The sequence below is a fragment of the Lysinibacillus sp. A4 genome, assembly GCF_024919535.1.
Classification (GTDB): domain Bacteria; phylum Bacillota; class Bacilli; order Bacillales_A; family Planococcaceae; genus Lysinibacillus; species Lysinibacillus capsici.
On sequence record NZ_JANWTB010000001.1, the window covers coordinates 227,066 to 282,023 of the forward strand.

The window sequence follows — 54,958 nt, forward strand, 5'->3', positions numbered from 1 at the left end:
CGAGCTTCCGTATGGTCTTATCTGAAATATGTAAGCTTTTTTCAACCTCCCCTAAAGTAAACCATCTTTGTTCAGAATCTAGTAACAGTAATAATTGACTAGCTAATTTGAATTCCTTATCCACGTTCTCACCCTATCCATCATTCACAAAAAGGAACATACACTGGTAGCTGTATGTCCCTTTTTGCGTTTATTTCATATACGTATTTAAAACTTTTTCGATGTCCGTATTAAGCTTGTTGATATCAACTGCTGGCACGGGCTGATTGACAAGCTGATATTTTTCTTTTAGTTTTAGGATTCTTTGGACACTTTCATTGATGCGTTCCTCTGTTATTTCCCCATTGCTGACGGCTACCTTCACCGCTTCTATCGCATCTGTAATATTGGCATATTCATGAGCGATTAAAATAATATCACTACCAGCCTTGATTGAATCGACAGCTGCTTGCCCGATCGCATAATGATTCGTGATGGCCTTCATCGTCATATCATCAGTCATCACAACACCGTCAAAGCCCAGCTGCTTTCTTAGTATACCTGTGATAATTTCCTTCGACATGGAGGAAGGATACTGGGGATCGATCTTTGGCAATAAAATATGTGCGACCATGACGACATCTGCACCATTGTTAATGGCCTCTTTAAATGGGACAAGCTCTAGCCTATTCAAATCGTTCAAGCTTTTTGTCACCTTTGGCAATTCTAAGTGGGAATCCACAGATGTGTCACCATGCCCAGGGAAATGCTTCACGACAGGAATAACCTGCTCCGACTCCAGACCCTTCATTGTTTGAATGCCCAATTTGCTGACAATAGCTGGATCATTGGAAAACGAACGATCCCCGATAATTGGATTATTCGGATTGCTATTGACATCTAATACAGGCGCAAAGTCCAGATTGAAGCCAAATGCCTTTAATTGCTCCCCTAATAATTGGCCTACTTCAAATGAAAACTTGGATTGGTTAATGTCCCCAATTTTTCGGTTCGTTGGGAAATTTTTTAAAGCGCCTGGTAATCTGACTACTTTTCCACCCTCTTGGTCGGTGCCAAGGAAAAGTGGTAGCTGATTATTCGAATTGGCAGCCATTAAGTCATTCATCAATGTGACCGTTTGCTGGGGTGTTTCAAGATTATTGCCATAAAGAATTAAACCACCTACTTTAGCCTTTTGAATAAGGCTTATTGTCTCCTGCTGAAGCGTCGTACCTGAAACACCTGCAAACATCATTTGACCGATTTTCTCGTCCAATGTCATTTGTTCCACCGTATCTGGCGCTTGTGGCTTCAGTTCCGTATAGACCGAAATATGATGAACAGTAGGATTGGCATCACCGTCAATCGGTTTCGGTAAAATCCACTTTAATTGATAGCTGGCATTTACTTGGTAGACAAGAATAATTTGATCGGTTGAAGGATCCTGATAGTAACGAACTTCATCAGGTTCACCCAACTTATTTTTAATATCTGCTAAACGAATGCTTTTGATATTCTCTTTCGATGAACGGATATCGAAGGCCTGTGAACCTCGATAACCAATCGTCACATCCTCATAATCCTCATATTGTCCATTGGCGGATTCCGTGACCTGCTGCGGTTCTCCCCATTGCTCACGAACCGCTTGTTGTTCTGTATCTCCTGCTGCAAATGGCACATCAGGTACTTTTCCTTCTCGCGCGAATTGAGCAATATCCTGTATGAGGACCTCTATATTGTCTGAACCACCTTCCTGTTCGGACGCATCCTCTTGAACGGGCGTTGTCTCAGGATTTCTAGTCGGTAGTGTGACTGGCCTCACTTTCATGCCGATAAAAAAGGCTAGACCCATTAACATCAGCACAAGAACTAGCAGCACACCACGTCTTCTTTTATGCATGTAAAAACCTCCTTCACCAAGCCATTTGGCGACATCGAAACAAATCTATCAACTAACGTTATCATAACTGCCACCTGAATTCAAAGCTCACGCTGTGAACAGAATCGCAGCCTTCAATAGAAAATATTATCGTAAGCTAGCAAAAATGCAAAAGAAGATGTTAAAATATTCACATAAAGGGGGATATAACACATGGGGAAATTAAGTAAAAGAAATATACTGTGGATTGTGCCAATCGGTATCTTAGCGGTATTTTGGTACTTCTATGGTCCACAAAAGGATATTACAGACAATGAATATATTACATACGTAAAAAACTATTCCTATGAAAATAGCGCAAAAACTTTGGAGAGTGCCTTTGCCTCTGCCTGTGAAAATCCATATTGGGTCTATTTTGAAACACAAAAGGGACAGGATGTTGTAGAGTTTGAGGGTGATTGCACGGTGAACAATGAAGTAGCCAAGGTCAATGTACAGTTTCTGGTAGACAACGACATCACAAGTGTTCAATCAGGTGCAATGCTTGTCGATAGTAAAATGCAGGAAGAAGCAGACCGCGATGAATTTTTGCTAGCACTTGCTAAATAATCCCTTATAGTGATGCTATAAGGGTTTTCTCTGGGAAAGCGGATAAAATGTGCAAAGTAGTGGATAGCAACCCTAAAGTGATGGATAGAAAGTTAAAAGTGGGGGATAGATCCTGTGAATTGACGGATAGCTCTGAGAAAGCGGAGTAAGATTTTGATGCTGGAATCGAATAAAAATGGAGAGGGTTGATCCTCTCCAGAAGGTGGTTATTATTTTTTCTTGGCGATCCAAATCGTCCATCGATCCTTTTCAATGATGGAACCTTCAGTGGTAATTGCATTCCTTATATGCTCAAGAAGGGACGATAATTGGATGTCATTTAACTCATGTAATAGACTACGCCCCACTCTACCTTGTAAATCAGCCAATAATTGCTCCTTATTAGCATAGACCTGTCTCGTCTCCCATAGTTTGAGTTCACTAATTTCTTGAAAGCCTACTTCTTGTAAGCTTTCTGTCACCAACTGACTAGTGTGTCTGCGCTCTACTTCCTTTTGAATAAGCGAAGGATAACTTTCAAAGAAATAGCCCCTTATATGATGAGCATCCCCTGGAAGTAAGCAATCCTCTGGGGTGCGATCCTGTACGATAAAATAACCACCTTGCTGTAAAAGCCGAAATGCCTCTTGAAAGCATGCTTTGACATCTTGTATATGATGAATTAAGGCTCGTTCAAGCACGATATCAAAAGTATCCCCTGCAAGCCCTGTATTGAAAGCATTTCCTTGCACAAATGTGATTTGCGGATATGCTCGACAATTTTCTTTCGCTCCGTCTAGCATGGCTAGTGAAAAGTCTACACCTGTTACAGATGCCACCCCCATATCGACAAGTGCCTTGGCATAAATCCCTCCACCACAGCCGATATCTACTGCCTTTCCCATACTATGAAAAGGAATATGTTTCGCTAACGCTGCCTTCCATGAGCTATCTGCCTGTCTAGTTGTATAAGACGTACGATGTTGCTGACTATGAAAATCAATCCCCATTCTCTTCACCCTCCCCTTTTGTTTTAGTGTACTAGTAGATCACCCATAAGAAAAATCTATAATTATTATAAAAATACATAAGATTACCTTATCAAACGAAAAACCCATGCTGGGATATGCATGGGTTGAGCTACCATTAACTATTTCTAGTAGGATGGGAGGACTTTAATATGGTCCGTTCAATTATTCTAATTTCGTTATTTAGTTTTGTAATCGCCGCTTCAATTTGTTGATAGCGCTCCATCCGCTTGACCTTCTCTGTTGGAAGGGAATCCTTTAAAGCAGCCTGTCCCGCGTATAAGCTTGACAGTAAATCTAGCTTTTGAAAATAAGCTGTGCTATATTGCTCCATAACACCCAGCCCCTCATCTGTTACTTTTTTACACGAACTTATGAATTGTTGTTCATATAAGAACTATAACCGAAAAAAGCAGCCTCAAAACTCCATCTAAATTATTATTTATTATCCATTTCCAAGTAAATGATTATTCTATAAAAGCGCTAAAGCTACGTTATTCATCTTTTTTTAACAAAGAATAGATAAATGTATCATGTGCTTGTCCCTTTTGATACATATAGTCCCTCAATATGCCTTCCTGTTGAAATCCAAGCTGAATTAACAGCTTGGAAGATGCCTCATTCTCTAAAAAAACAACGGCTCCAATCCGGTTTAAGTTCATATCCCCAAAACCATATGCAATTACTTTCTGCACAGCTTCCTTTGTATAACCCTGCCGCCAGTAATCAGGATGAATTTCATAGCCAATTTCTGCTCGTTGATGTGCCGCCGACCATAAATGGAAGCCAACTGTACCAATCACTTCATTCGAATCTTTTCGTTCAATTCCCCAACGAATTCCGCGCTTTTCCTCAAAATTTTTAGCAAATTGCTTAATTAACTGCTCAGCCTGCTGTGTGTCAGCAAAAGGCTCCTGCCCATAATAGCGTGTTAAAGCCTCATTGGAAAAGCAACGAAAAATCGCAGGAACATCCTCCTCTGTGAGCTCTCTTAACCTAAGTCTTGCTGTTTCTAATTCTGGAAACATGCTGTTCCCCTCCTCTACCATCCATATCATTCTCTACTCTTCCTACAAAATCCTTTTTTGACAATACAAACGTGCAAACCCCAAAGTAGGCTTGCACGTTTGATTACCCGAAAGCTTGTGCTGCTAGAGCAAATAATGTTTGATTTCTTGTAGGTATTTTTTTGGCATTACAGATCATGACAGGTGGTGTGGCAGCCATCGTAAAACCACTTTGTTGTAAAATTGGACCAAGCTCCTTTTGAACTGATGGACAGTCGATACGTAATTTTCCCTGATAGCCCTTAGCCAATTCATTGATAATATGATGCGCTATTTCTTTACTTGGCGCGACGATTGGTCCTAAAAGTAGATAAATTGGCCCCGCGATTGTTAAGCCATAGCCAATCATTTGGTTGTCTTGATTTTTGATAGCAACACAGCGCTGTGACTGCTGTATTCTTTTACGCAAAAAGATTCTTCTACTATCCCCAAAGGCTGCTGCATCAAGTTGGGCCAGCTGTTCAAAATCCTGTTCTTGAAATTCTTTGATAGTGCCTAAAAAATCGGCTTTGCTAGTCGTCTCAACATATTTGTCTGCCAAATATTTATGTACATGCTCAACAGTCGTGAAGCCCATTTTTTGATATAAAGGTTGTCCTTCTATTGTAGCTACGAGCATAATCGCTGTTTCCGCTGAAACACTATCGATACAGGCTTGTGTAACGATTCTACCTAAGCCAAAACCTCTGCATTGCTCATGTACAATCACCATGCCAATGGAAGCTACATTTGTGTCGTAGGGAATAATGGCTGCACTGGAAACAATTTTTCCTTTCATATTTTTATGTCCAACTATTCTACCTGCTGCCATAATCGTTTCAATTTCGTAGGCATCGTAATCCCATCCAACGGAAGCTGATAGCTCGATTAATCCCTGAATATCACTAGAAGTAAATAAAGTTAGCTCAAAATTCAATTAGATACACCCTCTCGAAAGAACATATGTTCCATTTTACAAAATCCCCCTTCCATATACAAGCAATATCTCTTAGCTTTAGCAATTATTACTATATAATTATTGTAAAATAGCCTATAATAGTTGCTAGACTATGCACTCCTACTTCAAGCATATAAAGGTGATTTCAACATGACATCCTATGAACGTATTCTTATAATGGTCCCGCCGTTTCCCTAGCTACGCAATCTACTTGTAACTAACAAAGTAGAATTTTGCTTGTAGGAGGGCAATATGTTGAAAAAACAGGCAGTACCATCTTTATTATTAATGATTGTTCTTGTGGCTTTTCCACAAATTAGTGAAACAATATACACACCATCACTTCCGGATATTGCCGCTGCACTTGATGTAGCCAATAGCTCTGTCCAATTAACATTAAGTATCTATTTTATTGGCTTTGCGTTCGGTGTTTTCTGCTGGGGATGGATTTCTGATTTTATTGGCCGTAGACCTGCCATGCTAGGTGGTTTAATTTTTTATGGAATAGGTAGCCTACTCTGCTTTTACGCAGAGACAATCCCTTTTCTATTAGCAAGTCGATTGCTACAAGCATTCGGCGCTGCAACTGGCTCCATTATTACGCAAACCATTTTGCGTGAAAGTGTGACGGGAAGTCAACGCCATGCTATGTTTGCTCAAATTTCAGCCGTCATTGCCTTTACCCCAGCTATAGGGCCGTTAATTGGTGGTTGGGTGGATCAAGCATTAGGCTTTCGAGCCGTGTTTTTTGTCCTTGTCATCATGAGTATCCTGTTGTTTATCTATGCTTATTGCAGACTTCCAGAAACAACCAATCCTGCAACAAGACAAAGAACAGCGATTTGGCCTGTCGTCAAACGCATCTTTGCTTCACCCATCGTGCTTGTCTATGGGCTACTAATAGGAGGCATTAATGGTGTTCTATTTAGCTACTATGCCGAAGCACCCTTTATATTCATCGAGCATTTCCAGCTGTCACCTGGCCTGTACGGATTTCTTGGCATTATCGTTGCCCTTGCTTCCATAATTGGGGCTATGATTTCAAAGCGACTCGTCATCAGCCATTCGCCACAAAAAATCATCCATGTGGGCTGTTTGGTAATGCTTGTTGGCACTTTGCTTTTGACCATCGTTTGTACCCTGCCATTGCACGCGAGCATGATGGCCATTGGTATGCTGATTACTATTTTTATCACACTGCTAGGCTCGGGCATCGCACTTCCTAATTGCTTAAGTTTAGCGTTAGTAGATTTTCAGGATGTGATTGGCACAGCAGGCGCTATCTTTAGTCTCGGCTATTACTTACTCGTCAGTGCCATCACATCTGGTATGAGCTTACTGCATAACGGTTCTTTACTGACAATGCCACTTTATTTCTTAGGTCTATCCTTGATAATGTGGCTTTGCGGGAGAAAGTTTATTCGATAATGGAAGAAAGCGGGCTTCCAATCGCTATCTCTTTTAGATAGATGAAAGACTAGAACAAAACCTCTCCTCCGAATAGAAAAAGTGGGTGAAATTTTACTCTTCGTAAAATTTCACCCACTTTGATTATAGGATAGCCTAGCTCTAAATTTTCCCCACTGGCACCTATTGAATTTTCTCACTCAAAGTGTAAATACTTAATGACAAAGATTGAACTATGTCAGTAGGCATCGTGCAGTGATCTAACTATCTCCTGATGCATAAAACTGATATAATAGATATACCATTAAAGTGAGGGGTGTTATTTATGAAAGAAAATTCATCCTTAGAACGTAAAAAGCAAGTGCAATTCGCAGTTGGTTTGGCTGCCATTGACGGTGGAAAACCGAGCGCATTTACACAGAACCTCTTAAACCAATATGAAAATGGTCAAGTATCATCCAGCCAATTGAAACAAGCGATTGTTGAAAAATATACAAGGGCTTCACAGTAGTTTATGGACCCATATATTTATCCTAATACAAATGTCTTAATCAACAAATTAAATATTCGAGATGAACAACAATTGATTGACGTTGAAGCACAACTGTTAATCGCTGGGATTATAGATATTTCTTCTATCACGCATGAGATTGACTTCCAAAAATATAAAAGTCTCCAAAAGATTCATCACTTCCTTTTTCATGAGCTATATTTATGGGCAGGAGAATTCCGCACAGTCAATATTTATAAAAGCGAACATGTTTTAAGTGGATTATCTGTTGCTTATAGTGATAAAGATCACATTGTATCTGATTTAAAAACTATTTTCAGTTGGTCTAAATCTAAGCAATGGAAGTATTCTAATCCTCTCCTTGTTGAGGACTTTTCTTCATTTATGACAAAACTTTGGCGTGTTCATCCTTTCCGAGAAGGAAATACACGAACGGTATCGATTTTCATGAAGCTTTTTGCTGAAGCAAATAGGCTAGACTTCAATGCTCAATTGCTCTCACAGTATGCAGGATATTTACGAAATGCACTAGTTCTTGCAGCAGTAGAAGAAGCTCCGGAACCACAATATTTATTGAAGATGATGACAGATGCTCTGGATGTAGCTGATTTCAATAAATTCAAGGCTGACGATGAAACGTCTAATTATCAAGTAATTGGGCGTTATGATGTTTCCAAGTATAAAGAAAAGCCCTTTGAAACGGATTAAGGAATGATTTATTTACAGATTTAATACGCTAAAAAGGATGGTGATTTGTAATTGAATCATCATCCTTTATATATATATTTCGCAAATGGGATCAATTAATTCATTTAAAACCTTTTACTCTTAGAAAAATCACCTCCTAATTGAAATTTAGTTTTTAACCCCATATTCAATCGAAGGTGTATTTTTTTATTTGTCTATACTGTTGAGGTCAGTCCTCAACATCAATTTTCCACTTTTTATACACCTACTAGTTTTTTCTAGCTGCTTCTCCTATCCTTGAAAATAATAATCCAACACTTCCTGAGGGGTATGAAAAACTTTGTTGCTTTGCGTTTTATAAAGAAATTTGGGATTCGTACAGGCTTTCTCTAGACTTTTTGCTTGCTTTAGCTTATCCGTCATTTGCTCAATAATATCTGTGTAGCCATCGAGCTGGTTTGAAATTTTCGGTAGCATCGTTGGTGAGATATCGAGTACAATAGAGACTTGATCCTCAGCATAACTATTTAAATTGATAAAAAAGCATTCTTCCAAATGCTTTGAATGTTTATCTACATTAATGACAGCCTCTTGATAATTGGCGATTAACCCTGTTGATGTATTCGTAATTGTAAAGCCTTGCTGTGTCAAATGCTGTTCAACTAGCATTAAAAACTGCTCGACCTCTGCATCTAGCTTTGGCGTAACAGTTGATTGAATTAAATCATTACATTTCTGATAAATGGTATCAATTTCGGTCTGTTTTTCGACAAGTAATTTAAAATTGGACATTGAATACACGCTTCATCTCCCCTTTTTACTAAGGTAGACATTCATGAAGCGTTTTAGTCATGATCACGAAAAATAACAATTAAAAGGAGAAGTCCATGATTAGAAATTCTGTCAAAGCCATCATCATCGTGGATGGGAAACTATTGCTAACAAAAAATCAAGATATAGAGGGCTACTTTTACCTTTGTCCAGGTGGTGGACAGGAGCATGGAGAGACCTTTCACAAGACGTTGCAAAGGGAATGCCTGGAGGAAATTGGCTCCTCCGTTCACATTGGAGAGCTGTTATTTATCCGTGAATACATCGGACAAAATCATGAGCATGCCGCCTTTGACGCTGATGTACATCAGGTAGAATATTATTTTCTCTGTCAGCTAAATGCGCAAACTTGTCAACCAACGAATCCTGATAGTCTTCAAATTGGGACACAATGGATACCGATTGAAAAGCTTCATACATATAGACTTTACCCCAAAGCGCTTACCCAACCATTACAGAAATTTATACGAGGACAACAAACAACAATCTATTTGGGCGATGTCAATTAAAACAGGCTGTCTATCTCCTTAGACAGCCTATTCTTAAGGAAGCACTTTCACCATCGTATAGTAGCTACTGCCTGGTGGATAATCTTTAATTTCTCCCACTACTTGATAGCCATGTGCCTCATAAAAGGTACGCGCTTGAAACTCGTAGGTTGTCAGTAGGGCTTTTGTTGCCCCCATGTCCTTGGCTACTAACTCTGCCTGTGCTAAGAGCTTTGTGCCAATTCCCTTTCCACGATATTCTTCACTAAACCAAAATTTATGTATTTCTATCCATCCCCAGTAGACTTCAGCTGTTATACCACCTATCCATTGCTGCTGTTGATCTGTGACGATTAACTGTAAAGGAAGAACCGCACCCTTCTTTCTACTTTCGCGATGATAAGGAGATTGCTCATTATTAAAGGCACGAATTTTTTCGCTTAAAAAATTTGTAAAATCCTCATGCTGTCCCCGTAAAACCTCTACTTGATATTCCATCTCGATCCTCCTATTCCTGGTAACGCTTTATCAGCTTGTCTTGATGAGCTGCAAATATTTCTTCTAATGGAATATCGTACTGATTGGCAATCACTATAAGATTTCCTAAGACATCCCCTAGCTCTTCAATTAGCTCCTGCTTATTTTCTTCAAAGGATGGTGTTTTTTCATCTGGTCGATCTCTACCAATCTCGATTGCTCGAATCGCCCTGGCTACCTCACCTGTTTCTTCTGCCAAGAAGCCAATACGTGTAAAAATATTAAGCTCTGACCAGCCACGTGCTTCATAGTAATCCTTTACCCAGCGTTGAAATTCATTTAGTTCCAATTCAGTTTCCTCCATTTCCTTCCTCTTCAAAATAAATTATACTATAAAAGAATTCGATCAGATATGGAGGAAATCAGCTATGAAAAGTATTGCCGTATTTTGCGGATCCAGTCTAGGCGCTTCCGATGCTTATCGTCAAGGAGCGATTTTACTAGGAAAAGAATTAGCCAAAAGACAAATTACTCTTATTTATGGTGGTGCTTCTGTAGGCATCATGGCAACAGTAGCGAATACAGTGCTAGAAGAAGGCGGCAAGGTCATTGGGGTGATTCCGACATTATTAGAAGAACGTGAAATTGCGCATCAACAGCTGACAGAGCTGATTGTTGTAAAGACAATGCATGAACGTAAAAGTAAAATGATGGAATTAGCAGATGGCTTTATTGCCCTTCCTGGTGGACCTGGAACATTAGAGGAATTTTTTGAAGTATTTACGTGGAATCAAATCGGGCTGCTTCAAAAACCTTGTGCTATTTTCAATATGGAAAACTATTTTGATTTATTAATATCTTTCTTTGACCATATGCAAAATGAACAATTTTTAAAAGCACAATATCGTGATGCACTTATTGTTGATGAGGACGCAGCAGCACTATTAGATAAATGTGAAAGCTTTGTTCCTCCAGCTGTGAAAACTTATGAATTAAGCAAATAATAAAATGGTGAGGGTGGACCTAATTGAACTATCCTCACCTTTTTCATGCTCTAATCTCCAATACGATCCTACATGACTATGCGAAACAAAAGAAGGACCTGATTGTTCTGATTACTAGAATTTGGCTACTATGATTTCATAATTCTGCTTTCTTTTCCCGCCTTTTCACTGCTACCACAGCAATCAATACCATCCCAAGCTTCACCAGCCCAATAATGGCATACAGACTAAATGAAAGAATCGCTGGTAATAATACCAGCCACCACGACCATGTAATGACATTTGTTAGCTTTAATACGACAAAGACAATGGTCAACACTTCTGCAATGCCCATCATTTCACCACCTTACAGCCCATCCTTGACTATATAGTAACTATATATCTTACGATAAGGAACATTACAGGAAAAATTTTCACTACTTTTTCTAAATCATACAACAGGAGGCAGTAAGATGACGAATATTTTTGTAAAAAGTGAGTTTGCTCCTTTAAAACGAGTTGTCATGGCGCAATCGGAATTTGCTTTTCCAGCTAAGGAGGCTCCAACAGATGATGAATTTTTAACAGAAGAAACACTAGCACTTTATGCAAGCGTAGATACACTCGGTAAAAATTTTAAAGATGTCTTTCCAGAAAGACAGCAGCAATGGGAATTGGAACGAGCAAATTTAAAAAAAGTATTAGAAAAATACGGGGTAGAAGTACAAGTACCAAGACGTTTAACAGACTATGAAAAAGAAGTAGGAAAAGAAGATGGCTATAGCAATTTCTTCGTTCGCGATCCCTTTTTCACTATCGGCCATTTTTTAATCGAGGGCTCCCTTCGATTCCCACATAGACGCAACGAAGTTTTGCCCGTACGTAATCTTTTAGCACAGGAAGCAAATGAAAATCAATGCTTCTATGTCTCCATTCCAAAGCCTGATATGGCAGATGGTTTAGATTCTGAAGCTGGCCCGTTTTTAGAGGGCGGCGATGTGTTAGTGTTAAATAAAACGATTTTTGTCGGGAATTCAGGACTAGCCTCCAATAAAAATGGTGTGCAGTGGCTGCGTAATTTAGCAAGTAACTTTGATTATACGGTGGTCGAAGTGCCGCTTCATCCAACCATTCTTCATCTCGACTGTGCGCTTAGCCTCGTTAGAGAGGGTCTAATGATTGTCTGCGAGGAAGCACTCATTGATGGTATTCCCAAACAGCTAAAAGATTGGGATAAAATTCACGTTTCCCTAGAAGATGCCGCAAAACTTGCTACTAACGGCTTACCTATTAATGAAGAAGTCTATATTACAGACAAAGAATTTACATGGATTGGCGAGCAACTAGCGAAGAGAGGTATCACCGTAGAATATGTTGATTTTACGATTTCTCGAAGCTTTGGCGGTTCTTTTAGATGTAGTACACAACCCCTATTACGCACGGATCTCTAGAAATTATCTCTCCCCACTAAAAAATAGTATGAATAATGAGCAACCTGAAATGGCACATTATTTGTAGGAGGTGGACAAGAAATGTCTAGAATTATTGGTGTGGAACAATCATTAACGAATATCGAAGATGCTTTAAAAGCACAAGGCTTTGAAGTCATCCAGCTTCGCAATGAAGAGGATGCGAAAAAATGTGATGCTTGTATTATTACAGGTCAGGATCGCGATGTCATGGGAATTAGTGATCCAGTTATGGAAGGTCCTGTGATTGATGCGAATGGACTATCGGCAAACGAGGTCGTTGAACGCGTCCAAAAATATTTCCACTAAAATCATTAGTGCTGTCTCTACGTCATTTTGACGAGAGCAGCACTTTCCTACATACAAATGGTCTCTACTTATAATACCTTGCGTTCTTGTACAAACTAATATACACGAACTTCAAAAAGTAGGGAGATATATGAGCCAAAAACAAATTGCGATTGTTATTTTAATGCTGACGACTACACTACTGCTATCAGGCTGTTGGGATGTAACAGAGCCGCAACGCATGTATTACGTACAAGGTGTGGGGGTTGACTACAAGGATAATGAATATACAGCATACTTACAAATTATCAACTTTGCTAACGTAGCGAAAACAGAATCAGCTAACCCTAATGCAGCGCCTACCGAAATTGGTCAAGCGAAGGGTAAGACAATAGAAGAAGCCATTTACAAATTGTATCGTTCAATGGACCAAGAAGTATTTTGGGGACATATGACCTTTCTTCTCTTCTCAGAGAGTGCCATGAAAGCTGAACATGCGATTGCGGTTATTGATACTTTTCTACGCTTTCGAGAGACAAGATATCATATTTGGGTTTACTGTACCCAAGATCCTATCGAGGATGTTTTATTAGTTTCTCCATTGTTAGAGAAATCACCAACTGCCACCAAATTAAGTAATCCTAAAAATACAGCGAAGCAGGAGTCATTTGTAGAGCCTGTTAATTTAAGACAGCTCGTCATTGGCTTAAATGAGCCCAACCACGAAATGAAAATTCCTTATGTAACCGTCAACGAAAACTGGGAGACAATGGATGGCCCCAAAACAGAAACCTTTTTTGCTGGCGTTGGTATTCTTTCAAAGGATAGTTTTAAAGGCTATATTAAAGGCAAATCTGCACGTGGAATCGAGTGGATGAATGATGAAACAAAGCAAGGAGAAATCACCGTCGAATTAGAAAATAATGAAAAAAGTGATTACTTAACCGTCGATATTAAAAAGCTAGATGTTAAAGTCAAGCCAATTGTGAAAGGTAATGATGTAAAGTTTGAGGTAAATTTAAAATTCGATACGATTTTAAATGGTTTTAAAGGAAAGCTGACACCCAATCAGGTAAGAAAAAAAGTAGAAAAAGCCGTCAAGGAAGAAATCCTAACTACCTTTGAGGAAGGACTAAAAATGGATGCGGATGTCTTTCGTCTATCCGAATATCTCTATCGTAGTAATGTAAAGGCTTGGAAGAGATTAGAGAAGGATGGCAAAATTCCTTTAAGCAAAGATTCCATCAGTAAAATCGATATTCATATTAATAAAGTAAGCCCTGGCCGAAAAACATTTGCAGAAACGATTACCGAATAATAGGTAGAGACCATCCAAAATGGCATGGTCTCTTTCTTATGGCCATCTTGTCATGCTATAGTAATGGAAAAGATGAGGAAACGTTAAACAGACAGGAGATCGAGACGATGATAAAAGGCTTTGGAGGTATATTTTGGCGAACAAAGAATCTAGATTCTGTAAAAAAGTGGTATAGCGAAACCTTGATGCTAGAAATAAACGATTGGAATGGGACAATCATTAAACCCCAAGAAGGCAATGAAACGATCTTTTCTTTTTTCACTGAACAGGACAATTATTTTCCAGCAGAACAGCAAGTGATGTTAAATTTCCAAGTTCATGATGTAAACGAGATGATAAAGCATCTTGAACATCTTGATGTCCCACTCGCAAAACCTCTAGAGTGTAACGAATTTGGAAAGTTTATTTGGATTAAAGATCCAGAAGGTCGACTGATTGAGCTTTGGGAAAAATAGTTTACCCTTGCGTTATATAAGTCAAAGAAAAAAGGACCAGACACTTGAGACTGGTCCTTCTTCCTATATTAATGGTTTGTTTTCTTATTAAGAATGTAATCCCGATAGACTAACAGAGCGACAAGAAGAAAGCTAAGGCTAACAAGTCGGAAAATCATTTCTATACTTATCCATTCAGCTAAAATTCCTAAGATAAATGCGCTCATACCTACTCCAACATCAAAACTGGAAAGAAAAGTGGCATTGGCTGCACCACTTTTGGCTTCACTTACTTTTTGAACAGCCCAGGTTTGTAGGCACGGCATAACGGTGCCATAGCCTCCACCAAATAAAATCGCGGCGATAATCAATGTGAAATTATTTGTAGTATAGGATAACACGATTAAAGATAGAAAACCGAAAATCGCTGACACAATAATGATCGACCATGGTCCATGCTTATCAAACCATTTCCCTGTAAAAGGACGTATTAAAGTGGAAACAATTGCGTTGATAAGAAAGAATAGAAAAATATGCTTTAATCCCTTTTGTTCACCAAAAAGAACTAAGAATGTAATAATAGCGCCAAAACCCAGCGTCGTCACAACAGTCAATACTGCTTGAAACCTTACTTCTTTTTCAAATATCGCTTCCATAAACCGAAATGGCTGCTTGTCATTTTGAATAGGTGTTGTTGCATGCACAAAGGAAAGCATTATGATCGCAAATAGGCTTAGGAAGGCTGACGACCAAATCAGCGTGTGAAAAGAAAAAGTACTGTAAATAAGGATACCGAGACTTGGTGCAACAATCGCTCCCACGGTTGTGGATACCGAGAAATAGCCCATTCCCTCTCCTAATCGAGCTTTAGGGATACTATCTACAGCCATTGTACTATTGGCTGTCGTGGATACACCCCACGCTGTTCCATGGAAAAGTCGGAGTAATAGGAAAATCCAAATCGTGTTAAGCAATGGATACAGCATTGTAATTATGAGTAAGGCTATACTTGCCACAATCGCTAGTTTTTTCCGCTTATGATCCATTAAATAGTACCCTACAAAAGGTCTTATCGTAATGGCACCTAGTGTAAATACCGTCGTCACCAAGCCTACTTGCATCGGATTGGCGTTTATGCTTAATAAATAGGCTGGTAAAATAGGCAATAACATTTCAAATCCTATAAAAATAAAAAAATTACTTATGAATAGAAAAAGAAATGATGAAGTAAAAATTGGTTGTTTTTTCATAGTAAATTCCTCGCTTCTAATTATTTTTCTAAATTAGAAGCGCTTGGAACACTGCAACATTCCTTAATTGTCTTAGTTTTTTTAGCAATTCACTCACCCTCTCTCCGTTTTATCACAACAAAAAAGACGCCATAAAACCGGCGTCTACCAATTACTTTGTATGGTTAAAAAGTCATTTTTCACACATGACTGACAAAAGCAAAAAGCTTCCGGTTACTACTTTCACTATGCTGTTTTCTTAAAAAACCACAGACTGGTCCCTTTGAGCCTAAATCATCTAATTGTAAAAATGTCTTTACCTCAATCGCCGTTCTTCTGAAAATAGTTTCCATGACTTTTTGCCTCCTCTCTCAAGATCAATTCATAGCTTACTATAATTTAATACAAGTTTACCACAAAAGCAAATACAATGTTGAACTATGTATAAGACGCAAAATATTTTCCACGCATGGACTATTTATAAAGTTCTTTCCTTGTCACCGTCTATTAATTGAACATGCACCTTGGAGGAGCCACCTCCCTCTATATGATTAGGAACATTTGTTAAATGGAGTAATTCCTTTAGATGAATAGCTTTTTCACGATTGGCCTCGATGGTCACATGATATGGCCCTGCTATATTCATAAGTGAATTCATCCGCTTATCGCCTTTAAAAAAATTCGTATCGATAAATTGTAAATCAAAGGACACAGCTTCATTGCTTCGATTATGTAGGACAATGGTACATTCCCCATTCATTAAGTCTTTTCTCACCATATCAAAACGACATTCTCCATCCCCTTTGTATGAAATGGCCATAATGCCACTAGCAAAGGTTTCTTGATACGCCATGATAAGCAAATGAGGTAAAAATGAATAAAGTAATACTACAATAACAAATGTTCGAAAATGATATTTGTTGATACTCCTAAGTAGTAAAATCATAGCAATTATAAATAAAATCGAGCCAAAGATGCCAAGTAACACGTATCCATCCTGTGTTTCGATGGGAATCGACATGAATGTAGTATGTGCGATCATCGCTTCATTGTAGGGATACGGAAAAAACAGACACATACAAATACCCAACATAACGATTGATCCTATAAACGTCTTTTTATTGTTCATCATATGCTGCCTCCTTTCTAAGGTAATACGTAATATGCACATACCAAATTTACCATATATCCCCTAAACAAGGAATGAAGCCTATGAAAAACTTCTATTTTTAAAATAGTCAATCCGTCTGTAGGCTGAGATGTAGCACCGTCTATCGGACATTTCCAAATTTAAGGTAAATTGTTATAATTAAGCTCCAAGAGGGAATTACAAGAAGAAAGAGGTGTTTATATTGGGTATGAAAATATTCTGGTGGGCTGTAAATATTGTATGGTTATTGATCTTTTCTGGCATCGCCGTATTTATTGGGGCAAGAAATGTTGATGGTGCAGGGATTGTGCAAACACCTGAAGTGAAAATGGTTTCATTCATTATTTTGGGCATCATGTTTCTAATCGTTTTACTTGTGCAATTAATTTTTCTTTACTTTATTAAAAAAAGCACAAAAGCTCACTTTACGAAAATCACTTAAAAAGAAGCGAGAGGCTATATTAGCACTCGCTTCTTTTTCACCTTGATGCACATAGCTCCCTAAAATTACAGCCACGACAATGCCATTTTTCTTGTGTTTGTTCAAAGTCCTCGAGGTCTACAGGCTAAAAGTTAGATTTTTGGCCTAACTTAGGGGGTGCTGTACATTTGAAATGTGGTTTTAGTATTTATTCATCAAAAAAATCACCTTTGAAAAAAGGTTTAATTCCAACTTCTCTAAATAAATATTTTATTGGATGACAATCATCGACCAGATTTTTGTTGGGAATTAAAATTTTCTCCCTAAGTTCTTGAAATATTTCCGGATTAATTTCTGGAAACCATTCTTCATAAATCATATGTTTATCCTTTTCTATCAAAATTAAATACACAACAATAATCTCAAACATATAAGGAAATTCTTGTTTAATATTTTGATAGTTATCTAACAATGAAGTTATATAATCCTCAAAATTAAAAAATTTTGTTCCTTTTTCATTGTTGTATTTTAAACGTTCCTTTTCAGGTTTAAAGACAAAAGTAGACTTATTAAACCAGTTGCCTAACATGCATGTAAAAATTAATAATGCATATTTTTTAGTTTCTTTATCATCATCATTAAAATATTTAAAATACTCATCATAAATATAGTTTTTGGCAGTGGTAAAATACCCAATTTCAATCCCAGAAATAGTTTGTTTCACATTTTGTATAATTTTATTATTTTCCATACCATAGTCACTTTCTTTAAAAATTTCCATAATATAGATTATAACACACATTTAGAATACAGGGAACATTGATACAATAATCCAATCATACTTTGAATATGACCCTGACCATGAACTCCCTTTTTGAATTGCAACCCTAACTCTTTGTCCTTCTTTAAACGAAATAAATTCTTTTGTATAACGATCTTTAACTGTAGGATCTTTTAACAGTTCGTCTGTTCCATTTATTACTTCCATTGCGATATCCATAGATTTTGCTGGATAATAAGCATATTTGAATTGTGATTTCCATTCATTGTTTACTTGAGTTTCATATTTTATTTTCCCCTTAGAAAACTTCATATGATACTCATAAATATGACAATAACCGTAATTTCTAGTTTTAGCTGCTGGCATTACAATCTTTGAACCAGAGGATGATGTTGCCACCTGATCTTTCATCGGTGACGCTGCTTTCATTGCCTCGTTCTCTTCAGCAAAGTTTATTTCATCAGTTGGAATTTCGCCTTCAGGCACTTCTATAGGTTCAAAACCGTCCATTGGACTTAGAGTGTAAACACCACAGTAATCTTGTGCCTCTTTTTTTACTAACTCCGATAAAATATCATCGTTAGCTTTTGCTGTTACAGGAATTACTAATATAGTCATAAATAAAACTATCAATAATCCGCTAAATTTCTTCATTTTTCCACTCCTTTATTTTTCTGGGTACACCGCAATTGTATAATTTTACAAAATAAACTTAAATAGTATTTAATTACCTTTTATTAAATGACAAATAGTTACAATTTATAAAGTGTTAAATCACCAATTCATTGCCAAAGAACCTCCATTCTTTAATGATGAAGGTTCTTATATTGAATCATCTATTTTTTCAAATCAAGATTCTACTATAATAATATTTAATTTATAATAAAACATGACTTTAGTAGTGTTAAAAAATACAAATGAAATGAAATAAATTTTAAACCCAACCAATACTTTCTGCTGTTTTATCTATTAAAATGTTACGTTTACACAATACCTTATGACGTGAAATATAAGCTTATCGGCTATGTCCTCGCATTCATAACAGTCATCTGTATCCAGTAACGCATATCTACAATGGTATGCATATCCTCACCTAACTCGTTGTATAGGTCTTCCACAGTCTTGATGATGCGTTTTAGGTTTTGGTAGTAGTCATCATTGGCTAGAAGCATTAAGTCACAAATCACTAAGACTTTTTATGTTATAATTTACACAAAATACATATTAAGGTGATTCTAATGACATTTATCAGAAAATACTTGAATATTGTTTACTTCGTTATACTTTTTTTACTTTTATCTGTTTCGGATTATTTCAAAAAAGGTAATTGGGATTTTCTTAATAATCTCTTCTTTTCTTTATGGGCAGTAATTGTTTATGCTTTTTTAAATTGGGCATGGGATAGTAAAAAATATGAAAAGAAATAGCATATTGTTCATTAACTCTAAGGAAAATCTGCAACTCTTTCCCAACGGTTTATCCCATTCTTAATGTTTTGGAGATCCTAACTAACACAATCGCTAGTTCTTGTCGCTCTCCAATGTTTAAATACTTTTCAACATCAAGCTCATTAATTATTGTATAACGTCTTTCTTTTCCTTCTATAACTGTATCTTCAAATGTGGGCTCTGCTGGTGATTGTTTTAAAATAGCTGCAACTTCCTCCTTAATTCGTGGATAACTATGTTGTTCATTTCCATTCTCCCTTCTCTACAAAATTTATCAAATATTCATTGCGTATCTACTGCTAGTTGCACACATCTCAGGTAAATTTGCTCATACAAATGCTTCGGCAAATGGTGGCGGAACAGAGTTTCCACAAGAGTTGAGAGCACGTGGATTGGGATACATGATACTTGTTTCCTTTTCAAAAATAATACAAGCTCATAAATTACAAATAGTGAATCGTTATGAGCTAGCTGATTTTCTTAACGTAACTGAAGACTTTTTAGATGAAGCTCTTGAAGGGTACAAGAGTAAGTAGGATTTATATGTAGTTTTACCACCTACCAAGAAAGGAGAACCTCGAATAAAAGTTACTGTTGAACATGGGTATGATGAAGACACTGGTAAACGACTTAGATATACTAAAACCATACGTACGAAATCCATGTCTGATCGTGCAATATGCAATAAAGGAAGCTATTACAGATTTTGAAATCGAAGTATTAAATAAAGAAGATGAAAAGTTGAAAATATTAAATTTGCAAATTTTATTGATCAATGTATTATAGAGGATTTAGGTGACTATAAACATTCTAACATCTAAACCCTATATCTAGTAGAATGTCTAAAAAGATGGAGAGAAAGATGTCCTAGTGAAGCAAAAGGACAATATACTGTTTTAAAAAGCATCTTCTCTAAAGGGATTGAATAGAAATTAATTAAAGATAATCCTATGGACAAACATTAAATCTTCTCGTTTGGAACCTAAAAAGAAGGACTTAGAATTTTACAACGAAGAACAGTTAAAACATCTTTTCAGAGTATTAGAAAACGTAAATCCTAAACTCAAGCTCCAGATTAAGTTGGCAGCAATGGTTGGACTACGACTAGCAGAAATAGCAGGATTATGTGTGGAATCTTTTGATTTTGAAAATAATACTATCTATGTAGACAAAACCCTTCAATTTGATATTGAAGTTAGAAAACTAAAAATTTTACCCCCAAAAAACAAAAAGCCTCGATTAGTTAACGTCCCAAAGAGTTTGATGCGTGAACTAAAGTTATTTGTTGATGGCTATTAGGAACTAAAAAATGAAAAGAGTGATGCTTGGAATCTGATAAAAGATGATGATGGAACTCCCTTAAACTTAAACTTTACAAAAAATCAGATGGTAATCCATCAAAACCTGCTGCTATAAATCTTGCTTGGAGAAGAATTATTGAAAAGTACAGTTTACCAAAGTTGAATTTTCACGCATTACGACATTCATATGCCTCATTTATGGTCAGTCGGTATGTAAATTTTAAGATCATACAGGAGCAACTCGGTCACTCTGATATAAAAATGACAATCAACACATATAGTCATTTAACCAAAAAGGATAAAAATGAAGCAAGCGACCATTTCGATGACTTTTTGGTCACTTGCTCAATTTTTCATCATATTTCTGCGCACATAACTCCCTAAAATTACAGCCACGACAATGCCATTTTTCTTGTGTTTGTTCAAAGTCCTCGATGTCCACGGGCTCGTTGGAAAAAATATCAGCCTGATAGTTAACTATAACTTTCATAAGGTTTCAGTGTAAATCAAAAGCTCTATTTATTAACGATTTTCAATCATTGTGTTTTCATTATTAATCACCAACTGTTACTAAAATTCATTTGGGGTCACCTTTTGGTCACTTTTTAGTCACTCGAAGTCGCTTGTTTTTATGTATAAGAAATTAAGACCACCCATCACGGAGTGGTCTTTTCGTATCTATAATATAGAAGGAAATAAATTAAGAATTACATTTAGTACAGTCAAAGTATTGAGTTAATAAAGTATCAGGTTGACTAGGTACTTTATCTTGAAAACCTCTCATAAGACACATAGCTGCTTCTGCACTAAAGTAAGTTGAATATACATTTACAGGATGCCTATATCCTATTCTATGTGTCCAAGCATGGAAAAGGGAACCAGTTAAATCTAGATCACTTATCAAATCATTATTCAATGCATTGGGATTAATTGCTACGTCTAAAGGAACACAAAATTCACTATCCCCATTACTACTACACATTGTTGCATTTGAGTTTGGGTTTAAGTAGAGTACTTTAGCCACTCTTGCTTCTCTATTTCCATTTTGCCTAAAAAATTCTGTAAGTGAATCCATTAAAAAATTAAGTGCTTGTTCCCCATTATCTATAAAACAACCTTGTTCTTCATCTATCCACACTGGAGTAAATTCTTTTTTAGCATACTTAAGTGAACAATTACCCCATTCAGAAGTACCTATTGAAGCTAACTGTTCATAATATTGTTCCCAAAAGCCTATTAATGTCGCAATAATTAGCCCTACTTTTTGTTTCTCTAGTCGATTATCAACGTCAAAATAAATAAATGGAGGTAAAGGTTCTACCCCTGGTGGTGTTGGTAATACAATTGTCACCCTAGTGTATTCAGGTGTTGAGGGTATACAAGATTTATACGGTTTATAGGGTTTATAAGGCTTGTATGGCTTATACGGTTTATATGGCTTGTATGGTTTATATGGGTTACCACAACAAGAACATTTTTTATTATCTTCCATCTATTATCACCTCCAATCATGTTTATTACTTTTAATATATGAATAGGAGTTTAAGATTGGTGGTCTGATACCTTATTCCATTTAAACAGCTTTACCAATCGTTCTTAGTATCTCCAAGAATAACGGAGACATTTGAATTAATACATAACCCAATCCAGCATTCATAATTGTATTCCAAGCGCGTTCGCTATTTCCTAACATAAAGAAGAAACAACCACCTACCATAATGACGCTGGCTATTGGAAAACTAATAGCAACTAATATCTGTACAACTGGATCTAATGCAGTTGCTAATATCTCTAATGACTTTTCAGCAATTATGCCAGTTGGTTCAGCGATTGTATTAACAGGGATTGTGGAAGGTATTTGTGCTACTACTGGTGCCATTACTTGTTGTGGAGCAGTTACAGGCATAACTGTGGAGGAATATGTGTCATTAAATTTGTTGAACATAAATAATCCTGTGCCAACTGCTGTTACTGTAGGAATTGATGCAGCCAAAGCTACATGCCTTAATGTGGCATACTTTTCATCGCCCTCGAATCGATCACTATAATCCGTGTATTCATGAGCAGGTACCACTTCAGGTTTAATTCGTTTTTTAAACATCTATATTCCCCCTCTTATTTCTTCAAATGTATATACTTTAACTTTAAGCCCTCCACAGGATACTTCTAGCTGTTCCCTACGCAATTCTGTTGTTGTCAACCATACAAGTGTTGGGTAATAACCTAATTGCTTTACAACGCTTGGCATGAGCTCCTTATAACGTTTGATTTTCTCCCTATTCTTCTTCATAGTTTGAAGGTTATCGACTTCTAAAAAATGCTGAAAACCATTCCTTGTAAACATGCCATCCACAATGATTGAAGTGGTTCTGTCTGATATTTTGACTTCATTCTTCCAATCCCTCGGACATTTATAATACAGCCAGAACTCATTGCGCATAATGGTATGTTGTACATGGCCGCCTTTCTGCGAATCTTGTCACAGTCAACATATAGGCGACCTAAATTATTGAGATAATAAATTGTTTCGTAGCCGTCTCGAATAGAGAATAGATAACTAGATAAATTGTGGAGGACCCTATTTGTATTTCGCTTCTTTCCAAGGTTAAAATATCGACTAAGTTGATCACGTGTCATAAAATCAAACTTCTTCAAAAATAACAGTATCTGTTCGTCTCTCGATGACAGTTGTTTCTTCAACGCGATCCCCTTTCGTTACAATATGAGGTTGAATAGTATCGTGGATAATTTGTGGTGTGATTAGTGGTGTTTGAAGTATTTCTTTTTTATCTGCTGTTTGGTAGATGGCACGACCCTTAATCATTGGTAATGCCTCTGCTCCCTCTGCGTCCAATACAACACGTGAAGCTACGCTAGACTGTACACGAAAACATAACTTTGCATCAGCATTTTGCTTTACCTGTCTTGGTATAATGTCACCTACTGGATATTGAGTGGCTACAACTAGCCTAAAGCCTAAGCCTGCTCCTAGCCTTGCTATTTGGCTCATAATAGTTTGGCATTCTAACTTTAAACGTTTCTCTTCCTTAGTAACTGCCTCGGCTGCGTTAAGCTCCCCTACCTCGTCAACGAAAACAAAGTAACGTTTCTTTATGCATGCCTCTTGTACGTTCTTCTTTCCTCTACGCTTTAATTCACGTTGTACTTCACGCATTTTGTCATATGTCATCTGTAATGTGTGGAGGGCCTCATACGGCTCGTAGGCAATGGAAATCGTCTGTTTAATATTTTCATAGTCGCACAGTTCCACTCCACCTTTTAGATCGATTAAATAAAGGTTTGTGTGCTCTGGTTCACATTGCACCAGACTACAAATAGTTGAATTGATGAAATTACTTTTGCCGTATCGCGTAGCACCACCAAGGATGACATGTGGCACCATTTCAAAGTCATGATACTTAAACTCATTGCGCGCTCTTGTGACTCCTACAGGCACTCTCCATCCTTTACCTGGTGTGAATTTTACTTCCTTTGTAAGTGGCTTATCGTACACTCGCACAATTAATAGACCGTCATATGACAGTTCAATTTCCTTTTGCTCAGTCAGTTTTGTCTTCCACAGTTCTTGCAGTTGCAGAAGAAGGTCTTTATTGAAATCCAGTTGTCGTAAATCATTGAATGAAATTTTCTTTCTACGATTATTCAGACCATCCTCAAATACCTTCAGCTTTGATTCATAATCAGCGAATGAACGACCAAGTGGAATCCTGTACTTGTATTCCCATCCCCATTCAAACTGTTTCTTCTTAACAAGTTGTGTGGTTAATGTGTCTTTACCATCTCGAACATTTAAACCAGACAAAGACATAATGCGCTGGATCTTCCCAGAATCATTTGAGGACACTCCCCTACTCTTAGAGAAAGCTTTCAATGCAATTCCACCCATTAGTGAAGTTGTTAATATTTCAAAAAGCACACATTCATCCTTTCTTTAATTTCATCTGCGTCACGGTTCTCTTACGTAGTAAGAGTTGCTTGAATCGAGCATTTCAAATTGGCTATTAAACAATTGATACAACAGCATTTCATATATGCCCACTTCAATACTCGCATGGCATTCAATAAGGCATGGCGTCGGGTATACAAGTGGGCATAAAATCACCGAACAATATACACTCTCCTACGAGGCTCTATATACATCTTTTTATCATTATCAACAGGCTTACTAACATTTGTGGATGGCTTCTTGAACTGCATCTCTTCATATTGATCCAGTAAATCAAAGATTGTTAATTGACCTTGTTGCTGCATGTACTCAAAATGAGTCATTAATAATCTCCCCTTTACCACAACAACCAGTTATCGATTGTTGTTCTTGTATTTGATTGTGGATGGCTATCACGCTCATTCAGCCAATTATAGAAAGGTACTGGACGCTCTCTATTAGCTGTTTCTTCTATAGATGATGAATTAGTCACCTTCTTATTAGAACGCTCTACAGCCTTGTTAAACGCCCCAACAAATACAGCTCTTAATGTACTAGTGATAGTTAATGTACCGTTCACAATGTCGCTAATAGTGTTAGCTAAAACGTCCTTAGCGTTCACAAAATCACGTATATCGTTCATTTTTGTTGCTAATATGCATTTGTGAAGTTGATCTTTTAAATCATCTCTCATAGGCAGTGAGTGCATAAAATCAAATAGCATCACTTGGTACTCGTTCATGTACTCCTTTTTCTTTTCAGCTTGCAAAGCTAATTCATTGCCAAGACTCATAATATTATTTGCTTGTTTAGAACTTAAAAGATTAAAAGAACTAGATGGTTGGTTTTCAGATTGTGGAGGGCAAACCGCGTCATTACTAGCTTCATCGGCTGTCTCTCGTTGGGACACGTCCGATGGGACATAAGGTAAAAGGCGGTAAATACTAGCCCCTTTAATGCCGTTTAATTTAGTGCTTGGTACTTTTTCGATGATGCCTAACTCTGCTAATTTCTTCATTGATCGATAAACTGTCTTTGTACTGATTTCCAATGATGTAGCAATGGTACTTGCTTTTAAATGGCATACTCCTGTATGTTCTAAGCTGTGTGAAGCAAGTTTGAAAACGATGGCACGTTCTGATTCTGTTAGTTCGTAATAATGAACCGCCATGTGGTCCTCCACACTCTTATCCATATCTGCTACTGAATCGAATGTTATGTATTGTGCTAGGTATTCGAATGCCATTTGTGTTTCACCTCTTCTCCATTCTAAAATAATTAAATTTCATTATTTATTGATTTGAGTATAAATTATTAAATTTAGTAATTCAAGTATTTAATAAAAATTATTTATTAAATTTAAGGATTTGTGTATAATGAGATTTAAGGAGAATATAATTAAAGAGGTGAAATCATGGAACTAAAAGTAAAACTAAAAGAAGTGTTAATTGAACGAGGAATGTCCCAAGTGGAATTAGCAGAAAAGACAGGATTAACACGTACAGTGATTAGTGAACTTGCAACTAATAGAAGAACCTCAATTAATCGTGAACACATCACCAAAGTTCTACAAGCTCTTGAAATTACAGATATGAATGAAATGTTTGAAGTAAAATAACCTAGTAATGGAGTGAGTAGGTTGAAAACATTTAATATCATCGGGAAAGTGTTGAATCCTAAAAAAGAAATAATCCATTTAGATATGGGATTTATACCAAGAGAACGAGAAGTAATTATTAAGGATAATCGTGTTTTTCGTGTAGACACAGTTATATACAATACAAATACAAATTCTGTTGTATTATGGCTTGGCGAAAACGAAAATGATCGAGTGAAAGCAGATAACTAAACAAGGTTGTCTGTTTTTTTGTATACTTTCAATTGATTATTTCCTAAAATGGTAATAATGAGGGAGGTTTTATGTATGAAGAAATTATTTTACATTGGAGCATTATCAGCATTATTACTAGTGGGATGTGAAGAGGCAGAAAAGCCAATTACTGAAAATAAAACATTAGAATATCCAACACCAAGTGACGATGAAGAACCAGTATCTGCAGAAGTAAATAAAGAATTAAATTATTATGAGGCTGAAACAAAAGTATTTGTTGATGAGTATGTAAATAAATTTGATAATACTTGGAACAACATTTGGGTTCTTACAATGAAGCGTGCTGAAGCTAAAGAAATAACAACTCAGGATGCTTATTCTAATTTAAAAAAGGTTAAAGAAGCTTATAAAGCCTTGAGTGTAGATAGTAAAATCCCTACTAAAGAATTGAGTAAACCAAATAAAAAACTTGCTGAGAAAATTGTCGAGAACTTAAATATGGCTGCAGCAAATAGACAATCTGCTGCTGATATAGCTATGGAAATACTTGAGACAAATAGTACGGCTAAGATAAATGAAATGAATGAAAAAGTCGAATGGTCTAATAATTTTATGTCAGAGGCCATGAAGGCTAAAGAAGAATTAGAAAGCAATATAAATTAGTCACTCAAATGAGTGGCTTTTTTATTGAAAATAAATAGGAAAAAAGTAAAATAAATTCAAATTATTTATTGTACGTATAAATAATACGTGTTATAATAAGAGTATAGAAAGGAGTTGAAGAACATATCATCAAGGGAAATAATCAAGATACTTAATAAAGATGGATGGTATTTACATAGGACAGTTGGAAGTCATCACCACTTTAAACATCCTACTAAAAAAGGAACTGTAACAGTTCCACATCCAAAGAAAGACCTTAAACTAGGCACTACAAACTCAATACTAAAGCAGGCGGGACTTAAATAGTCCCTCTGCAAGGAGGTTTTATATAGATGGGTAAATATTATTTTCCAGCGATTTTCGATCCAGGTACCGACGATGAACAAGGTTATACAATAACGTTCCCTGACCTACCAGGATGCATTACAGAAGGTTCTGATATGGACGAATCTGTATATATGGCGAAGGATGTATTAGCAGGTTTCTTATATGGAATGGAGGAAGATGGAGAAACAATTCCTACCCCTTCAGATCCTAGCAGCATTGACCTTCCACAAGGAGCCTTTATCTCGATTATAGAAGTGCGAACTGATTATATTAGAGATGAGATTGAGAACAAGGCGATTAAAAAAACTTTAACAATCCCAAAATGGTTGAATGACGCAGCTGAAGAAGAAAATATAAATTTCTCACAATTACTTCAGTTCGCCATTAAGGAACGCTTAGGAATCATTAGCAAAGATCAATAAACTAAAAAAAGACCAGGTACTCAATTTTTCAAATGAGCGCCTGGTTATTTTTTATGTGACTAATCAATAACTTTTCTACTTGAGTCTTTAAAGCTTGGTTGGCATAACGTAATACAACATCATTGCCTGCGGTAGCGACTTGCACATCACTAAAGTATTCATCAACTGGATGCCATTTCACTACACGTATACGATGTTGAAAGAGTTGTCTTTTGAGGTCAAAATATTCTTGTCTTAGTTCTTTCAACAAGGAATCCATCATTGGAAGAAATACAACTTTCATTTTAAAAGCCTCAAGCTTTGAATAATCTATCTGCAGTGACTTGATTGCTAATTCTAGTAATAGATATTTATGAAGTAATTGTCTCTCATCAGCTTTAATCATAATAATCAGCATCCAGTTGAGCTGATTGAACACTGTGGAGGGGAATAGTTTTTGTTTTAAGTAATGTTTCGAGTATGAGTTCTGTAGTATTAATTGATTTAATTATCCCAGTCCATTGAGTAGATTTGCCTGCCGTCCACACTTCTAATTTTACATCTATCTGTTGATTATAAGCTTGATCAATTGTTTGTTGTATTTCTTCTAGTTCCCATTCGTTTAAGTCTCGACGTTGTATTGTAGTATCTTGTTTGTATTCCCTGAGAACATCCGAATGTTCAGGCATCATCATAGACGCCCATTTTATATTACCTCTGTCTTTTATCATCAAATCACTCCTACGCTAAATGTCCGCCAACTAAACGATCACGATTGATTGCTGTCCCTGCTCCAGTAAATGACACAGCTCGTAATAATGCAGTTGCTCCAAACTTATTACGAATCGCATCCATCGTTGGCCCAATAAGTTGACGTTGTGGCTTTCGCTCATCGAATAAATCTAATTGGATACTGTGCTCCCGATCTAAATTAGAAATACGGACAGATAACTGGCGTGCTGGCTCCCCTGCAAAATGCTCATCGAGTAATTCAATACAGACTTTATACATTTCAAGTGTTTCATTAGTTGGCACCTTGATTGTTTTAGAACGATGAAATCCTTTAGTCATAGCATTACGGCTGTATGATAGGCCAAGACTGATGGTGCGGCCAACAAAACCTGCATCCCTTGCACGTTTCATTACATCTTCGCACATCTCTAAAAGTACTACTGATATTTCTTTTCGAGTGTGATAGTCCCTCATCAACATTTGACCTTTACCAAAACTTAAAGAAGGATTTTTAACTAAAGGTTCACCCAATTTTGATAAATCTATTCCCCATGCATGGTGATACAATTGATTGCCCATTACGCCAAACTCCTTTTCTAGTTCATCAAGGTCAGCATTTGCTAATCCGCCGACCGTTTGAATGCCCAGTTTATTAAGGTTGGCCTCCATCTGTTTGCCAATCCCCCACATTTCTGACAAAGGTCTCACAGGCCATAATTTTGTTGGTACGTCCTCATAAGTCCATTTAGCAAAGCCTGTTTTCTTAGCATCAATATCTAACGCCAATTTAGCCATTAGCATATTTGGACCCATTCCTACTGCACTTGGAACATTAAACTGATCAAGTATAGCTCGTTGTATTTCCTTGGCGGTTTCCTCTGCTGAACCCCATAGTTTTTCAGTGCCAGTCAGATCAACGAAGCTTTCATCCACACTATAAACATGTATGGCATCCACAGGTACATAGTTAGCTATAAGTTTTGTGATGGTCATGGACATTTGTAAAAAGAAACTCATTTTCGGTTCAAATAGTTTAATGTCAGGATGTTTGGGAATTTCATATCGTCTATTGCCAGTTTTAATTTTGAATCGTTCTTTCATGACTGGTGAGGCAGCCAACACCACACTGCCTGGCTGATTAAAATTGCCGACAACTGCGATTGGGTCCTTTAGTATATCCAACCCTTCAAGCATGGCGATGCAGCTGGCATAGAAGCTTTTCATGTCTATACAAATGATTGGTCGATTCGGCATATTCTCATAGTTCATACAACATCACGCTCTTTTCGAATAACAGGAGTAACTGCGAGTATACTTCCAATTAAGAAAGTACGTTTTGCTTGTTTGGTAAAACAGTAAGCTTGGAACGTATGACCAACAATTTTAATAATCTTGATACGTCTTTTTGTTACTTCACCAGATTTAGCCATATACATCATATTCACAATTTGATTACGTTGCATTGCTTTAACTAATTGATCTCGCATCTCGATTTCCTCCCATAATCTCACGTAATTTTAGTAGCTGGTTAATAACGACATCTAAGCTTTCCACTTGATTGAAAATAAAAGTAACAGGAGCTTCATCCATTTTTACTTTTTCATTTGTGCCAATTTTTAAAGATGTGCCTATAGGTAATGGATCAACCTCTAGGAATTGAACAATCCCTGGGCTTTTAAATCTTTTATATCCAGTTTGAATCAAAATATCTCCTACTCCAAATATTAGCTGCGTATTATTGTTAGTTATTATTGGCACAATGAAACTCCCCATTTCTTAATCTATACAAGAACATCTGTTTGTATACATATTAGAACAGACGTTTGTGTTTTGACAAGATAAAATTTTTGGAAATAAAAAAAGCCCATTACCAATTAAGGTAACGGGCCATTGTTGTTAAATGCTACGTTGTGCAATGATAATTTCTAAACCTTTTAAATCTCCGTTTGTCAGAGTGCCAGCATCAAATTTTTCAAGATGTGATTTATCAATAAGCTTTTTGTCTACTGCTTGCTTTAGGTAGTCACGTACTGCTGCTTTAAGTGTTTCATTTGTAAATTGCATTTTATCATCATCCTTTGCAATTGGTTTCGTTGTATTACCTTCCACAATTAATTGCACTTGGTATTTGCTATTGGTTGGAACAATTACCTGTCCTTCAATTTTGTATCCCTTTGGCATAATCCAAGTTGGTTTAACTTCAAAGTGTGGACGATCAATATTCGCTGTCCAATCTCCACCCCATGTAATACCAAGCTTTCGTGCAATAGTCCCTACTCTGCTTAGTGTTGTTACATCATATAAAGTCTGTGGAGGACCAACAGCAATATCCCATGCTAATCGTGACTTGTGATTGCTATCTAATGTCCAAGTAACAATCTGCCCTGGTCGAGTTCTGCCTTGTGCATAAAGGTACTTCTGTCGTTCCTGTGAGCGATATGTTTCAGTGATAAAGATGTTCTTAATCCCTGCTTTAAAACACTCTTGGAATAACAAACGACAGGCAGTTTGTGCAGCTGGCAATAGTTCTGAAATGTCTCTACATGTAGTAGTTAGACTTGTCATTTTGCATCATCCTTTGGCTTGTCATATTTAAGCGCCTGCTTGCTGTCAGAAGTGCCAACAGTAGTTGGGTCGATAATAATACCAAGCAATCCTAAAATGCTTAATACAGTCTCTGAAATGGCTGTGATTTGAGCATTGTAAATCGTAATATCGACATTAAAAATGCCTGCTATTTGATTAGCAAGCACTAGTAGTAATGCGATTAATGACACCCAAAACTGTTTGTGTTGTAGACGTACTTTCCAGTTAATTTTCATATTAAATCATTCCTCCTTTTATAATAAAGGTCAACAATGCTCCCACTAGTCCACCAATAACTAATCTTAAAATCCAAGTCGTGTTGTCTTTAATTCCACCTATATCCTCGCGAATTTCTTTAATATTTGATTCAGCAACAGCCAGACGCGTTTTAACATCTGTCATATCAGTTTCTAATCTTTCAATACGTTGATCCATGTCAACACCTCACCAATAAAAATAGCACTGCTCGGTACAGTGCATCACTTAGGTCTTGTTGTTTAAAAATAGCCCTCCACAATCATCTGTGGAAGGCATAAAAAATAACGCTAGCTTATGCTGCGTTTACTCTGCTTATTTTGTATAAGCGATTGTTTGTTGGTACTCCATTTCTGTAATATGCCCTTTTACAAATGCATTATCAATTTGTTCAAATGTATAATTCTCTGCTGCATATCGCTTAACTGGTTCATGATAATCAGCCACTACTGTATCAAATTTTCTTGTTCCATGTACATACACACATACTGCATATTGTCTTACTAGCATCTGAATAATAGTCATTCTACATTCCTCCTAATAGGATAGTTTCCATTAATTCTAAAACTGTTGAATCTGTAGCAGATTGAGCCATACGTAGTTGTTCAATCTCGCTCAAAGGAATGTCTTCTAAAATCACTCGATGTGGCGTGACGGAAATATCCACACCGATTCCGTCTGTTGTTTTGATTTGTTTATCTTCTGGAATGTCCATCCACAGGAATGGCACCCCAACCGGCTCTCTTGGTATAGGTTGACCACTTATTTTTGACAGGATATAACCTTGTTCATCATAGATAATTAGAGTTTTCATTTTATCGATCCTTTCTTATTCAAATGCGTACCAAGTAACTCCGCTATATCTCATACGTATATTGAACCCATTATTTGCAATTGAAGCTGTACTAACATAATAATTTCCCCCATTGGTTGTACGATAGAATATATATCCATTTGTTGCTTTTTGTAAATTGGTGATTACGGAAAATTGGTCATTTCCTATAACAACAACCATAAAAGGATTAAATGGCAAACCACTTACCGCGATAGTATCAGAAGCACTATAACCACTCGCCCACTTCTTACCAGTGCTAATACTTCTTATTGAGTTAGCTAAATTTTGAAATGTTGGATTCGTAGGCACTACCAAACTATTATCTACGTCAGTAATCGCTGTGCCTATCAATTGTTTTCCGTTACTGACATTTGTAAAAAGCTCTTTCATTCCTTCTTCGATGTTCTCTGCGACAAATATACCAGCGACGTCCTCTAATACGATGTTTTTAGCTTTATGAGCATTTGGATTACCTTCCATTACATGTTCCCCAAATGTATCTTGTAATGATTTTAGATCAGTGTTGTTTGCCTTTTCACCAAGCAATGTTCCGACTGCATCCATTTCCTGTTCCAAAGTTGTAACTTTAGCAGTTAATGCAGCTGCAATGTTTTCGTCTAATAATTCTTTTAAATTTGAAACCCAAGCTTGAAAATCTGTTTGTTCTTTTTGCATCCAATTATTAAATGATGCTTGTTGCGCTAACATCCAATCTGCAAATTCTTGTTCCTCCAATTGTCGCCAATTTGCAAAATCATAATGTTGTACTGCCATCCATTGCTCAAACGATAATCGTTGGTCTGCCGTCCACAGTTCTAATTCTTGGGTATAAATAGCCTTTTGTTGCTCAATCCAAGATTGATACTGGTTAAATAAAGTAGTTGTATCAACTTGATTAACAGTGCCATGTACAATACCACACAAGCTATTATTTAGACGTGTATCTGTAATATTCGCTTGCGTAATCTGAGTTGCACCGTTTGCAACAAATACATCTGCTAAAACTAATTCATAAGCATTGCCATCTCGTTGTAGGACTGGTGCCACTGGACTACTTGCAAACGTACCTTTTTTGACTACGATTTCTATTTTACGAGCAAAATGATTTAAACGCATGACAACTCGGTCAATACGTTTTAAAACACCATCCGCGATATCTAATGACAACACATGATCTCCATCACTAAAAATAAAATAGCCGTCAATCCAGCCACTTCCTGGTTTAACGACTACTTTCATATTTTCATTTGATACAACTTGTAGATTTGTACTTGGGTTTGGAAATACTCCATTCCCAATAAAAGTTGCGAAATATTTGGCAAACCACCATGCGTTATATTTTCGGTCACCGTTAACACTGTTAAAAATCCCACTATAGATTGTCATTACTTATTCACCTTCTTTTTTATCTTTTCAAATAACGTGGGAATATTACTGCCAAAATTAATGCTAAAAATTATTCCTTCTTTCTTGCTAATGAATGTAGACGAAATCACACGTGGATGCATAACTCTTTGAATATCATCGTTTCTAATGCTTACTCGATCTCCAAGATAATAATCAATTCCATACACAAACTGACTATTCATATCAACTTCGCTTTCAAATGTTTCTATAATTTCATATTCAGAAAGTTTTTCATCCCCACGTTTAATTAGAGCAGCATTGTATTCTGCTGTAGACATGGTTATTTCATCACCATTATCGTTTGTGTACGTACTTTGCAAATCACGTGCATCAACAAATACCTCTCTACGATTAAATCCACTAAATTGATCGTTTGTTACCTTATACTTTCGAGCAGTTCCTTCGCCTTCACCAGCTACAATGGCCGTTGTCTTATAATCAACCCTGTTGTGTACATATTTTTGATTAATGATATTATCGAACTCTTTGCTGAAAATGACATGTGGATTAATCATTTGTTGAGTGCTTCGATCTACCCCTTGCCACGTAACAAAATCAAACTTCTTGTCTTGATGGTTCAGTAAAATATCCATACTCATTTCATGCTTATTGCATACTTCAAAGCAATGTTCTAGTAATTCGCCACCTGTTTTAGTTGATTCGTCATTAATGCTTATGCCACTATTAGGAGCCAGTCTAAGGTTAGGAATTACTTTATTTGGATTACTAGGATTAATAGCATTGTTTTTGACAAAATATTTTATTAGGTCCTCCACATTGCCGCTGAATTTTTGTTGCCTTTCAATAACCCTCCATGACAACATGAAATTAAGAGAATAAGCATGGATTTCAATTTCAGTTTCTGCTTCATCTTTATAATCAAAGTGTTCAATGATATAGCCATATTTAGCATCATCTTGTGTAGTTAAAATGTTGTCATGTTTCAACAATTCTATTGCTTCTGGCGAACTTGATATACGTAAAATCAACTGGCTTACTTTGTCATAATTACGCTCGATTTGCAGCTCCTTGTATTCACTAATTTCGCCTAATAAATTAAATTCTAAATCGAATACATACAATTCAATCATTGTTACACCCCAATCCTTTTTGGCGTAAACTCAACAGACACTTCCAAAAAATCTAATCCACTGCTTGCATCATATCTTAACAAATTGTCACCAGGCTCCAATTGAAGAAACTTAGAAGTATTAAAATCCAGAGCATTAAAGATATTAGACTGCTCATTATTTCGAATCAAAATGATGGATCGTTTTCCTTTGTAAGTTGAAACTTCTATTACATCACCAGGAAGCATTGTGTAATTAAGATTAAAAGCTTCATACGTATTTACATTAAGTAGCTTCGGATTTACCACTTCAGAAAGTGCTAAGAAGCGTATTGACATGCCAGTAGATTCACTACCCTCATTTAGAACATTAACGATTAAGGAAGGGTTACAATAGCCAATTTCAATCCCTTCTTCTACAACTTCTAACGGAAACTCTAAATTGGATTCCCAAAGAGCTATATCAACTTTTCTTGATGCAGCCTCATAAATAAAAGGATCACTTGAAATAAATTGAAGTAATCCTGTTACCCATCTACGATTGTCATTTTCTCTGCCTTGTCCAAATAAAGGTGCAGTAGTTAAATTCGCATTAACGTAAAACTGATCTCCTGAATTTGTAGAAAAATCAATTCGCATAGGATTGAATTTCGGATTACATACTCGATATACTTCTTGTCTTTTTTCCTCAATCCACCAAGGGTCTTGATTTGTTTTTTGAATATAAAAGGGTACTTCAATATCACGAGTTTCCAATGTTGTAGATTGATAATGTGCTCCGTCAGATGTGGTCTCTGCCATATTCACTTTCGCACCCAATCCACTTATTGCAAAATCTTCTCGAATAAAAAAGTGACGACCGAAAACTAACGAGTCGCCACGATTATTTATAATCGTCATATCTTTAATTATCAAGTCGTCACCTCCTAAAATCCAAATTGCATACGACGTAATGTACGTTCCATCTCGCGAGCCCCACTGTCATTAGTGTGGATGACCACAGATGGTTTAAAGTGTTTAGAGTTATCAATATTACTTTGAGTTCCTTGAGCAAATGATGTATTGTCCTCCACAGATGAGGCAAGGCGTTTAGATGCTTCTGTTACTTTACTTAACATATCATCCATACCCAACACTAGCCCTTGTCCGATATTGACCCCAAATCCACGCATCAATCGTGATGGACTGTGGATGTCAAGAGCAGACTGAATTGTGGACGACACTGCGCTTGCGATGGATTGTGCTGTTGCTATCACACTATTCTTCATCGACTCCATACCATCGATAAGTCCTTGCATAGCATTACGTCCATCAGTATTTAAGTTGTTTTGCAAAACATCCATTTCACTTGATGCAACACCATTCAGCTCTTTAAACATAAATTCATATTCGTCTTTATATTTTGCTAACTGTTTTTCAGCATCTTCATTGATTTCGATCATTTGTTTATCGATGTCTTCTTTCATCGAGGTCAATTGAGACACTGCTGTTTCTTTCGCTAACTCATTTTTGCGAGTCCACAGCTCTACATATTTGTTTAATTCTTCTTCTGTCATGTCCGCAAAAGAAGCAACTTGTCCTGCAGCTTTCGGTCCTAATGCACTGATTTCTTCAAGCAACTTACCACCTATACCTCTAGCCACCAATTTTTCAATGCTTGCAGTATATGTTTCCATAGCGATGATTTGCGAATCGAGAGAGGTGATCATTTCATCACCCGACAAGCCTTTTAATTCAACCTTATCCAACAGCCCGAATTGTTTGTAAATCTCTTCAGTACGTTTTGTAACTTCTGCTTCGTATTGAGCTAATAATTCAGATTGTTTTCTTGTTCGCTCTTCTTCAATTTCAATTACTTTCCTGCTGTAATCCTTCTCCATTTGAACAAGTCTAAATCCAGATAAATATTTTTGATTCTCGTATTCTTTCATCAAGTTTTCTCGCTCGTAATAGCTTAGATGTTCCATTTCTAAAGCTGTTTTCAAAAACTTGAATGCCTCAACACCATAAGCGTCAGATGAAGAATAAATCTCAAAGAACTTTTCTAAAATCGATCGAGAATCTTTGAAATACTTTTTCTCATATCCAGCAATCAATTCTGGTAATTCTTCAAATGTACTTGCTACTTTTTTAACTACATTTTGAGATGCTCTTAAAACCATTGTTTCAGACTTTTCAATTCCGACTACTAGGCCTTCCACAGTCCATTCACCAATCTGTTTCATAACCCTAGATGGCGAGTGGATGTCTAAAGCAGACTTCATTGTTTTTGTGATAGAATCGGCAATTTCACGAGCTTTTTTCTCAAGTGGTCCTTGCATACTTCCGAGGCCATTAAGCAAGCCTTGTCCTGCATCTTTACCAATCTGTTCTAAACTCGAAAGTTCTGAAGATGTAGTTTGAGTTAAAGCTTTAATTTTTTGTTGCCATTCAGTATTGAGAGTATCTAATTGCGCTGAAGCTGCTCTACGTAAATTTGTAATTTGCTTATCAGTATCATTCTTCATACCGATCAGCTCTGTCTCAGCCTGCTTACGTGCCAATGCAGATTTTTCTTTATACAATTCACTGTATTGTTTTAATTGGTCATCTGTTAAGCCATTTAGCGCTTTTAACTCTCCAAGAGCCTTCGGTCCCATCTCTCGTAATTCGGCAAGTAGCCCCTGATCAATAGCTCGTTCAGATAATTTTTCGATTTCTTTTTGCCATAATATGAAACCGTCAACTTGTGATTTTAAGTTTGCTAATAGCTCGCCACCAGTAACGTCAATTTCAACTTTAAATTCATCAAATAAGCTTTTAAACGATACTAGGGACTGTGCTCGTTTATCTACTGCATCCGTATAAGCTTTTGTTAATGTTTCTTCTTGTTTAGCTAAGTCCTCGTTAATTTTTAAAATCTGGTTGGAATAATCATTATTAATAGCTGTGATTTCTTTGTTCACAGCTTCTACAGCTTTTTTGTACTCCTGTTGAGCTTTAATACGTTCTGCTGTACCTTCAGCAAACAGTTCCATCGACTGTTCCCAGACCTTGGCTTCATCGATTAATGTCAGCTCTTCCAAAGATTTTTTATCAGCAATGTAGCTTTTGATTACTTCTAAATATTCCTTCTCAGACTTTTCAACAAGAGCTTTGTATTTCTTGTTAAAATCTTGATCAGCTTTAAGCTTGTTATCTCTATAAGATGCCTGAAGTAAAGCTATGTCTTGCAATTCTTTTTGAGTTAAATCACGCTTCTTCTTAGCAGCTTTATTTTGAATCTTGTAGATTTTTTCTAGTGTCTTATCGTTTTTATCCTCATTTTTTCGATTAAATTCATCGATCAAATTTGTATATTCTTTTTGATAATTTTTAGATACTGCTAAGATGCCATCACCAATATTTGACATAGCTTTGTTAACACGTGGACTAGATTCATCTAGACCTATTGCCATCCCTTCACCAGTCCATAAACCTATTTGTTTAAATACCTTTGAAGGAGAAGCAATTCCAAGCAATTTTTTAGCCTTGTTTACTACACCATCTACAACACCTGTAATAGCTCCTATTGCTGCTTCTTTCATATTTTTAATACCATTTACAAGGCCCAGAACTAAATCTTTTCCTGCGTTAAACATTTTATCTGCTACTTTACCAATAGTTGATAGGATGTTTGACATTATTGATTTGATTGTAGTTAACATTCCACTAAATCCAGAATCAATTACACCTTTAATAGCATTGATAACAGTTGTAAAAACAGTTTTAATAGCATTCCAAACTGTAGAAATGGTAGTTTTAACAGCGCTCATAGAAGAATTGGCAAATGTCTTTATTCCATTAAATCCTGTAGTGAAAACAGTTTGTATGAAGTTAACACTATTACTAAATATGGATTTGATTGTCGTCCACATTGATGTGAATGTTCCACTGAACCCAGTAACAAATGTTTTTAGCCCGCTTAATAACTTTCCGAAGAACATCAATTGTACTAAGTTCCAAATTAACTCAATAGCACCACCTACAAGTTGCTTGATACCTTCCCAAAGACCTTGCCAGTCACCTGTAAACAAACTGCTAAATGTTTTTATTAAACCTAAAATAATATCTAAAGCACCTTGAATAACACCTTTAACAGCGTTCCAAACTTGCTCCACAATCACTTGAACAACTAACATAGCTGCTTTAATTACTGCACTTATCACAGGCATTACGGCATCTATTACAGCCTTTATTGCAGTCCACACATTTGATGTAGCCTGTTTAATTTGCTCACCATTCTCATTCCAAAATGCAGTGATTTGGCTCCAAATATTAATTATGAAATCTTTTACAGCATTAAAAGCACTCTGAATAATAGACCAAATTGCTGACATTACGTTTTGAACGCCCTCGCGGAACCAATCTACTTTGTTGTACGCGACAACCAATGCTGCGCCTACTCCTACAACAGCTGCTATGGCAATTCCAATTGGCCCAGTTAATGCAGAAAATAAAGGTCCTATAAAACTTAATTTGGATGCTAACATAGCAACTACTCCACCAGCTTCACCCACAGCCAATGCTACTGTCCCAAATGCTGAAACGATGGCTCCTACACTTGAAACGAGCGCCCCAGCAATCAGAACTACAGGTCCAATGGCTGCAGCTATACCGCCTAAAACTAAAATTAGTTTCTGTGTACCTTCACTAAGACTCGCAAATTTTTCAATCCATGGACCAACAACTTCCACAATTGATAAGACAACTGGAATCAATATATTACCAAGGGTAATCCCTAAATCGGTCACTTTATTTTTCAAGATAATCAATTGTGATTCAGTCGTTTTGTACCGTTGTTCAGCCTCATTAGTTAAAGCAACATTTTCTTCCCACGCTTTATTTGCAATGTCAATTGAGCTTGCAAATAGTTCGTTTGCATTCCCTGCACGTAGTAATGAGTCACGTAGAAGAATCTCTGTGATGCCCATCTCTTGAAGCATGTTGATAGCTGATTCTCCGGCTTGTTCGGCATTACCCAGACCATTCACGAATGCTCCGATTGCACCTACTGCATCCTTTTCAAACATTTCTTTAAATTGCTTACTAGTCATCCCAGCAACTTTTGCGAAGTTTTCTAAGTCAACACCTGCGTTAACAATGTTCTTCATTTCCTTATTAGTCATGCCTAATGAGTCAGCTAAAGACGTGAAATCCATACTGTTGTTAGCAGCAAGCATTTGTAACTCACGTAAAGACATACCTGTTTTTCTTGATAGTTCTTCCGTTTTGCCAAGCCCAGTAGTAGCAGCAACCTGCATACGTACCATTACACGTGACAAGGCCGAACCACCCATTTCAGCTTGGATACCTACAGATGATAAAGCAGTAGCAAGACCAAGAATGTCAGCTTCAGACATGCCAATTTGAGCACCAGCCCCAGCTAAACGTAAGGCCATGTCAATGATTTCCGACTCGGTAGTAGCGAAGTTATTACCAAGATCAACTACTGTAGAGCCTAATTTGTCAAAGTCTTGTTGTGACATTTTAGTAATGTTTGCGAAACGTGCTAGTGCTGTTGCCGCCTCATCAGCAGACATGTTTGTCGCTACGCCCATATCAGTCATTGTTCGTGTAAAACCTAGAATAGCGTCATTTTTAATACCCAACTGCCCTGCAGCTTCGGCTACCTTTGCAATTTCAGTAGCTGCAGCAGGAATCTCTTTAGACATGTTTCTAATCTCATCAGAGAAGAATTGGAATTCCGATTCGGTTGCATCCACAGTTTTTCGTACACCTGCAAAAGCAGATTCAAAGTCCACAGCTGCTTTAAATGCTCCAACACCCATCGCTGCCATCGGTGCTGTGACATACATTGATAATTTCTTACCAACATTCATCATTCCGTCGCCTACAGTAGATAATTTACTTCCTACTTCCTGCATGCGTTGGCCGACTTGTGTCCACTGTGAGGACTGGATACGTAATTGGTTTGTAACTTCTGCTAACTCACGTTCCAAGCGATTGTATTGTGCTTGTGCTTGGTTTACTGCGTTGGCTTGTCGTTCAATTTGTGCTGATGATGCGGTACCACTTGCGACTAATTCATCATATCTACGTCGCTGTTCTTGCAACTTAATAGATGCAGCATCAAATGATCGTGTTAGTACATTTTGCTTTTGAGAGAGTCCAGTTAGCGAATTTTCATATTGCGCTCCTCTTGCTCTTATAGCTTGTAACTCACTACCCATCGCTTTCATATTTCGATTTACTTGTGCTATGGTTCCGTTAAAATTTGAAGCATTTAAACTAAGACTGACTTCTAAACTTCCTATGCTTGCCATATATTCTCACCGCCTTTTTGGCAAAAATAAAAATCACAACCAACTAATGTCGTCGGCTGTGACTTCTTCTATTTCTTCATCATCTTCATTTGATAATTCAAACCAGAAATGTATATCCATTTCATCAATTTCATGAAGCTTGTAACCAGCTTTCAATAAATCGCGATAGAACTTTTTAATATTTTGATAGGCTGTCAGGCCACTTACTTTCCCTCATCATTTGTTGTGGAAGTCGTTTCTAATCCGCCAATGTTTAACACACTGTTGAATACTCGCATGATTTCGTTTTGTAATAGACCTGCTTCCATACCATCCCATACATCATCTACAGTGAATTGATTGTCAAAGACATTTACAACAAATCCGATCATTTCATCGAAAGTATCAACTGAAATTTCGTTACCTTCTGACCGCATTTTTTCGTTCATTTTTAAAGCATTGCGGAATACACGTGCCTTCACAAAGTCATTTGTAAATGTTTTATCCTGTCCATCAATTCGTAATGTAATTTGCATATTTCATCCATCCTTTTCGTTAGTCACTTTGATTGAATTTAAAAGAAAAGAAGCCCTCGAAAGGACTTCTGGTTAAGGTGTTGGTACTGTTGGTTCAGTAGGTTTCGTTACACTTGAGAAGAATGTTTCAGGGGTAGCAGTTACACCTGAATCACGTGTGTCAACTGTATGTTTAATGATTCCATCGATTAATGGCAGTGCTTCCCCACCGAATGGATACACTTTATAATTTGTTTCACCTTTTTTACGAGTTGCATTGGATTCTTCTCCTGGTTTTAGCTTCGCTTTGTAGAACCACACTAGCTTAGACCCTGATTCAAAGCCAATAGCAATTGAATTTGGTGTGTCATTGGAGTTTGTGACAATACCACCTTCTGCTGATTTTTTGTGTCCATACCAATCAACAAGTACCTCTGTTGGTAAGTCAGCCGTTTCACCAGCAATAGTGATTGAGTCTAATTGAGCTTCTTGGTCCACTACGCGATCCCCTGCATCTAATGATGCTTCAGAAAAGTTAGGTGTAAGCGTTAAAGAGATTGGCATGGTTAATGTTTTAACATCACCCCATGTTTCCGTTTGCTCATCTGTCATCAAAGCATAATGGATACGTTTCAAACTAATTTTTTGTGGTTTTTCATTTACCGTTGTAGCTGCCATTTTCATGACCTCCTAATGTTTAATATTCATCAAAAAAGACGAATCGTAACACTTTGTTAAAGTGAGAATCGTCCTCTTGTTTTGGTGCATCATATTCAAATGTTCTTTCGTAACCTGCCGATTCCAACAATCGCTTGATGTCCTCCACAAGCTGATAGTAATTACCTTTTGACCAAACGTTGACTTGGATAAGTCGTTCAGTTTCATATTCCTTATCAGATGCTTCAAGCGCTGGTTTTGAATTAATTTCTAAGAAAGTGATGTATTGATTAGGAATAGTTGAGCCAGTTGGAACGCTGTTGAAATACACACTTAAATTAAGTGGTGCCAAAATACCTGTGACATGTGCTGTAATATCAATCATAGTCTCAATGCCTTTCTAATCTCATCGCTCATTACATCAACGGCCCTGTCCTTACTTCTTTCTAGTCCGCGTGTAAAGAACGGATTAGGTGCAGTAGAGCCCCATGTAACTTTTTGGCGCACTCCATTTTTAAGAGCGTATTTACTACCTGCTGAACGTCCAAACTCAACTAAATGTGAATGGTAGGCACCGCCAGTATGCACCTTTGCTTCGCCATCTTTAGCACGTTGGGCTTTAATATTCTTCTTTAACGTTCCATCATCTACAGGCGCTTCTTCAATAACAGCCTCTTTTACAACTTTTGCAGCCGCGTTAAGTGCTCTATTTTCATCCGCCTCTTCTAGTGGTAGGTTCGTAAGATTCTGTAGTAAAGCTTCTAATCCTTGCATTTCTAAGTGCATCTACATCACCTCTTTTAAAAAGATTGTGAGCCACTGGTTATCTCCATTGTCATTCACAGGTGGTGAATCCATTTCGTATGTTTTGCCAGCTACTTCAACCCGCATATCTTCTGTAATATCCTTACGGTATCGTATACCAATAACACATTTCCCCTGCCATTGTGTAGCATCAGAACTAAATAATCTGTAACCTTTTGCAGTCTTCAATTCCGCCCATACGGTTTCATGTTTAGTCCAATCTTCACTTGGCCACCCGTTGATAGTTGTACCTGGTGGATTAAAGAAAGTAGCGCGCTTGTTCATACGACCTGCGTTATTGTTGTTGCGATAGTTCATCAGGATCCACCCACTTTATCTGTAAAATTATCGACTGTAAGCCGTATGGGATAGGCTGTTGAGCTGTTTTAATTGTGGAAGGCGTTATAGCTATACGATTCTCGTAAAAATGCGTAGCGAGCATCATAATAGCTAAACGATGTAAGGAAAACAGCTCTTTGCCCTCCACAGTTAAATAATAATCTTTTGGCTGCTTCACTCCTGCATTCTCCAAATAAAAAATGGATGATTGCAGAATAGTTGAAAGGGAACGATCTTCGTCATTCCCATCAATTCGCAAATACTCTTTAAGCTCATCCAGTAATTGCATTAAGTATCACTCTTTTCATCTGTGGAAGGCTGTTTTGAAGCTTGCTTTGTAATAGCCTTTTTAGGCTCTTCTACAGCTTTTAAGAAAGCTACCCCATATACTTCATGGATTTCTGTTAAAGCCTCTGCACGACTCTTAACAAGCTTTTTACCATCGGCTGGATAGTTGTCGCCTACCTCATAAATATGGCCGTCATGGTTTTTTTCTTGAAATCGATTAATTACTTGGTACATTTAATTCACCTTCTTTCGATAAAATAACAACCCCTATCCCCTTAATTAAGGAGTAGGAGTTACTTTTGCGATACGGAATGCAGATTTTAATTTAATACGGTGATCAAACCATGCAGTTAAAACGAATGCATTAACACCTGTCTTAACATCTTTATCTGTTTCGTAAAGCACATTCAAATCGTAGTTTAAGTGAGCGTATGAGAAGTCACCTACAATTGGCTTCGTAGCCGCATCTACAAACACAACTGGTTTACCTAAAATTTGCTCTGGTTGTGCAGCATATAACGTCGCATTTCCGTTTGCTAATGTTTCAATAATTTCAGAGTAATCAGCAAAAGTCATAACGATCTTTGCGTTTTCTCGGTAATCTTCATGTAAATCTGCAATAGCTGCTTTAATCGCTTTGTAAAGATTCGGACCTTCTACTTCTTTGATTGCATTTTGCGTTGAATAGAAGCTCATATGCTCTTCACCAGCTTTTGGTGTTGCAGCAAATTGTACTTTCTTCTCTTTTGCTGCTAAACCTGAACGTAGTGAATTTTCTACATGTGAAACTAAGTTTGTATGCGTCCCTGCAAGAACAGTTTCAGAAACACCTGCAAAGACTTTGGATTTAAAACGGCCAAATGTCACTGTTGAACCTTCTAATTTTAATTCCTTTGCTGTTTCTGTATCAGCAATGAAATTATCATCATCAATCGTGTAAGACAGTTTTGGGATTTCTAGATTCGGTACACTTGTAACAGTTACTAGGTCACGCATTGGATTTTTCACTAATGGCTCTGTGATAATTTCTTGTGCTACCGTTTTCGGAAGAAACTTTTCACCACCAGTTGCTGGACTTGTGTTGTCTCCTAATGCTGCAAAGACATCTTGTTCAATTGGTTGATTGCGGACAGTTGAGCGAACCAAAGATGCAAATGCTTCAGTTCGTTTTTGTTTAGGATCTTCAATATTACTCAATCCTGCTTGTTTCATAGCTGCTTGTTGAGCAAATTTTGCTTTTTGCTCAGTTTCTAATTCATCATGTTGTTGTTTAATCACATTAAAACGAGCTTGTAAATCTTCTTTCGATTTTTGTTGTGCTTGAATATCTTCAATTGAAGCAGATGGATCAATCGCTTTTGCAGAAAGTTCACCTTCTACCTTTTTCAATTGCTGCCCAATCGTAGCCATTGCTTGTTTTAATTCATAAAGTGTTTGGTCACCAGCGAACATTTGAATATTTAAAGGTAACAACATTTTCATTACATTTTTTTGTTCTAATGATTTTAATAGCTTCTTTGTTTGTGTTTTCATAGTTTGAAAACCTCCTAATTTATGATTGTATTTAAGTAAATAAGATTCGCCTTCGAATCAGCAATAATTTTTTCACGCAAAGCTTTTTCTTCAGCACTCATAACTGGTGCAGATTGAACAGGCTCTAAAAGCTGCTTTGGAACATTTTGATATTGGTTAAGTAACTCAATATCTGCACATGCAACAGCATCCTTTTCTTCTTGTACAACTACTATGTCAAAGTATTTTGAGGCTTCTTCTGCATCTAGCCAGTTATCTTTGCCATCCAATAATTCTTTGATTTTTTCGTCTGTTAAAAGCTCCGTGCCTTTACTTTTATAAGCTGGAATACAAGTTCTTGATTCTGTTTTTTCAAGCCAATCAGCCTGTTCCCGACAATCTACAGCGTTTGCGCTCCATAACGTTATCATTGGTTTATGAATCATCAAGAAAGTATTTTCATACATGAAAATTTTATCTGCTTTCATTATTAAGAATGACGCTGCACTAGCTGCTACACCATCCACATAAGCATTGATAGTTAATTGACTTTTCTTTCTCTCTAATTGATTCATCATAGCAATAGCTGTAAATACCGAACCTCCAGGACTGTTTACATACATATTCAACGTTTTTACAGATGGTAATAAATCATCTAATGCTTGTTGAAATTCTGTAAGTGTTACATCTTCATCTCTCCATTTATATCCGCTAACAATAGCGCCATAAATAAAAAGATCCGCGGATTTTTCATCTGCAGATGCTTTAATTTCCCAGAATTTATTCTGTTGTTTATTCATTCTTTCCACCTCCTTCCACAGTTGATGCAGCAGCAGTGGACTTCCGCAATATTGGGTCCATATCGATCGGATAAAGATCACCAGAAATCCATAGCTTGTTTGCGTATTCTGAATCATCTGGTGGCAAATCTTCAAATCCCCTCACTTCGTTTTGTTTAAACCAACCATTACGAATGCCCATTTGATAAAACGATGCGCGAGTAGCAGTGTCACCTCTAAGAAGACCACCTAAATTAAACTTAAAATACATACCTGCTCGTCTGTCTTCTTTGGTTAACAACTTTCGGTTAAATTCATGTTCATACTGGCGAACGGTTGGCAATAGATTCATATTCGTAAATTGAATCATCTGTTGCTCATTCGATCCTAGAGTGCCACCCTCATAATCATTTAAAAACGAAACTGGTACATTAAAAACGTTGGCTACCCTTGAGCGTGTAATTCGCTCTGATGCCAACGTATCGGATGCAAAGTATTGTTTTTTTATTGGATCAATTTCAACACCTGGTTCTTTAAATAGAATTCCTCCATTTTCAGAGTAAAACCTTCTAAAGTCACCAATAATTCGTTTCCTTTTTTCTTCATCAACATTTGATGCATAACTCAATGTAAAAGATTCTTTTTTCTCCATTTCAGAAAGAGAGAACTCCTGAACAGCCTTATCGTATTTAATTGTATTGGCCAAAACTTTTAAAGGATTAAGTCCTCTCAAACGTGCTGGCCCTCGGATATGCTTAACATGGATCATATCACTGTTGTGAACATACATATTTTTATTACCACCGCGAACTTCATACCACAACGAGTTATCATCACGATTAATAAACTCGGTCACGCAATTCGGATCAAGTGGTAATAACTCCATTGGTCGCATCCTTATATCACGTAAAATGACTGCATATCCATTACCTGTTTCGTTCCTGCTAACTTCTAAAGCGTTGATAAAATCAAAGCTACTCATATTTTGATTTGGCTCATTTATGAGCACATCTGAAACATCATTTTGAATCACATCGTAATGTTGATGCAGCTTTATGGGTAATGCAGACATAGTGTTAGCCAAACGACTAATAACGCTAAATATGGTTTCATTAGTCGCTAACTGGCTGTTATCGATACCCCAAAAGGTTCGTCCAAACCAATTGGAGAAATCCCATGTGGAACCTTTCCAACCTGTAGTAGCCCCTGCATATGCCATGTATGCTGTAGTTTTAATACGTTGCCATAGTTTCAATTTCTCACCTCCCCCTTATAAATCATGAATTGAAATAAAGCTGATATTGCCATCTCCACTTTCGAATGTTGCATATCTAGCTTGTACAAATGCTGTAATTATTGCTGCAATAGGGTCAATTCGCTCTCTTGACTTCGATTTTGAAAGTTTAATACTTTCGTTGGCTGCCATTTCTGCAATAGCATTACCGACTGCCCAAGATAATACCTTGTCACCAACATGAGTGATTTTCTTTTGATGCTCATTATTCTGATAGACATAATCTCGAAATTCTTTTGTTGGTTCTGATAGTGTAGGGAAACCTTGTCGGACCTCCACAATTGTTAACCCATAGTTCTCCATGTTTTGAGCAAATTGTGTGGCACCATAAGGATCGTAACAAAATAGAATTACATTCAATTCATTGTTATTGATGAAATCCAAAATCCATTGTTCTACAAAGCTATAATCAACTACTGCACCTGGTGTAACATCCATCCAGCCTTCTTCTATCCACACATCATATGGCACCTTATCTTTTGCTCTACGCTCCGCTAATGCTTCTTCAGGCATAAATGAATGTTGTCCAACATGATAGCCATAGTCCGTAGGAAAAACATAACCAACTGAAGTTAAGTCAATCTTCTTGGATAAATCGACTCCTAAATAAACATCACGGCCAGTCATCTCAAAGGCTTCAATTTGTCCTGCCTTCCACTTATTTGCCGGAATGTAGCCCCCTTCTTTCATGTCCACCCATATATTCATAGTCTTTGTTAAGAACGACCTCATTTTTTCAGGTACATCAAGAGCTGTCTTCAAATCCGAACGAATGGATGCAAGGCCCTCTTCATACGTAGCAACAATCGGATTTGCCTTAATCCAATTACTCTCATCCTTTATGTCATCTCCTGGATCAAGCTCGCAAATTATACCGAAGTAATCATCGTTTTCTGTATCATCATCAGGATTTAAAATACGCGATACATATTCGTACTCAACAAAACACGGCCTGCTTAAATCAAAGCCTGCTGTGGTGATAACGAACATTAGTGGTTCTTTACGAGCTACCATCCCTGATAACAAAACATCATATATTTCAGATGTAAGATGATTGTGATACTCGTCCACAATTCCAACCGATGGGTTTTTACCATCACCTGTTTTACGTGTTTCGCGTGATAATGGGACAATGACAGATCCATTGTTAAAGACTTCAATCTTGCCATAAGCTTCTTTCCATCTACCATCCAACAATTCACTTGAATTTATCCCATCCCGAACCGCAATATATACCTCGTCTGATTGGTCTTTCTGCCAACCAGCAATATACATACGTTGCTTCTCGTCACCAAGGAAAGCGATGTATGAACCAACAATCGCTAAGAATTGTGACTTAGCATTTTTACGAGCAAGCTGTATATAAACCTTACGGAAACGCCTTGCTCCATTTCGCTTCTTTTTGAAGCAGAAGATATTAACAGAAATAAAGAGTTGAAAATCATTAAGTTGAACCTTTTCGCCAGCTAAAACACCTTCGACGTGTTCAAACTCATTTGCCCACCAATAGAAATCCTCGGCCACTTCTTCATCAAAATAAAAAGGACTGTCATAATTTTGACAATCCTCATAGTCTTTTAAGAAACGTTGAACAGCCCATTTATGCTTGATACTAGCTTTAATTTCCCCGCTTAAAATATCATCACAGTAGTTAAAAACCCGCTCTAAAACCCAATTCATAACCTATCACCGAAACGCTTTTGCGCCTCGCTTTTGCCTTCCACAGGTGAGGGTGAAGGAATGACTAATTTCAAACGTGATGTAATAGTAAGTCCAAGATCAGCAGCTGCAGAACGACATTCGTTAAACAAGGTATTTTTGGTACGTTGCAATTTCGGATAATCCTCATTGGCAATCGTAATTTTTTTGCCGTTTTCCTGCTCAACTGTCTCTGTTGGTTTGATTTTCCGTATATCTTTCACCAGTTGTAGGTATTGGTGTTTTGAGTCCAGATACCTCGCTAAAGAATCCACATCAAGCTCGCTGAAAATTTGAAGTGCTACAAGCTTTTCAGCAATCTCTGCAAATTCCTTCTTTTGAGCAGCTGTTAAATACGTTGGAATTTCAATGTTTTCAGTCGGTCCGCGCATCTTTTCTTCATGTTTTTGACGCTTTTTTATCTCGTCTTTTGTCAAATGGTTCGAGCGTCCATTCCCTAGAATCACTTGCAAAGGCTGCTTATTTCGACCTCCCATACTATCACCTCACTTTCTTTTTCCTTAGCCTTCCTGAAAAAATATTCAAAAACGGATTATCGAGCCATGAAATCGGTCAGCCGGTGTAGGGCCATCCACCATATAGGAAACGAATGGAGGGGGGCTATCCTATTTCTTACCGTATTTCTGAACATCCTCTGTCGTCTTCTTGTTGTGACACGACTGACAAAGCAATTGTAAGTTGTCTTCATCTAATCGCTTGGTCCAGTCGGCAGTTAATGGCACGATGTGGTCGACAAGAACCCCGACTGTGATTCGCTTTTCATTTAGACAATGCTGACACAAACCGTTATCTCGAATCTTGATGTAGTCACGACATTTAATCCATGATCCCGAATGGTAAAACTGATTATGCTTTTTGTTTCTAGAATACTTATCGTAGTATCGGTTGTTGTCAGCCTTGGCTGTCTTGTGCTGTTCGCAATATCCATTTCGAGTTAGGTTTCCGCATCCAGGTTTGTTACATGGTCGTAGAGGTTTACTGTTCATGCTGTTCAACCTTTCGCTTAACACTAGCCATACAGTGCGCTATGAAGTCTTTAAGTTGTGCCTCTTCCTGTACCAACTTCTTTAACCTATCAGCATCAGCCCACTTCATCCTACGGTGTAGCTCACGCATCTTTGCCTGCAGCTTACGCGTTGACTCGTCTGTATAAAAACAGACATATTCGCGTCCACAGTTAGGGCAGTTGAAGTATGTCTTCTGTACAGTGTTATCAAGTTTGTCTAACTTGAAATGCTCAACGTAGAACCTATGACCACAAGACTTGTTACACTTAGCGTAGATTGGTTCCATGTTATTCACTACCTTCTAAATGTTTTGGTAGTTCATCATCTAGTTTAAGAACACGCTCAACATCACATGAACAGATAGACATTCCATTTTGTTTATTGAGTTCTATCATGTGTTCAAGCAATTCGATTTGCTTTGTTGATAGCTCTGTATGTTCATTAGAATCAATCGCATCCAACTCATCAGCCAATGCACCTACATGCTTTGCAATTGCTCGTAACTTTAATTGCATTTTGTCTGTGTCCATATCAACTGAAATGGATAATGATTTACTTAGCTTTTCATTTCGGTTATTCACGTTGTTCTGATACTTGTGTAACTTCCACACGTCTACCAACGCACCGTTACACTTCGGACATACATGTACTTCTCTGTATTCCTTTTTAGTTTGGAATATCGTTTCGCCATGACCACATGATAAGCACTCTGCTTTATGCTGATAACGTTTTAATTCCTCGTAAAACGGAATTTTTTCAAGGTCACTTTTATCTACTTGAGTAGCCCCTACAAGACCTTTACAAATAGGACAACTAATTCCATCAATACAATTACTTTTTACTTTAAATAAGTGATTATTATCTTCGTAACACATAAGAACTATCATTGTTCAGCCCTCCACAATTCATAGTTATGACTAATAATCTTCCCTCTCACCAGCAGCTCTTAGGTCAAGGTTATATTCATCAAGTGCATCTTCAATTTCCCTCTTCATTCGCAAGGCTTGTTCTTCATATTCAGTGCCTTTAATTAATTCGAGAAACTGTTCAATCGGCTTTAGAATAAGTTCTTCATCCATTTGTTTCACCTTCTTTTAGACATAATAAAAAGCCGCAATTCATATTGAATGCGACTTAGAAACTAACTATACATTTTATTCAGCTGCTTTTTTAATCTTATTGTTTATTAGAAGATACACAGGTAAAAATACAAATATTGTAATCCCTATAATCAACCCTATTAATATCAATGGGTTATCAAGTAGAAATTTTGTTAATTCATCATCCCACTTTTTAAATTTTTCATTAGTAGAAGATATATTTATTATTGCTGAAATTGCACTTGAACTAATACCTAAAACTGGAATAAGAGTAAGTAGTCTTTGTTTACTATAGCTAAATGTAGCTTGTGTCGAAGGTGAACCATTAGTTTGTTTTATTTGTTCAGACAAACATTCAGATAACTCCTCTATCTTTTCACAGAATAAGATTTTTTGGTTGTATTCCAAAAAACTCGATTCCATTACCTCTCCGATTAATGCATGAAAAATGTAACCAACTTCTGAAACATCTTTAAACTTCACATTATGTTTTTGTGCAATACCTTTTAAAAGACTTTCTAAGATTTTTGGAGTCGGTAACTCCTCTTCACCTATTATACTCTTAATGATTACTGAAAAATCATTTTGTACCAGTTTTATTTGACGGTTATAAGCTTTTCTTTCCATAAGAAGTTTTATTATTTCCCATGTCAAAGTTACAAATAAACCACCAATGATACTTATAAACCAACTATTCGATATAAATTCCATTATATTTATAACACCACCCATTTAAATGGTACTATAAATATAGAAATAACACTATTTATTTCCTAATAGATTAAAAGAGACTACCAATTTAGTAGTCTCAATTACTTGTTTCTGACATACACGTACAAGCAACGTGTTTATTTTGTAATGGAAATTTTGTACGCATTTCCGTGCGCTTTTGATAAAACTTGATAATATCAATTTACACTGTTTTTTAGCGTAATTCGCTATATGGCACAATTACGCTTAATACAATTAATACACGTTGGTTTTAAGTTCTTCAATGAAGCTAAGGATTTCATATTTAGAATTGAGGGAAAGTTCGTTTCCTTTTAGACCTGTATCCTCACTATCCATATCCATAGTAGATGGGTAATCCTCATATTCTTCAATTTCATCTTTAACACTTTCCTTGTAATCTTCCAAAAGTGCTATTATTTTTAAATTTAATCCATGTGAATTATATGATTCATCAGAGGATTCTTTGATTAATTCTTTTATACCTTCTATTGCCTCAGGAATTGCTACTTCTTTTGCATAAGGTGTACCACTATAAAAATCATAGGTTCTGTTAGAAATGAGTTGGTCTAATTCTTTCATCAAATATGACATATTAAATAACCTCCATTTTTTGTACCAATATATACTAATTAGACCATAATTAATAAGTTTATAATATAATAATATTTTATCATTCGTGTAATGACATCTTGTTTATATCCACCCCAATCTTCTAGCCGTTTCATCAATCAGCATATTACGTTTACGCAATACCCTTTGTACTGACATATATAATTTATCTGCAACATGAGACCATTCGTATGCTTCCTGTTTATCGAAATAACGCATGTCCACAATTGTTTTTTGGTCATGATCTAATTCTTTGTATAGCTGTTCAAGCGTTGTAATGATGTTTTTCAAATGCTGATAATTCTTATCTTCTGCAAGAATAATAGCTTTATTACCTGTCGTGTCAGAAATACGATTAGATTTGCCACCACCAATATTTGTATCCGTTTCTTGGTGTGCATTCAACAATTCCCATTCACGATAGCGTAACTGCTTTTTAAGTTCATCTAAACTTGACCAATATTCTTCGATTGTTTTATTTTGTACTGTTGATAATTTACTCATATGCCCTCCACAATTTATAGATTGCATTTTGTGCTTCGTCATTTTTTAACTTACAAAACATCCGCAACCACCAAGGTCAAACAAATCTAATTGTTCATCTTTTTTGTAATAATCTTCTCTTAATTGTTCCAGAGACAGATTTTCACGAATCACTTTCTTGTTTGTAATATTACCTGCAGTATCTCGTTCATAAACTGTCTTGCTCTTACGCAAGAATGTCACATCTTTTCCTAGATACTCTTGCATTTCCTTTTCAAAGCCAACCATAAATTCGAAGCGTTCTGGTAGTTTATTGAGCAAATTAATAAAGTGTCCTTGCCCACCTCTCACGCACATGCCACCGCAGTTATTATGGCTAAAGCCTAATTTATACAACCTAGGAATTTTAATGCCGACACTCGATAAATCAGCAATCATTTCATCCTTAGTTATATATGGGGCTTCACACATAGGAAACTCAACTTTGTAAGGATGCCAATTGCTAACAGGAGCTTTTTTTCGATGTTCTTCGGTCCAATCTATACCCAAGTACAAAATACATTCTTCTGGTGCATAGTTATCAGCTATCCAGTCTGAAGCAGTCTTTTGTTTCAACATATGACTACATTGCGCTAATCTACTATTTCCTAGCCAACGTACATCTTTGAATACTTCCCATGGAGTACGACCGTCTTCGATATACGTAATGGCTATTCCAAAGTACTGCTCACAATCATTCATGAATCGGTATAAATCCTCATCTTCAATCTTCGTATCAGTAAATAAAAGAATAACGTTTTCTTTTCCGTGTTTCTCTATTACTCTTTTAGTTGTGTAATACGACCCTATTCCACCACTAAAAAATACAATATGTTTCAAGTCCTCACTCTCCTAACACCGTATCCACACGCTTTTTACTATCCTCAACATTGAATCCATTAGGATATCGTTTCTGTAATTTGGAAATGTTCGCTTCTGCAATTTCATCGAGTGACAAACCTGCTAATCTAGCTATATTAGCTAGATACCACAACACATCACCCAGCTCTTTTTTAACTTCTACTTGATCAATAACATGACCATGAAACATTGCCTTTTTAATTAAATCAGCAACCTCTCCAGCTTCACCTGCTATACCTAGTCCGTAATTAACTAGTTCGTTATCGTGTTTAGCTGCTGTTCTCGTAGCTAACAACTGATACTCATTCATGTTCATTTTGCATTTCCTCCATTTTGGATTTGTTCAATTCAATTAGCTTTTCTATATAAACAATTGCTTTTTCTAAATCTCGAGCATTATAGCCATTCTTTTTTCCATATCGAGTTAGATATTTAATTGCATTGATTCTATGAAAACCGATACATTCATCTAAGTTGAAATTTTCATCAGCAAACGTCCACACATCAATTTTGCCTTCATGATAGTGATCTGAATCTGGTCTATTCTCAGTATTCTTGATATGCTCATTTGTTGGCATCAACTTATCACCTTTCTTCTTCTCAAATTATTCTTAGTAATAATTCCATTTTTCTTTTTCCAGTTTCTAATTGTGCATGGTGATACTTTGTACATTTCAGCGATTTCTCTATCCAATTTTCTATCCTTTTTTAAATCCAAATACTCAGCTTTAGTCAGAGTAGTTATTGGCTTTGGTCCAGACTTTTTATTTTTTAAATCAGCTTTAATAACCCTTCGCTTATTCACCAGTAACATTAACTTGTCACCATACTTGCGGAGCTGTTTACAATTAGAACAATGATTATATTCATTGGCTGCCCGACAATTACATTTGTTTGTAAGTGCATCAACCTTCTTCAATATTGCTACACGTTTCTCAAGCATTTCTGCGTTCATCTACATCCCACACTCCTCTCTCAATCCAGCCTTCGTTTAAATACTGCTGAATCCATTCGAAATCGTAAGGCATGATAATACTGACTTCGCATCCATCGACTGTCATGAACAACTCGATATACTTTGTAAATGGATTAGGTATGGCCTTCCACAATCTACCCTGTGGCTGTTTTGACTTCTTCACCGACTGAACAATAGGAATCCCATTGCGCATGTTCATAGTGCGAA

Annotated in this window: 76 protein-coding genes and 2 pseudogenes (1 of these 78 only partly in view); 19 read left to right on the plus strand and 59 right to left on the minus strand. The window is 36.8% G+C overall.

Annotated features, from left to right (window positions below):
* Both NY607_RS01355 and nagZ read right to left on the minus strand, forming a co-directional pair.
* A protein-coding gene (locus tag NY607_RS01355) for an AcpB/EbpR/MafR family transcriptional regulator (protein ID WP_259418986.1) crosses the window boundary here: on the minus strand, positions 1-124 show its 5' end (the start). The gene continues 1,313 nt to the left of window position 1, outside the view; the window shows 124 of its 1,437 coding nt (coding positions 1-124); its start codon is at positions 122-124; its stop codon lies off the left edge, out of view.
* A 66-nt stretch (positions 125-190) separates the two neighbouring features.
* Positions 191-1,879, minus strand: coding sequence for a beta-N-acetylhexosaminidase (gene nagZ / locus NY607_RS01360; protein WP_259418987.1), 1,689 nt, complete (start codon positions 1,877-1,879; stop codon positions 191-193).
* A gap of 192 nt (positions 1,880-2,071) precedes the next feature.
* Here nagZ and NY607_RS01365 point away from each other — a divergent pair, with 192 nt between their 5' ends.
* Positions 2,072-2,467: a hypothetical protein gene (locus NY607_RS01365; protein ID WP_048390581.1), complete on the plus strand. Its 396-nt coding sequence runs from the start codon at positions 2,072-2,074 to the stop codon at positions 2,465-2,467.
* A 209-nt stretch (positions 2,468-2,676) separates the two neighbouring features.
* On the opposite strand, the gene NY607_RS01370 is transcribed toward NY607_RS01365, so the two are convergent.
* From NY607_RS01370 to NY607_RS01385, 4 genes are all read right to left on the minus strand, one after another.
* Complete coding sequence (locus NY607_RS01370; RefSeq protein WP_131519906.1) at positions 2,677-3,456, minus strand: class I SAM-dependent methyltransferase; 780 nt, start codon at positions 3,454-3,456, stop codon at positions 2,677-2,679.
* Positions 3,457-3,592: 136 nt separating this feature from the next.
* The gene (locus NY607_RS01375; protein ID WP_054548789.1) at positions 3,593-3,808 is read right to left on the minus strand and encodes a hypothetical protein; all 216 of its coding nucleotides are present in this window, start codon (positions 3,806-3,808) and stop codon (positions 3,593-3,595) included.
* 160 nt (positions 3,809-3,968) lie between these two features.
* Positions 3,969-4,502 carry a GNAT family N-acetyltransferase gene (locus NY607_RS01380; RefSeq protein WP_066037504.1) on the minus strand — a complete coding sequence of 178 codons (534 nt, stop codon included), beginning with the start codon at positions 4,500-4,502 and terminating at the stop codon, positions 3,969-3,971.
* Positions 4,503-4,605: 103 nt separating this feature from the next.
* Positions 4,606-5,457, minus strand: coding sequence for a GNAT family N-acetyltransferase (locus tag NY607_RS01385; protein WP_131519905.1), 852 nt, complete (start codon positions 5,455-5,457; stop codon positions 4,606-4,608).
* Between the two features lie 276 nt (positions 5,458-5,733).
* On the opposite strand from NY607_RS01385, the gene NY607_RS01390 reads away from it, so the two are divergent.
* The 3 genes from NY607_RS01390 to NY607_RS01400 all read left to right on the plus strand — a co-directional run bounded on the left by NY607_RS01390 (position 5,734) and on the right by NY607_RS01400 (position 8,104).
* Positions 5,734-6,906 carry a multidrug effflux MFS transporter gene (locus NY607_RS01390; RefSeq protein ID WP_193767302.1) on the plus strand — a complete coding sequence of 391 codons (1,173 nt, stop codon included), beginning with the start codon at positions 5,734-5,736 and terminating at the stop codon, positions 6,904-6,906.
* A 304-nt stretch (positions 6,907-7,210) separates the two neighbouring features.
* The gene (locus NY607_RS01395) at positions 7,211-7,396 is read left to right on the plus strand and encodes an antitoxin VbhA family protein (protein WP_131519903.1); all 186 of its coding nucleotides are present in this window, start codon (positions 7,211-7,213) and stop codon (positions 7,394-7,396) included.
* Positions 7,397-7,399: 3 nt separating this feature from the next.
* A complete protein-coding gene (locus tag NY607_RS01400; RefSeq protein WP_048390571.1) occupies positions 7,400-8,104 on the plus strand; it encodes a Fic/DOC family protein in 705 nt (234 codons plus the stop codon).
* A gap of 270 nt (positions 8,105-8,374) precedes the next feature.
* Here NY607_RS01400 and NY607_RS01405 read toward each other — a convergent pair whose 3' ends face one another.
* Positions 8,375-8,875, minus strand: coding sequence for a hypothetical protein (locus NY607_RS01405; RefSeq protein WP_227744841.1), 501 nt, complete (start codon positions 8,873-8,875; stop codon positions 8,375-8,377).
* Between the two features lie 95 nt (positions 8,876-8,970).
* On the opposite strand from NY607_RS01405, the gene NY607_RS01410 reads away from it, so the two are divergent.
* On the plus strand, positions 8,971-9,423 hold the full coding sequence (locus tag NY607_RS01410) for an NUDIX domain-containing protein (RefSeq protein WP_259418988.1): 453 nt from the start codon (positions 8,971-8,973) through the stop codon (positions 9,421-9,423).
* A 33-nt stretch (positions 9,424-9,456) separates the two neighbouring features.
* On the opposite strand, the gene NY607_RS01415 is transcribed toward NY607_RS01410, so the two are convergent.
* On the minus strand, positions 9,457-9,900 hold the full coding sequence (locus tag NY607_RS01415) for a GNAT family N-acetyltransferase (protein ID WP_259418989.1): 444 nt from the start codon (positions 9,898-9,900) through the stop codon (positions 9,457-9,459).
* 10 nt (positions 9,901-9,910) lie between these two features.
* Entirely contained in the window at positions 9,911-10,228 is a 318-nt protein-coding gene (locus tag NY607_RS01420; protein WP_054548807.1) for a MazG nucleotide pyrophosphohydrolase domain-containing protein, read from the minus strand.
* 79 nt (positions 10,229-10,307) lie between these two features.
* Between NY607_RS01420 and NY607_RS01425 the strand changes: the two genes are divergently transcribed.
* Positions 10,308-10,883, plus strand: coding sequence for an LOG family protein (locus tag NY607_RS01425; protein ID WP_054548794.1), 576 nt, complete (start codon positions 10,308-10,310; stop codon positions 10,881-10,883).
* A 136-nt stretch (positions 10,884-11,019) separates the two neighbouring features.
* Here NY607_RS01425 and NY607_RS01430 read toward each other — a convergent pair whose 3' ends face one another.
* Positions 11,020-11,217 carry a transmembrane Fragile-X-F protein gene (locus NY607_RS01430; RefSeq protein WP_054548795.1) on the minus strand — a complete coding sequence of 66 codons (198 nt, stop codon included), beginning with the start codon at positions 11,215-11,217 and terminating at the stop codon, positions 11,020-11,022.
* Positions 11,218-11,335: 118 nt separating this feature from the next.
* Here NY607_RS01430 and NY607_RS01435 point away from each other — a divergent pair, with 118 nt between their 5' ends.
* From NY607_RS01435 to NY607_RS01450, 4 genes are all read left to right on the plus strand, one after another.
* Positions 11,336-12,313: a dimethylarginine dimethylaminohydrolase family protein gene (locus NY607_RS01435; RefSeq protein ID WP_131519899.1), complete on the plus strand. Its 978-nt coding sequence runs from the start codon at positions 11,336-11,338 to the stop codon at positions 12,311-12,313.
* Positions 12,314-12,394: 81 nt separating this feature from the next.
* Positions 12,395-12,640 carry a YkuS family protein gene (locus NY607_RS01440; RefSeq protein WP_004228871.1) on the plus strand — a complete coding sequence of 82 codons (246 nt, stop codon included), beginning with the start codon at positions 12,395-12,397 and terminating at the stop codon, positions 12,638-12,640.
* 130 nt (positions 12,641-12,770) lie between these two features.
* Complete coding sequence (locus NY607_RS01445) at positions 12,771-13,937, plus strand: Ger(x)C family spore germination protein (RefSeq protein WP_054548797.1); 1,167 nt, start codon at positions 12,771-12,773, stop codon at positions 13,935-13,937.
* A 107-nt stretch (positions 13,938-14,044) separates the two neighbouring features.
* Positions 14,045-14,392 carry a VOC family protein gene (locus NY607_RS01450; protein ID WP_048390551.1) on the plus strand — a complete coding sequence of 116 codons (348 nt, stop codon included), beginning with the start codon at positions 14,045-14,047 and terminating at the stop codon, positions 14,390-14,392.
* 68 nt (positions 14,393-14,460) lie between these two features.
* On the opposite strand, the gene NY607_RS01455 is transcribed toward NY607_RS01450, so the two are convergent.
* The 3 genes from NY607_RS01455 to NY607_RS01465 form a co-directional block, all read right to left on the minus strand.
* The gene (locus NY607_RS01455; RefSeq protein WP_048390548.1) at positions 14,461-15,621 is read right to left on the minus strand and encodes an MFS transporter; all 1,161 of its coding nucleotides are present in this window, start codon (positions 15,619-15,621) and stop codon (positions 14,461-14,463) included.
* Between the two features lie 179 nt (positions 15,622-15,800).
* Entirely contained in the window at positions 15,801-15,953 is a 153-nt protein-coding gene (locus NY607_RS01460; protein WP_167444836.1) for a hypothetical protein, read from the minus strand.
* A gap of 125 nt (positions 15,954-16,078) precedes the next feature.
* Positions 16,079-16,729 carry a hypothetical protein gene (locus NY607_RS01465; RefSeq protein WP_259418990.1) on the minus strand — a complete coding sequence of 217 codons (651 nt, stop codon included), beginning with the start codon at positions 16,727-16,729 and terminating at the stop codon, positions 16,079-16,081.
* 229 nt (positions 16,730-16,958) lie between these two features.
* Here NY607_RS01465 and NY607_RS01470 point away from each other — a divergent pair, with 229 nt between their 5' ends.
* Positions 16,959-17,192 (plus strand): DUF3923 family protein, encoded by a 234-nt coding sequence (locus NY607_RS01470; protein ID WP_066037514.1) that lies wholly within the window; start codon positions 16,959-16,961, stop codon positions 17,190-17,192.
* A gap of 187 nt (positions 17,193-17,379) precedes the next feature.
* Here NY607_RS01470 and NY607_RS01475 read toward each other — a convergent pair whose 3' ends face one another.
* Both NY607_RS01475 and NY607_RS01480 read right to left on the minus strand, forming a co-directional pair.
* The gene (locus tag NY607_RS01475) at positions 17,380-17,922 is read right to left on the minus strand and encodes a hypothetical protein (RefSeq protein ID WP_225340902.1); all 543 of its coding nucleotides are present in this window, start codon (positions 17,920-17,922) and stop codon (positions 17,380-17,382) included.
* Between the two features lie 51 nt (positions 17,923-17,973).
* Positions 17,974-18,606 carry a hypothetical protein gene (locus tag NY607_RS01480; RefSeq protein WP_066037497.1) on the minus strand — a complete coding sequence of 211 codons (633 nt, stop codon included), beginning with the start codon at positions 18,604-18,606 and terminating at the stop codon, positions 17,974-17,976.
* A 1,394-nt stretch (positions 18,607-20,000) separates the two neighbouring features.
* On the opposite strand from NY607_RS01480, the gene NY607_RS01485 reads away from it, so the two are divergent.
* The 3 genes and pseudogenes from NY607_RS01485 to NY607_RS24290 form a co-directional block, all read left to right on the plus strand.
* The gene (locus NY607_RS01485) at positions 20,001-20,186 is read left to right on the plus strand and encodes a hypothetical protein (RefSeq protein WP_066037495.1); all 186 of its coding nucleotides are present in this window, start codon (positions 20,001-20,003) and stop codon (positions 20,184-20,186) included.
* A gap of 189 nt (positions 20,187-20,375) precedes the next feature.
* Complete coding sequence (locus NY607_RS01490; protein WP_066037494.1) at positions 20,376-20,699, plus strand: site-specific integrase; 324 nt, start codon at positions 20,376-20,378, stop codon at positions 20,697-20,699.
* A 98-nt stretch (positions 20,700-20,797) separates the two neighbouring features.
* Positions 20,798-21,085 (plus strand): annotated as a pseudogene (locus NY607_RS24290) (tyrosine-type recombinase/integrase); the annotation flags it as partial.
* 316 nt (positions 21,086-21,401) lie between these two features.
* Here NY607_RS24290 and NY607_RS01495 read toward each other — a convergent pair.
* The 7 genes and pseudogenes from NY607_RS01495 to NY607_RS01520 all read right to left on the minus strand — a co-directional run bounded on the left by NY607_RS01495 (position 21,402) and on the right by NY607_RS01520 (position 25,893).
* Positions 21,402-22,193, minus strand: a complete 792-nt coding sequence (locus NY607_RS01495; RefSeq protein WP_259418991.1) for a hypothetical protein — start codon at positions 22,191-22,193, stop codon at positions 21,402-21,404.
* Positions 22,194-22,274: 81 nt separating this feature from the next.
* The gene (locus NY607_RS01500; protein ID WP_259418992.1) at positions 22,275-22,802 is read right to left on the minus strand and encodes a hypothetical protein; all 528 of its coding nucleotides are present in this window, start codon (positions 22,800-22,802) and stop codon (positions 22,275-22,277) included.
* On the minus strand, positions 22,803-22,949 hold the full coding sequence (locus NY607_RS01505) for a hypothetical protein (protein WP_259418993.1): 147 nt from the start codon (positions 22,947-22,949) through the stop codon (positions 22,803-22,805).
* 39 nt (positions 22,950-22,988) lie between these two features.
* Positions 22,989-23,141 (minus strand): annotated as a pseudogene (locus NY607_RS24245) (replication-relaxation family protein); the annotation flags it as partial.
* A 201-nt stretch (positions 23,142-23,342) separates the two neighbouring features.
* Complete coding sequence (locus NY607_RS01510; protein WP_259418994.1) at positions 23,343-24,638, minus strand: FtsK/SpoIIIE domain-containing protein; 1,296 nt, start codon at positions 24,636-24,638, stop codon at positions 23,343-23,345.
* Between the two features lie 182 nt (positions 24,639-24,820).
* The gene (locus tag NY607_RS01515) at positions 24,821-24,991 is read right to left on the minus strand and encodes a hypothetical protein (RefSeq protein ID WP_158539196.1); all 171 of its coding nucleotides are present in this window, start codon (positions 24,989-24,991) and stop codon (positions 24,821-24,823) included.
* 14 nt (positions 24,992-25,005) lie between these two features.
* Entirely contained in the window at positions 25,006-25,893 is an 888-nt protein-coding gene (locus NY607_RS01520) for a helix-turn-helix domain-containing protein (protein ID WP_259418995.1), read from the minus strand.
* Positions 25,894-26,061: 168 nt separating this feature from the next.
* Between NY607_RS01520 and NY607_RS01525 the strand changes: the two genes are divergently transcribed.
* The 5 genes from NY607_RS01525 (at position 26,062) to NY607_RS01545 (ending at position 27,890) form a co-directional block, all read left to right on the plus strand.
* Positions 26,062-26,265, plus strand: coding sequence for a helix-turn-helix domain-containing protein (locus tag NY607_RS01525; RefSeq protein ID WP_259418996.1), 204 nt, complete (start codon positions 26,062-26,064; stop codon positions 26,263-26,265).
* 21 nt (positions 26,266-26,286) lie between these two features.
* Positions 26,287-26,496, plus strand: a complete 210-nt coding sequence (locus tag NY607_RS01530) for a hypothetical protein (RefSeq protein WP_259418997.1) — start codon at positions 26,287-26,289, stop codon at positions 26,494-26,496.
* Between the two features lie 75 nt (positions 26,497-26,571).
* Complete coding sequence (locus tag NY607_RS01535; RefSeq protein WP_259418998.1) at positions 26,572-27,141, plus strand: hypothetical protein; 570 nt, start codon at positions 26,572-26,574, stop codon at positions 27,139-27,141.
* A 114-nt stretch (positions 27,142-27,255) separates the two neighbouring features.
* The gene (locus NY607_RS01540) at positions 27,256-27,447 is read left to right on the plus strand and encodes a type II toxin-antitoxin system HicA family toxin (protein WP_112117283.1); all 192 of its coding nucleotides are present in this window, start codon (positions 27,256-27,258) and stop codon (positions 27,445-27,447) included.
* 26 nt (positions 27,448-27,473) lie between these two features.
* The gene (locus NY607_RS01545) at positions 27,474-27,890 is read left to right on the plus strand and encodes a type II toxin-antitoxin system HicB family antitoxin (RefSeq protein ID WP_259418999.1); all 417 of its coding nucleotides are present in this window, start codon (positions 27,474-27,476) and stop codon (positions 27,888-27,890) included.
* A gap of 28 nt (positions 27,891-27,918) precedes the next feature.
* Here the strand turns inward: NY607_RS01545 and NY607_RS01550 are convergent, their stop codons facing one another.
* From NY607_RS01550 to NY607_RS01730, 37 genes are all read right to left on the minus strand, one after another.
* The gene (locus NY607_RS01550) at positions 27,919-28,275 is read right to left on the minus strand and encodes a YhjD family protein (RefSeq protein ID WP_259419000.1); all 357 of its coding nucleotides are present in this window, start codon (positions 28,273-28,275) and stop codon (positions 27,919-27,921) included.
* The gene (locus tag NY607_RS01555; protein WP_259419001.1) at positions 28,268-28,600 is read right to left on the minus strand and encodes a YolD-like family protein; all 333 of its coding nucleotides are present in this window, start codon (positions 28,598-28,600) and stop codon (positions 28,268-28,270) included. Before NY607_RS01555 ends, NY607_RS01550 begins: the two co-directional genes overlap by 8 nt.
* A 10-nt stretch (positions 28,601-28,610) precedes the next feature.
* Entirely contained in the window at positions 28,611-29,870 is a 1,260-nt protein-coding gene (locus NY607_RS01560) for a Y-family DNA polymerase (protein ID WP_259419002.1), read from the minus strand.
* Positions 29,867-30,088 (minus strand): WYL domain-containing protein, encoded by a 222-nt coding sequence (locus NY607_RS01565; RefSeq protein ID WP_259419003.1) that lies wholly within the window; start codon positions 30,086-30,088, stop codon positions 29,867-29,869. Before NY607_RS01565 ends, NY607_RS01560 begins: the two co-directional genes overlap by 4 nt.
* On the minus strand, positions 30,069-30,359 hold the full coding sequence (locus tag NY607_RS01570; protein ID WP_259419004.1) for a hypothetical protein: 291 nt from the start codon (positions 30,357-30,359) through the stop codon (positions 30,069-30,071). Before NY607_RS01570 ends, NY607_RS01565 begins: the two co-directional genes overlap by 20 nt.
* Positions 30,360-30,497: 138 nt before the next feature.
* Positions 30,498-31,166, minus strand: a complete 669-nt coding sequence (locus NY607_RS01575) for a M15 family metallopeptidase (RefSeq protein WP_259419005.1) — start codon at positions 31,164-31,166, stop codon at positions 30,498-30,500.
* Positions 31,163-31,423: a phage holin gene (locus tag NY607_RS01580; RefSeq protein ID WP_259419006.1), complete on the minus strand. Its 261-nt coding sequence runs from the start codon at positions 31,421-31,423 to the stop codon at positions 31,163-31,165. The genes NY607_RS01575 and NY607_RS01580 overlap by 4 nt, the downstream gene beginning before the upstream one ends.
* Before the next feature lies 1 nt (position 31,424).
* Complete coding sequence (locus tag NY607_RS01585) at positions 31,425-31,622, minus strand: hemolysin XhlA family protein (RefSeq protein WP_259419007.1); 198 nt, start codon at positions 31,620-31,622, stop codon at positions 31,425-31,427.
* Between the two features lie 135 nt (positions 31,623-31,757).
* The gene (locus NY607_RS01590) at positions 31,758-31,967 is read right to left on the minus strand and encodes a hypothetical protein (protein ID WP_259419008.1); all 210 of its coding nucleotides are present in this window, start codon (positions 31,965-31,967) and stop codon (positions 31,758-31,760) included.
* Between the two features lies 1 nt (position 31,968).
* Positions 31,969-32,256 carry a hypothetical protein gene (locus NY607_RS01595; RefSeq protein WP_259419009.1) on the minus strand — a complete coding sequence of 96 codons (288 nt, stop codon included), beginning with the start codon at positions 32,254-32,256 and terminating at the stop codon, positions 31,969-31,971.
* Between the two features lie 15 nt (positions 32,257-32,271).
* Positions 32,272-33,663 (minus strand): hypothetical protein, encoded by a 1,392-nt coding sequence (locus tag NY607_RS01600; protein ID WP_259419010.1) that lies wholly within the window; start codon positions 33,661-33,663, stop codon positions 32,272-32,274.
* Positions 33,663-34,775 carry a siphovirus ReqiPepy6 Gp37-like family protein gene (locus NY607_RS01605; protein WP_259419012.1) on the minus strand — a complete coding sequence of 371 codons (1,113 nt, stop codon included), beginning with the start codon at positions 34,773-34,775 and terminating at the stop codon, positions 33,663-33,665. The genes NY607_RS01600 and NY607_RS01605 overlap by 1 nt, the downstream gene beginning before the upstream one ends.
* 2 nt (positions 34,776-34,777) lie before the next feature.
* Entirely contained in the window at positions 34,778-35,668 is an 891-nt protein-coding gene (locus NY607_RS01610) for a phage tail family protein (RefSeq protein ID WP_259419013.1), read from the minus strand.
* Between the two features lie 11 nt (positions 35,669-35,679).
* Positions 35,680-41,058 carry a phage tail tape measure protein gene (locus tag NY607_RS01615; protein ID WP_259419014.1) on the minus strand — a complete coding sequence of 1,793 codons (5,379 nt, stop codon included), beginning with the start codon at positions 41,056-41,058 and terminating at the stop codon, positions 35,680-35,682.
* 203 nt (positions 41,059-41,261) lie between these two features.
* Positions 41,262-41,573: a phage tail assembly chaperone G gene (gene gpG, locus NY607_RS01620; protein ID WP_259419015.1), complete on the minus strand. Its 312-nt coding sequence runs from the start codon at positions 41,571-41,573 to the stop codon at positions 41,262-41,264.
* A gap of 72 nt (positions 41,574-41,645) precedes the next feature.
* The gene (locus tag NY607_RS01625) at positions 41,646-42,230 is read right to left on the minus strand and encodes a major tail protein (protein WP_259419016.1); all 585 of its coding nucleotides are present in this window, start codon (positions 42,228-42,230) and stop codon (positions 41,646-41,648) included.
* A gap of 19 nt (positions 42,231-42,249) precedes the next feature.
* Positions 42,250-42,594 carry a hypothetical protein gene (locus NY607_RS01630; RefSeq protein ID WP_259419017.1) on the minus strand — a complete coding sequence of 115 codons (345 nt, stop codon included), beginning with the start codon at positions 42,592-42,594 and terminating at the stop codon, positions 42,250-42,252.
* Positions 42,591-42,995 (minus strand): HK97-gp10 family putative phage morphogenesis protein, encoded by a 405-nt coding sequence (locus NY607_RS01635; protein ID WP_259419018.1) that lies wholly within the window; start codon positions 42,993-42,995, stop codon positions 42,591-42,593. Before NY607_RS01635 ends, NY607_RS01630 begins: the two co-directional genes overlap by 4 nt.
* Entirely contained in the window at positions 42,996-43,331 is a 336-nt protein-coding gene (locus tag NY607_RS01640) for a phage head closure protein (protein ID WP_259419019.1), read from the minus strand.
* Positions 43,309-43,641 (minus strand): head-tail connector protein, encoded by a 333-nt coding sequence (locus NY607_RS01645; protein WP_259419020.1) that lies wholly within the window; start codon positions 43,639-43,641, stop codon positions 43,309-43,311. Before NY607_RS01645 ends, NY607_RS01640 begins: the two co-directional genes overlap by 23 nt.
* Entirely contained in the window at positions 43,641-43,874 is a 234-nt protein-coding gene (locus NY607_RS01650) for a hypothetical protein (protein ID WP_259419021.1), read from the minus strand. The genes NY607_RS01645 and NY607_RS01650 overlap by 1 nt, the downstream gene beginning before the upstream one ends.
* Positions 43,875-43,919: 45 nt before the next feature.
* Complete coding sequence (locus tag NY607_RS01655) at positions 43,920-45,122, minus strand: phage major capsid protein (protein ID WP_259419188.1); 1,203 nt, start codon at positions 45,120-45,122, stop codon at positions 43,920-43,922.
* A 65-nt stretch (positions 45,123-45,187) separates the two neighbouring features.
* On the minus strand, positions 45,188-45,952 hold the full coding sequence (locus NY607_RS01660) for a head maturation protease, ClpP-related (protein WP_259419022.1): 765 nt from the start codon (positions 45,950-45,952) through the stop codon (positions 45,188-45,190).
* On the minus strand, positions 45,945-47,186 hold the full coding sequence (locus NY607_RS01665) for a phage portal protein (protein WP_396631588.1): 1,242 nt from the start codon (positions 47,184-47,186) through the stop codon (positions 45,945-45,947). The genes NY607_RS01660 and NY607_RS01665 overlap by 8 nt, the downstream gene beginning before the upstream one ends.
* 15 nt (positions 47,187-47,201) lie before the next feature.
* On the minus strand, positions 47,202-48,905 hold the full coding sequence (locus tag NY607_RS01670; protein ID WP_259419023.1) for a terminase large subunit: 1,704 nt from the start codon (positions 48,903-48,905) through the stop codon (positions 47,202-47,204).
* Positions 48,902-49,420, minus strand: coding sequence for a phage terminase small subunit P27 family (locus NY607_RS01675; protein ID WP_259419024.1), 519 nt, complete (start codon positions 49,418-49,420; stop codon positions 48,902-48,904). The genes NY607_RS01670 and NY607_RS01675 overlap by 4 nt, the downstream gene beginning before the upstream one ends.
* A gap of 129 nt (positions 49,421-49,549) precedes the next feature.
* Positions 49,550-49,930, minus strand: a complete 381-nt coding sequence (locus NY607_RS01680; RefSeq protein WP_259419025.1) for an HNH endonuclease — start codon at positions 49,928-49,930, stop codon at positions 49,550-49,552.
* Positions 49,931-50,238: 308 nt separating this feature from the next.
* Positions 50,239-50,838: a hypothetical protein gene (locus tag NY607_RS01685; RefSeq protein ID WP_259419026.1), complete on the minus strand. Its 600-nt coding sequence runs from the start codon at positions 50,836-50,838 to the stop codon at positions 50,239-50,241.
* Between the two features lie 30 nt (positions 50,839-50,868).
* A complete protein-coding gene (locus tag NY607_RS01690; RefSeq protein WP_259419027.1) occupies positions 50,869-51,030 on the minus strand; it encodes a hypothetical protein in 162 nt (53 codons plus the stop codon).
* A 75-nt stretch (positions 51,031-51,105) separates the two neighbouring features.
* Positions 51,106-51,762 carry a hypothetical protein gene (locus tag NY607_RS01695; protein ID WP_259419028.1) on the minus strand — a complete coding sequence of 219 codons (657 nt, stop codon included), beginning with the start codon at positions 51,760-51,762 and terminating at the stop codon, positions 51,106-51,108.
* Between the two features lie 255 nt (positions 51,763-52,017).
* Positions 52,018-52,374 (minus strand): hypothetical protein, encoded by a 357-nt coding sequence (locus NY607_RS01700; protein ID WP_259419029.1) that lies wholly within the window; start codon positions 52,372-52,374, stop codon positions 52,018-52,020.
* 102 nt (positions 52,375-52,476) lie between these two features.
* Positions 52,477-52,896, minus strand: coding sequence for a transcriptional regulator (locus tag NY607_RS01705; RefSeq protein ID WP_259419030.1), 420 nt, complete (start codon positions 52,894-52,896; stop codon positions 52,477-52,479).
* Between the two features lie 45 nt (positions 52,897-52,941).
* A complete protein-coding gene (locus NY607_RS01710) occupies positions 52,942-53,754 on the minus strand; it encodes a hypothetical protein (protein WP_259419031.1) in 813 nt (270 codons plus the stop codon).
* Between the two features lie 4 nt (positions 53,755-53,758).
* The gene (locus tag NY607_RS01715) at positions 53,759-54,091 is read right to left on the minus strand and encodes a nucleoside triphosphate pyrophosphohydrolase family protein (protein ID WP_259419032.1); all 333 of its coding nucleotides are present in this window, start codon (positions 54,089-54,091) and stop codon (positions 53,759-53,761) included.
* Positions 54,078-54,353, minus strand: a complete 276-nt coding sequence (locus NY607_RS01720) for a DUF3310 domain-containing protein (RefSeq protein WP_259419033.1) — start codon at positions 54,351-54,353, stop codon at positions 54,078-54,080. The genes NY607_RS01715 and NY607_RS01720 overlap by 14 nt, the downstream gene beginning before the upstream one ends.
* Positions 54,353-54,730 (minus strand): hypothetical protein, encoded by a 378-nt coding sequence (locus tag NY607_RS01725; protein ID WP_259419034.1) that lies wholly within the window; start codon positions 54,728-54,730, stop codon positions 54,353-54,355. Before NY607_RS01725 ends, NY607_RS01720 begins: the two co-directional genes overlap by 1 nt.
* Positions 54,711-54,950 (minus strand): hypothetical protein, encoded by a 240-nt coding sequence (locus NY607_RS01730; protein WP_259419035.1) that lies wholly within the window; start codon positions 54,948-54,950, stop codon positions 54,711-54,713. Before NY607_RS01730 ends, NY607_RS01725 begins: the two co-directional genes overlap by 20 nt.
* Between the last annotated feature and the right edge of the window lie 8 nt (positions 54,951-54,958).

Coding starts and splice junctions, on each gene's coding strand:
- nagZ (WP_259418987.1), bottom strand. CDS start 1,879: ATGCATAAAAGAAGACGTGGTGTGCTGCTAGTTCTTGTGCTGATGTTA.
- NY607_RS01465 (WP_259418990.1), bottom strand. CDS start 16,729: ATGAACAATAAAAAGACGTTTATAGGATCAATCGTTATGTTGGGTATT.
- NY607_RS01615 (WP_259419014.1), bottom strand. CDS start 41,058: ATGGCAAGCATAGGAAGTTTAGAAGTCAGTCTTAGTTTAAATGCTTCA.
- NY607_RS01380 (WP_066037504.1), bottom strand. CDS start 4,502: ATGTTTCCAGAATTAGAAACAGCAAGACTTAGGTTAAGAGAGCTCACA.
- NY607_RS01550 (WP_259419000.1), bottom strand. CDS start 28,275: ATGATTAAAGCTGATGAGAGACAATTACTTCATAAATATCTATTACTA.
- NY607_RS01560 (WP_259419002.1), bottom strand. CDS start 29,870: ATGAACTATGAGAATATGCCGAATCGACCAATCATTTGTATAGACATG.
- NY607_RS01585 (WP_259419007.1), bottom strand. CDS start 31,622: ATGGATCAACGTATTGAAAGATTAGAAACTGATATGACAGATGTTAAA.
- NY607_RS01605 (WP_259419012.1), bottom strand. CDS start 34,775: ATGATTGAATTGTATGTATTCGATTTAGAATTTAATTTATTAGGCGAA.
- NY607_RS01650 (WP_259419021.1), bottom strand. CDS start 43,874: ATGTACCAAGTAATTAATCGATTTCAAGAAAAAAACCATGACGGCCAT.
- NY607_RS01405 (WP_227744841.1), bottom strand. CDS start 8,875: ATGTCCAATTTTAAATTACTTGTCGAAAAACAGACCGAAATTGATACC.
- NY607_RS01400 (WP_048390571.1), top strand. CDS start 7,400: ATGGACCCATATATTTATCCTAATACAAATGTCTTAATCAACAAATTA.
- NY607_RS01425 (WP_054548794.1), top strand. CDS start 10,308: ATGAAAAGTATTGCCGTATTTTGCGGATCCAGTCTAGGCGCTTCCGAT.
- NY607_RS01595 (WP_259419009.1), bottom strand. CDS start 32,256: ATGAAAACTCTAATTATCTATGATGAACAAGGTTATATCCTGTCAAAA.
- NY607_RS01455 (WP_048390548.1), bottom strand. CDS start 15,621: ATGAAAAAACAACCAATTTTTACTTCATCATTTCTTTTTCTATTCATA.
- NY607_RS01495 (WP_259418991.1), bottom strand. CDS start 22,193: ATGGAAGATAATAAAAAATGTTCTTGTTGTGGTAACCCATATAAACCA.
- NY607_RS01635 (WP_259419018.1), bottom strand. CDS start 42,995: ATGCACTTAGAAATGCAAGGATTAGAAGCTTTACTACAGAATCTTACG.
- NY607_RS01705 (WP_259419030.1), bottom strand. CDS start 52,896: ATGAGTAAATTATCAACAGTACAAAATAAAACAATCGAAGAATATTGG.
- NY607_RS01415 (WP_259418989.1), bottom strand. CDS start 9,900: ATGGAATATCAAGTAGAGGTTTTACGGGGACAGCATGAGGATTTTACA.
- NY607_RS01575 (WP_259419005.1), bottom strand. CDS start 31,166: ATGACAAGTCTAACTACTACATGTAGAGACATTTCAGAACTATTGCCA.
- NY607_RS01480 (WP_066037497.1), bottom strand. CDS start 18,606: ATGAAGAAATTTAGCGGATTATTGATAGTTTTATTTATGACTATATTA.
- NY607_RS01545 (WP_259418999.1), top strand. CDS start 27,474: ATGGGTAAATATTATTTTCCAGCGATTTTCGATCCAGGTACCGACGAT.
- NY607_RS01580 (WP_259419006.1), bottom strand. CDS start 31,423: ATGAAAATTAACTGGAAAGTACGTCTACAACACAAACAGTTTTGGGTG.
- NY607_RS01435 (WP_131519899.1), top strand. CDS start 11,336: ATGACGAATATTTTTGTAAAAAGTGAGTTTGCTCCTTTAAAACGAGTT.
- NY607_RS01500 (WP_259418992.1), bottom strand. CDS start 22,802: ATGTTTAAAAAACGAATTAAACCTGAAGTGGTACCTGCTCATGAATAC.
- NY607_RS01445 (WP_054548797.1), top strand. CDS start 12,771: ATGAGCCAAAAACAAATTGCGATTGTTATTTTAATGCTGACGACTACA.
- NY607_RS01525 (WP_259418996.1), top strand. CDS start 26,062: ATGGAACTAAAAGTAAAACTAAAAGAAGTGTTAATTGAACGAGGAATG.
- NY607_RS01725 (WP_259419034.1), bottom strand. CDS start 54,730: ATGAACGCAGAAATGCTTGAGAAACGTGTAGCAATATTGAAGAAGGTT.
- NY607_RS01670 (WP_259419023.1), bottom strand. CDS start 48,905: ATGAATTGGGTTTTAGAGCGGGTTTTTAACTACTGTGATGATATTTTA.
- NY607_RS01715 (WP_259419032.1), bottom strand. CDS start 54,091: ATGAACATGAATGAGTATCAGTTGTTAGCTACGAGAACAGCAGCTAAA.
- NY607_RS01660 (WP_259419022.1), bottom strand. CDS start 45,952: ATGAATAAACAACAGAATAAATTCTGGGAAATTAAAGCATCTGCAGAT.
- NY607_RS01475 (WP_225340902.1), bottom strand. CDS start 17,922: ATGGAAAATAATAAAATTATACAAAATGTGAAACAAACTATTTCTGGG.
- NY607_RS01430 (WP_054548795.1), bottom strand. CDS start 11,217: ATGGGCATTGCAGAAGTGTTGACCATTGTCTTTGTCGTATTAAAGCTA.
- gpG (WP_259419015.1), bottom strand. CDS start 41,573: ATGCAAATTACATTACGAATTGATGGACAGGATAAAACATTTACAAAT.
- NY607_RS01565 (WP_259419003.1), bottom strand. CDS start 30,088: ATGCGAGATCAATTAGTTAAAGCAATGCAACGTAATCAAATTGTGAAT.
- NY607_RS01690 (WP_259419027.1), bottom strand. CDS start 51,030: ATGGATGAAGAACTTATTCTAAAGCCGATTGAACAGTTTCTCGAATTA.
- NY607_RS01645 (WP_259419020.1), bottom strand. CDS start 43,641: ATGCAATTACTGGATGAGCTTAAAGAGTATTTGCGAATTGATGGGAAT.
- NY607_RS01470 (WP_066037514.1), top strand. CDS start 16,959: ATGAAAATATTCTGGTGGGCTGTAAATATTGTATGGTTATTGATCTTT.
- NY607_RS01520 (WP_259418995.1), bottom strand. CDS start 25,893: ATGGCATTCGAATACCTAGCACAATACATAACATTCGATTCAGTAGCA.
- NY607_RS01485 (WP_066037495.1), top strand. CDS start 20,001: ATGGGTATGATGAAGACACTGGTAAACGACTTAGATATACTAAAACCA.
- NY607_RS01515 (WP_158539196.1), bottom strand. CDS start 24,991: ATGACTCATTTTGAGTACATGCAGCAACAAGGTCAATTAACAATCTTT.
- NY607_RS01535 (WP_259418998.1), top strand. CDS start 26,572: ATGAAGAAATTATTTTACATTGGAGCATTATCAGCATTATTACTAGTG.
- NY607_RS01505 (WP_259418993.1), bottom strand. CDS start 22,949: ATGCCAAGCGTTGTAAAGCAATTAGGTTATTACCCAACACTTGTATGG.
- NY607_RS01695 (WP_259419028.1), bottom strand. CDS start 51,762: ATGGAATTTATATCGAATAGTTGGTTTATAAGTATCATTGGTGGTTTA.
- NY607_RS01370 (WP_131519906.1), bottom strand. CDS start 3,456: ATGGGGATTGATTTTCATAGTCAGCAACATCGTACGTCTTATACAACT.
- NY607_RS01460 (WP_167444836.1), bottom strand. CDS start 15,953: ATGGAAACTATTTTCAGAAGAACGGCGATTGAGGTAAAGACATTTTTA.
- NY607_RS01395 (WP_131519903.1), top strand. CDS start 7,211: ATGAAAGAAAATTCATCCTTAGAACGTAAAAAGCAAGTGCAATTCGCA.
- NY607_RS01440 (WP_004228871.1), top strand. CDS start 12,395: ATGTCTAGAATTATTGGTGTGGAACAATCATTAACGAATATCGAAGAT.
- NY607_RS01655 (WP_259419188.1), bottom strand. CDS start 45,122: ATGAAAATGTTGTTACCTTTAAATATTCAAATGTTCGCTGGTGACCAA.
- NY607_RS01590 (WP_259419008.1), bottom strand. CDS start 31,967: ATGACTATTATTCAGATGCTAGTAAGACAATATGCAGTATGTGTGTAT.
- NY607_RS01675 (WP_259419024.1), bottom strand. CDS start 49,420: ATGGGAGGTCGAAATAAGCAGCCTTTGCAAGTGATTCTAGGGAATGGA.
- NY607_RS01600 (WP_259419010.1), bottom strand. CDS start 33,663: ATGACAATCTATAGTGGGATTTTTAACAGTGTTAACGGTGACCGAAAA.
- NY607_RS01410 (WP_259418988.1), top strand. CDS start 8,971: ATGATTAGAAATTCTGTCAAAGCCATCATCATCGTGGATGGGAAACTA.
- NY607_RS01685 (WP_259419026.1), bottom strand. CDS start 50,838: ATGATAGTTCTTATGTGTTACGAAGATAATAATCACTTATTTAAAGTA.
- NY607_RS01730 (WP_259419035.1), bottom strand. CDS start 54,950: ATGAACATGCGCAATGGGATTCCTATTGTTCAGTCGGTGAAGAAGTCA.
- NY607_RS01640 (WP_259419019.1), bottom strand. CDS start 43,331: ATGAACTATCGCAACAACAATAACGCAGGTCGTATGAACAAGCGCGCT.
- NY607_RS01555 (WP_259419001.1), bottom strand. CDS start 28,600: ATGATAAAAGACAGAGGTAATATAAAATGGGCGTCTATGATGATGCCT.
- NY607_RS01630 (WP_259419017.1), bottom strand. CDS start 42,594: ATGATTGATATTACAGCACATGTCACAGGTATTTTGGCACCACTTAAT.
- NY607_RS01700 (WP_259419029.1), bottom strand. CDS start 52,374: ATGTCATATTTGATGAAAGAATTAGACCAACTCATTTCTAACAGAACC.
- NY607_RS01375 (WP_054548789.1), bottom strand. CDS start 3,808: ATGGAGCAATATAGCACAGCTTATTTTCAAAAGCTAGATTTACTGTCA.
- NY607_RS01365 (WP_048390581.1), top strand. CDS start 2,072: ATGGGGAAATTAAGTAAAAGAAATATACTGTGGATTGTGCCAATCGGT.
- NY607_RS01680 (WP_259419025.1), bottom strand. CDS start 49,930: ATGAACAGTAAACCTCTACGACCATGTAACAAACCTGGATGCGGAAAC.
- NY607_RS01720 (WP_259419033.1), bottom strand. CDS start 54,353: ATGCCAACAAATGAGCATATCAAGAATACTGAGAATAGACCAGATTCA.
- NY607_RS01450 (WP_048390551.1), top strand. CDS start 14,045: ATGATAAAAGGCTTTGGAGGTATATTTTGGCGAACAAAGAATCTAGAT.
- NY607_RS01625 (WP_259419016.1), bottom strand. CDS start 42,230: ATGGCAGCTACAACGGTAAATGAAAAACCACAAAAAATTAGTTTGAAA.